50 protein-coding genes (1 of these 50 running past the window's edge) are annotated in these 57,671 nt (G+C 72.0%); 19 read left to right on the top strand and 31 right to left on the bottom strand.

Annotation, left to right across the window (positions count from 1 at the left end; all coding sequences use genetic code 11):
- Window positions 1-232: 232 nt before the first annotated feature.
- Window positions 233-1,240 (bottom strand): stage II sporulation protein M, encoded by a 1,008-nt coding sequence (locus M8J74_RS29970; protein ID WP_249839445.1) that lies wholly within the window; start codon window positions 1,238-1,240, stop codon window positions 233-235.
- A gap of 139 nt (window positions 1,241-1,379) precedes the next feature.
- Between M8J74_RS29970 and M8J74_RS29975 the strand changes: the two genes are divergently transcribed.
- Window positions 1,380-2,318, top strand: coding sequence for an RDD family protein (locus tag M8J74_RS29975; protein ID WP_249839446.1), 939 nt, complete (start codon window positions 1,380-1,382; stop codon window positions 2,316-2,318).
- Window positions 2,319-2,330: 12 nt separating this feature from the next.
- Here the strand turns inward: M8J74_RS29975 and M8J74_RS29980 are convergent, their stop codons facing one another.
- From M8J74_RS29980 to M8J74_RS30020, 9 genes are all read right to left on the bottom strand, one after another.
- Complete coding sequence (locus M8J74_RS29980) at window positions 2,331-2,945, bottom strand: hypothetical protein (RefSeq protein WP_249839447.1); 615 nt, start codon at window positions 2,943-2,945, stop codon at window positions 2,331-2,333.
- A gap of 102 nt (window positions 2,946-3,047) precedes the next feature.
- Window positions 3,048-4,505: an adenosylhomocysteinase gene (gene ahcY, locus M8J74_RS29985; protein ID WP_058924960.1), complete on the bottom strand. Its 1,458-nt coding sequence runs from the start codon at window positions 4,503-4,505 to the stop codon at window positions 3,048-3,050.
- A 279-nt stretch (window positions 4,506-4,784) separates the two neighbouring features.
- Entirely contained in the window at window positions 4,785-5,765 is a 981-nt protein-coding gene (locus M8J74_RS29990; RefSeq protein ID WP_249839448.1) for a cation diffusion facilitator family transporter, read from the bottom strand.
- Window positions 5,766-5,888: 123 nt separating this feature from the next.
- Entirely contained in the window at window positions 5,889-7,040 is a 1,152-nt protein-coding gene (gene manA / locus M8J74_RS29995) for a mannose-6-phosphate isomerase, class I (protein WP_249839449.1), read from the bottom strand.
- 70 nt (window positions 7,041-7,110) lie between these two features.
- A complete protein-coding gene (locus M8J74_RS30000) occupies window positions 7,111-8,238 on the bottom strand; it encodes an SIS domain-containing protein (RefSeq protein WP_249839450.1) in 1,128 nt (375 codons plus the stop codon).
- Window positions 8,239-8,379: 141 nt separating this feature from the next.
- Window positions 8,380-8,550, bottom strand: a complete 171-nt coding sequence (locus M8J74_RS30005) for a Trm112 family protein (protein ID WP_079078118.1) — start codon at window positions 8,548-8,550, stop codon at window positions 8,380-8,382.
- A gap of 310 nt (window positions 8,551-8,860) precedes the next feature.
- Window positions 8,861-10,225, bottom strand: a complete 1,365-nt coding sequence (locus M8J74_RS30010; protein ID WP_249839451.1) for a phosphomannomutase/phosphoglucomutase — start codon at window positions 10,223-10,225, stop codon at window positions 8,861-8,863.
- Between the two features lie 121 nt (window positions 10,226-10,346).
- Window positions 10,347-11,933, bottom strand: a complete 1,587-nt coding sequence (locus M8J74_RS30015; protein ID WP_249839452.1) for an L-lactate permease — start codon at window positions 11,931-11,933, stop codon at window positions 10,347-10,349.
- A gap of 190 nt (window positions 11,934-12,123) precedes the next feature.
- The gene (locus M8J74_RS30020) at window positions 12,124-12,543 is read right to left on the bottom strand and encodes a DUF3499 domain-containing protein (protein ID WP_058924954.1); all 420 of its coding nucleotides are present in this window, start codon (window positions 12,541-12,543) and stop codon (window positions 12,124-12,126) included.
- 295 nt (window positions 12,544-12,838) lie between these two features.
- On the opposite strand from M8J74_RS30020, the gene M8J74_RS30025 reads away from it, so the two are divergent.
- A complete protein-coding gene (locus tag M8J74_RS30025) occupies window positions 12,839-13,291 on the top strand; it encodes a metallopeptidase family protein (protein ID WP_058924953.1) in 453 nt (150 codons plus the stop codon).
- Window positions 13,292-13,307: 16 nt separating this feature from the next.
- On the opposite strand, the gene M8J74_RS30030 is transcribed toward M8J74_RS30025, so the two are convergent.
- The 3 genes from M8J74_RS30030 to M8J74_RS30040 all read right to left on the bottom strand — a co-directional run bounded on the left by M8J74_RS30030 (window position 13,308) and on the right by M8J74_RS30040 (window position 18,903).
- Window positions 13,308-14,822 (bottom strand): DUF5719 family protein, encoded by a 1,515-nt coding sequence (locus M8J74_RS30030; protein ID WP_249839453.1) that lies wholly within the window; start codon window positions 14,820-14,822, stop codon window positions 13,308-13,310.
- Window positions 14,819-18,466 carry a glycosyltransferase gene (locus M8J74_RS30035; RefSeq protein ID WP_249839454.1) on the bottom strand — a complete coding sequence of 1,216 codons (3,648 nt, stop codon included), beginning with the start codon at window positions 18,464-18,466 and terminating at the stop codon, window positions 14,819-14,821. Before M8J74_RS30035 ends, M8J74_RS30030 begins: the two co-directional genes overlap by 4 nt.
- Before the next feature lie 173 nt (window positions 18,467-18,639).
- Window positions 18,640-18,903: a WhiB family transcriptional regulator gene (locus tag M8J74_RS30040; protein WP_003990679.1), complete on the bottom strand. Its 264-nt coding sequence runs from the start codon at window positions 18,901-18,903 to the stop codon at window positions 18,640-18,642.
- A 669-nt stretch (window positions 18,904-19,572) separates the two neighbouring features.
- On the opposite strand from M8J74_RS30040, the gene M8J74_RS30045 reads away from it, so the two are divergent.
- The 4 genes from M8J74_RS30045 to M8J74_RS30060 are packed head-to-tail and all read left to right on the top strand — an operon-like array spanning window position 19,573 to window position 23,456.
- Window positions 19,573-20,091, top strand: a complete 519-nt coding sequence (locus M8J74_RS30045; RefSeq protein WP_249839455.1) for a cysteine dioxygenase — start codon at window positions 19,573-19,575, stop codon at window positions 20,089-20,091.
- Window positions 20,092-20,125: 34 nt separating this feature from the next.
- Window positions 20,126-21,085: a 2-phospho-L-lactate transferase gene (gene cofD, locus M8J74_RS30050; protein WP_249839456.1), complete on the top strand. Its 960-nt coding sequence runs from the start codon at window positions 20,126-20,128 to the stop codon at window positions 21,083-21,085.
- Window positions 21,082-22,392 (top strand): coenzyme F420-0:L-glutamate ligase, encoded by a 1,311-nt coding sequence (locus M8J74_RS30055; RefSeq protein ID WP_249839457.1) that lies wholly within the window; start codon window positions 21,082-21,084, stop codon window positions 22,390-22,392. Before cofD ends, M8J74_RS30055 begins: the two co-directional genes overlap by 4 nt.
- Before the next feature lie 59 nt (window positions 22,393-22,451).
- Window positions 22,452-23,456, top strand: a complete 1,005-nt coding sequence (locus tag M8J74_RS30060) for a DNA-3-methyladenine glycosylase family protein (RefSeq protein WP_249839458.1) — start codon at window positions 22,452-22,454, stop codon at window positions 23,454-23,456.
- Between the two features lie 157 nt (window positions 23,457-23,613).
- On the opposite strand, the gene manB is transcribed toward M8J74_RS30060, so the two are convergent.
- The gene (gene manB / locus M8J74_RS30065; RefSeq protein ID WP_249839459.1) at window positions 23,614-24,696 is read right to left on the bottom strand and encodes a mannose-1-phosphate guanylyltransferase; all 1,083 of its coding nucleotides are present in this window, start codon (window positions 24,694-24,696) and stop codon (window positions 23,614-23,616) included.
- Between the two features lie 153 nt (window positions 24,697-24,849).
- Window positions 24,850-26,331, bottom strand: coding sequence for a peptidoglycan recognition protein family protein (locus M8J74_RS30070; RefSeq protein ID WP_372500316.1), 1,482 nt, complete (start codon window positions 26,329-26,331; stop codon window positions 24,850-24,852).
- A 111-nt stretch (window positions 26,332-26,442) separates the two neighbouring features.
- On the opposite strand from M8J74_RS30070, the gene M8J74_RS30075 reads away from it, so the two are divergent.
- From M8J74_RS30075 to M8J74_RS30095, 5 genes are all read left to right on the top strand, one after another.
- Window positions 26,443-27,210, top strand: a complete 768-nt coding sequence (locus tag M8J74_RS30075; protein WP_249839461.1) for a TIGR03089 family protein — start codon at window positions 26,443-26,445, stop codon at window positions 27,208-27,210.
- Window positions 27,211-27,474: 264 nt separating this feature from the next.
- Complete coding sequence (locus tag M8J74_RS30080; RefSeq protein WP_249839462.1) at window positions 27,475-28,764, top strand: LCP family protein; 1,290 nt, start codon at window positions 27,475-27,477, stop codon at window positions 28,762-28,764.
- A 226-nt stretch (window positions 28,765-28,990) separates the two neighbouring features.
- Window positions 28,991-30,715 carry an LCP family protein gene (locus M8J74_RS30085; protein ID WP_249839463.1) on the top strand — a complete coding sequence of 575 codons (1,725 nt, stop codon included), beginning with the start codon at window positions 28,991-28,993 and terminating at the stop codon, window positions 30,713-30,715.
- Between the two features lie 76 nt (window positions 30,716-30,791).
- Window positions 30,792-32,441 (top strand): LCP family protein, encoded by a 1,650-nt coding sequence (locus M8J74_RS30090; RefSeq protein ID WP_249839464.1) that lies wholly within the window; start codon window positions 30,792-30,794, stop codon window positions 32,439-32,441.
- Window positions 32,442-32,643: 202 nt separating this feature from the next.
- Window positions 32,644-34,281: an LCP family protein gene (locus tag M8J74_RS30095; RefSeq protein ID WP_249839465.1), complete on the top strand. Its 1,638-nt coding sequence runs from the start codon at window positions 32,644-32,646 to the stop codon at window positions 34,279-34,281.
- Between the two features lie 29 nt (window positions 34,282-34,310).
- Here the strand turns inward: M8J74_RS30095 and M8J74_RS30100 are convergent, their stop codons facing one another.
- Window positions 34,311-35,339: a glycosyltransferase family 2 protein gene (locus M8J74_RS30100; protein ID WP_249839466.1), complete on the bottom strand. Its 1,029-nt coding sequence runs from the start codon at window positions 35,337-35,339 to the stop codon at window positions 34,311-34,313.
- A 127-nt stretch (window positions 35,340-35,466) separates the two neighbouring features.
- Here M8J74_RS30100 and M8J74_RS30105 point away from each other — a divergent pair, with 127 nt between their 5' ends.
- Complete coding sequence (locus tag M8J74_RS30105) at window positions 35,467-36,942, top strand: LCP family protein (protein ID WP_249839467.1); 1,476 nt, start codon at window positions 35,467-35,469, stop codon at window positions 36,940-36,942.
- Window positions 36,943-36,960: 18 nt separating this feature from the next.
- On the opposite strand, the gene M8J74_RS30110 is transcribed toward M8J74_RS30105, so the two are convergent.
- Complete coding sequence (locus tag M8J74_RS30110) at window positions 36,961-37,518, bottom strand: acyl-CoA thioesterase (RefSeq protein WP_249839468.1); 558 nt, start codon at window positions 37,516-37,518, stop codon at window positions 36,961-36,963.
- A gap of 119 nt (window positions 37,519-37,637) precedes the next feature.
- Here M8J74_RS30110 and M8J74_RS30115 point away from each other — a divergent pair, with 119 nt between their 5' ends.
- Together M8J74_RS30115 and M8J74_RS30120 are read left to right on the top strand one after the other, a co-directional pair.
- A complete protein-coding gene (locus M8J74_RS30115; protein ID WP_249839469.1) occupies window positions 37,638-38,933 on the top strand; it encodes an LCP family protein in 1,296 nt (431 codons plus the stop codon).
- Window positions 38,926-39,564, top strand: coding sequence for an HAD family hydrolase (locus M8J74_RS30120; protein ID WP_058924940.1), 639 nt, complete (start codon window positions 38,926-38,928; stop codon window positions 39,562-39,564). Before M8J74_RS30115 ends, M8J74_RS30120 begins: the two co-directional genes overlap by 8 nt.
- A gap of 51 nt (window positions 39,565-39,615) precedes the next feature.
- Here the strand turns inward: M8J74_RS30120 and M8J74_RS30125 are convergent, their stop codons facing one another.
- Together M8J74_RS30125 and M8J74_RS30130 are read right to left on the bottom strand one after the other, a co-directional pair.
- Window positions 39,616-39,978, bottom strand: a complete 363-nt coding sequence (locus M8J74_RS30125) for a four-helix bundle copper-binding protein (protein ID WP_142152360.1) — start codon at window positions 39,976-39,978, stop codon at window positions 39,616-39,618.
- Between the two features lie 209 nt (window positions 39,979-40,187).
- Window positions 40,188-41,345, bottom strand: coding sequence for an acyl-CoA dehydrogenase (locus tag M8J74_RS30130; RefSeq protein ID WP_107416142.1), 1,158 nt, complete (start codon window positions 41,343-41,345; stop codon window positions 40,188-40,190).
- 179 nt (window positions 41,346-41,524) lie between these two features.
- Here M8J74_RS30130 and M8J74_RS30135 point away from each other — a divergent pair, with 179 nt between their 5' ends.
- Window positions 41,525-42,868, top strand: a complete 1,344-nt coding sequence (locus tag M8J74_RS30135; RefSeq protein WP_249839470.1) for a UDP-glucose dehydrogenase family protein — start codon at window positions 41,525-41,527, stop codon at window positions 42,866-42,868.
- Between the two features lie 96 nt (window positions 42,869-42,964).
- Here the strand turns inward: M8J74_RS30135 and M8J74_RS30140 are convergent, their stop codons facing one another.
- Window positions 42,965-43,465 carry a CGNR zinc finger domain-containing protein gene (locus M8J74_RS30140; protein ID WP_249839471.1) on the bottom strand — a complete coding sequence of 167 codons (501 nt, stop codon included), beginning with the start codon at window positions 43,463-43,465 and terminating at the stop codon, window positions 42,965-42,967.
- Window positions 43,466-43,572: 107 nt separating this feature from the next.
- On the opposite strand from M8J74_RS30140, the gene M8J74_RS30145 reads away from it, so the two are divergent.
- Complete coding sequence (locus M8J74_RS30145; protein ID WP_249839472.1) at window positions 43,573-43,932, top strand: VOC family protein; 360 nt, start codon at window positions 43,573-43,575, stop codon at window positions 43,930-43,932.
- Window positions 43,933-43,945: 13 nt separating this feature from the next.
- Window positions 43,946-44,335: a VOC family protein gene (locus M8J74_RS30150; RefSeq protein ID WP_249839473.1), complete on the top strand. Its 390-nt coding sequence runs from the start codon at window positions 43,946-43,948 to the stop codon at window positions 44,333-44,335.
- A gap of 12 nt (window positions 44,336-44,347) precedes the next feature.
- On the opposite strand, the gene M8J74_RS30155 is transcribed toward M8J74_RS30150, so the two are convergent.
- From M8J74_RS30155 to M8J74_RS30170, 4 genes are all read right to left on the bottom strand, one after another.
- A complete protein-coding gene (locus M8J74_RS30155) occupies window positions 44,348-45,466 on the bottom strand; it encodes a dipeptidase (protein WP_058924934.1) in 1,119 nt (372 codons plus the stop codon).
- 137 nt (window positions 45,467-45,603) lie between these two features.
- A complete protein-coding gene (locus M8J74_RS30160) occupies window positions 45,604-46,782 on the bottom strand; it encodes a dipeptidase (protein ID WP_249839474.1) in 1,179 nt (392 codons plus the stop codon).
- Between the two features lie 5 nt (window positions 46,783-46,787).
- A complete protein-coding gene (gene purE, locus M8J74_RS30165) occupies window positions 46,788-47,312 on the bottom strand; it encodes a 5-(carboxyamino)imidazole ribonucleotide mutase (protein ID WP_249839475.1) in 525 nt (174 codons plus the stop codon).
- The gene (locus tag M8J74_RS30170) at window positions 47,309-48,448 is read right to left on the bottom strand and encodes a 5-(carboxyamino)imidazole ribonucleotide synthase (RefSeq protein ID WP_249839476.1); all 1,140 of its coding nucleotides are present in this window, start codon (window positions 48,446-48,448) and stop codon (window positions 47,309-47,311) included. The genes purE and M8J74_RS30170 overlap by 4 nt, the downstream gene beginning before the upstream one ends.
- Before the next feature lie 238 nt (window positions 48,449-48,686).
- On the opposite strand from M8J74_RS30170, the gene M8J74_RS30175 reads away from it, so the two are divergent.
- Window positions 48,687-49,202 carry a GtrA family protein gene (locus M8J74_RS30175; protein WP_249839477.1) on the top strand — a complete coding sequence of 172 codons (516 nt, stop codon included), beginning with the start codon at window positions 48,687-48,689 and terminating at the stop codon, window positions 49,200-49,202.
- 40 nt (window positions 49,203-49,242) lie between these two features.
- Here M8J74_RS30175 and M8J74_RS30180 read toward each other — a convergent pair whose 3' ends face one another.
- A complete protein-coding gene (locus M8J74_RS30180; protein ID WP_249839478.1) occupies window positions 49,243-50,517 on the bottom strand; it encodes a sensor histidine kinase in 1,275 nt (424 codons plus the stop codon).
- Between the two features lie 136 nt (window positions 50,518-50,653).
- A complete protein-coding gene (locus tag M8J74_RS30185) occupies window positions 50,654-51,331 on the bottom strand; it encodes a response regulator transcription factor (RefSeq protein WP_058928367.1) in 678 nt (225 codons plus the stop codon).
- 296 nt (window positions 51,332-51,627) lie between these two features.
- Here M8J74_RS30185 and M8J74_RS30190 point away from each other — a divergent pair, with 296 nt between their 5' ends.
- Window positions 51,628-53,124, top strand: a complete 1,497-nt coding sequence (locus tag M8J74_RS30190; protein ID WP_249839479.1) for an oligopeptide:H+ symporter — start codon at window positions 51,628-51,630, stop codon at window positions 53,122-53,124.
- Window positions 53,125-53,190: 66 nt separating this feature from the next.
- On the opposite strand, the gene M8J74_RS30195 is transcribed toward M8J74_RS30190, so the two are convergent.
- The 5 genes from M8J74_RS30195 to M8J74_RS30215 form a co-directional block, all read right to left on the bottom strand.
- Window positions 53,191-54,441 (bottom strand): hypothetical protein, encoded by a 1,251-nt coding sequence (locus M8J74_RS30195; protein WP_249839491.1) that lies wholly within the window; start codon window positions 54,439-54,441, stop codon window positions 53,191-53,193.
- A 62-nt stretch (window positions 54,442-54,503) separates the two neighbouring features.
- Window positions 54,504-55,592 carry a hypothetical protein gene (locus M8J74_RS30200; protein WP_249839480.1) on the bottom strand — a complete coding sequence of 363 codons (1,089 nt, stop codon included), beginning with the start codon at window positions 55,590-55,592 and terminating at the stop codon, window positions 54,504-54,506.
- Window positions 55,589-56,428, bottom strand: coding sequence for a hypothetical protein (locus M8J74_RS30205; protein ID WP_249839481.1), 840 nt, complete (start codon window positions 56,426-56,428; stop codon window positions 55,589-55,591). The genes M8J74_RS30200 and M8J74_RS30205 overlap by 4 nt, the downstream gene beginning before the upstream one ends.
- Window positions 56,429-56,559: 131 nt before the next feature.
- Window positions 56,560-57,264 (bottom strand): LPXTG cell wall anchor domain-containing protein, encoded by a 705-nt coding sequence (locus tag M8J74_RS30210; RefSeq protein WP_249839482.1) that lies wholly within the window; start codon window positions 57,262-57,264, stop codon window positions 56,560-56,562.
- 176 nt (window positions 57,265-57,440) lie between these two features.
- Window positions 57,441-57,671, bottom strand: partial view of an ATP-binding protein gene (locus M8J74_RS30215; RefSeq protein ID WP_249839483.1) — the end only. Its footprint extends 324 nt past the window's final position; the window shows 231 of its 555 coding nt (coding positions 325-555); the start codon falls outside the window, past its right edge — the gene reads right to left on this strand; its stop codon occupies window positions 57,441-57,443.

Consider the following 57,671-nt stretch of genomic DNA (forward strand, 5'->3'; position numbering starts at 1 on the left):
CGGATCCGACTTTATCAGAAGTTTCGAGCCGGTCTGACCGGCTTCATTTCCGATTCATCGGGAGTGGCTTCGTCGAAATCGATGTTCCGAGAAGCAGACAGACACTCACTGCTGCCGACCGGGTGAGACCCAGTTCCAGGCAACTGTTCGAATCTACCTCCCCTGGCGGTCCGTGTCAACGGCTCCGTTGGGGCGAGGAAGAGACTAACAGCTCGGCAGGCCCCTATGCACATCAGGCCGCCGTCGGCACCGCGGCACTTCGCTCGGCCGCCTCGACGTCCCCTGTCTCCCCTGCTCGGGCGGCTCGTCCGCCCAGGACGAAGACGTAGGCCAGGAAGGTGAGCTCGGCGACGACTCCGATGCCGATGCGCGCCCAGGTGGGCAGGCCGGACGGGGTGACGAAGCCTTCGATGGCGCCCGAGACGAAGAGGACCAGGGCGAGGCCGATCGCCATGCCGATGGCGGCACGGCCTTCCTCGGCCAGGGCCGTGCGACGGGTGCGCGGGCCCGGATCGACGACGGTCCAGCCGAGGCGCAGCCCAGTGCCGGCGGCCACGAAGACAGCGGTCAGTTCGAGCAGGCCGTGGGGCAGGACGAGGCCGAGGAAGGTGTCGAGGCGGCCGACGGACGACATCAGGCCGAAGCCCACGCCGAGGTTGAGCATGTTCTGGAAGAGGAGCCACAGGACCGGCAGGCCCAGGAAGACGCCGAGGATCAGGCACAGGGCGGCGGCCCAGGCGTTGTTCGTCCAGACCTGGGCGGCGAAGGACGCCGCGGGGTGGCTCGAGTAGTACGTCTCGTACTGGCCCCCTGGGCGCGTGAGCTCCCGCAGCTCGTTGGGTGCCGCGATGGTGGCCTGGACGTCGGGGTGGGTGCCGATCCACCAACCCAGGAGGACGGACACGAGGGTGGAGAGGAGCGCGGTGGGCACCCACCAGCGGCGCGACCTGTAGACGGCCGACGGGAAGCCGTGGATGAGGAAGCGGGTGACGTCTCTCCAGGAGGCGCGCCGGGTCCCCGTCACCGCGCTCCGCGCGCGTGCCACGAGTTGGCTGAGGCGTCCGGTCAGCTGGGGGTCGGGCGCGCTGGACTGGATCAGGGAGAGATGGGTCGCCGTGCGCTGGTAGAGCGAGACGAGTTCGTCGGCCTCCGCGCCGGTGAGACGGCGCTGGCGTCCCAGGAGCGCGTCGAGGCGGTCCCATTCGGCTCGGTGGGTCGTGACGAAGACGTCGAGGTCCATCGGTTCGGCTGCTCCTCGGCTGTCGTCGCCGGCCCGTCGTTGGCCCGTCGTTGATGTCAGCTTGTCGTACTGCGGCGCGATGCGCCCTCAGCTTGGCAGACTGGCCGCTGCGAGGGCAGACCAGGGAAGGGCGGCGGGCGTGAGTGAGCTGGTGACGGGCGAGGCGGTGGCGCTGGAGCTGCGCCCCGCGAGGCTGCCCAGCAGGGCGCTCGCGGTGTTGCTGGATCTGGTGGTGGCCATGGCCGTCTACGTCGTCGTGACCATCGCGCTGGTCGCCGCCACGGCCTCGCTGGACGACGCGGCGCAGTTCGCGGTGTCGATCGCGACGTTCGTCCTGTTGCTGGTGGGGGCGCCGATCGCGGTCGAGACCCTCAGCCACGGGCGGTCCCTGGGGAAGCTGGCGTGCGGGCTGCGGGTGGTGCGCGACGACGGCGGCCCGATCCGGTTCCGGCATGCGCTGGTCCGGGGCGCGATCGGCGTGGTGGAGATCCTGATGACGTTCGGTGTCATCGCCTGTATCGCGTCGCTCGTGTCGTCGCGCGGGCGGCGGCTCGGGGACGTGTTCGCCGGGACTCTCGTCGTACGGGAACGCGTGCCTGCCGCGCGCGCGGGGTTTCTGCCGCCGCCTCCGCCGTGGCTGGCGGGACGGTTCTCGGAGCTGGATCTGTCCGCGGTTCCCGACGGGCTGTGGCTGGCGGTGCGTCAGTACCTGACGCGGATGCATCAGCTCGACCCGCAGGTGGGGTGGGCCATGGCGGAACGGCTGTCTTCCGACCTGGCCGCTCGTACGGGCACTCCCGTTCCGCAGGGTGTGCCGCCGACGGTCTATCTCGCCGCCGTCATGCAGGAGCGGCAGGCCCGCGAGGTGCGGCGGACCGTCGGGAACGGTGCGGTGACCGGTCCTGCTCCGGCGGCGCCGTACGAGCCCCGGCGCGCCCAGCCGCCGTACCAGCCTCGTCCCACCGAGTCGCCGTACCAGCCCCGGCCTGCCGTGCCGGCGGACGCGCCGCCTGTCGAGCGTCCTGCGACGGAGGCCCCGGGGAAGACGGGGTCGACCGGGTTCGTGCCGCCGGCCTAGTCGAAGGCTCGGTCAGAGGAAGGTCGACGGTGGTGACTCGAGGTGTTCCAGCTCGATTCCGGGCGCCGCGAGCACCACGTCCCCGGCGATGTGCACGGTGTGCTGCTCGCCCGTGTCCAGGGCTGTGACCTGGTATTCGTCCACGGTCAGAGGGCCGTTGTCAGTGGCGTGTGCTTCTCTGTTGCGCAAGGTCCAGGACTGGTCCACGGTGCGCGGGGCGAGGACGGGGTCCGTGAAGGCGACGAGGCGTACGCGGGTTGCGGAGGCGGAAGGGGTGAGGCGCAGAAGACGGGTGAGGGCGATGAGGAACGCGGGGGACGTGCCGGTGAAGGCGTGGGCGCGCACATTGCCTTCGGTGGCGTGAGCTCCGGTGGAGTCCGTACGGACCCAGGTGACGCCGTCCAACGCGGCGCCGCGCACCTGCCAGCCGGCGGCGTGGAGCTCCAGGCGGATGGGGCGGCCGAGTTCGTCGAGGGTGAGGTCGACGGAGCCGTGGTGGTTGCCCGCGGGGGTGGTCAGCTGGGAGACGTAACGCCAGCCGGAAGGGCCGGGGGCGCAGTGGAAGTGCTCTTCTGCGAGGAGGGTGTGGTCGTGCGGATCGTGGAGCGAATAACGGCCGCGGGGCATGAGGGTCCTGGATCTTGACGAGCCGGTCCGGCCTGCGGGCCACGGGACCGAAGGGGCAGGCCCCCGACACGGGGGTGCGGGGGCCTGCCTCGGAGGTGGTGCTCAGTACCGGTAGTGGTCGGACTTGTACGGGCCTTCGACCTCCACGCCGATGTACGCGGCCTGCTCGGGGCGGAGCGTGGTCAGCTTCACGCCGAGCGCGTCCAGGTGGAGGCGCGCGACCTTCTCGTCGAGGTGCTTGGGCAGCGTGTACACGCCGGTCGGGTACTCGTCGGGCTTGGTGAACAGCTCGATCTGGGCCAGGGTCTGGTCCGCGAAGGAGTTGGACATCACGAACGACGGGTGGCCGGTGGCGTTGCCGAGGTTCAGCAGGCGGCCCTCGGAGAGGACGATGATGACCTTGCCGTCCGGGAAGGTCCAGGTGTGGACCTGCGGCTTGACCTCGTCCTTGACGATGCCGGGGACCTTGGCGAGGCCGGCCATGTCGATCTCGTTGTCGAAGTGGCCGATGTTGCCGACGATGGCCTGGTGCTTCATCTTGGCCATGTCCGAGGCCATGATGATGTCCTTGTTGCCGGTCGTGGTGATGAAGATGTCGGCCTTGTCGACGACCTCGTCCAGCGTCGTGACCTGGTAGCCGTCCATCGCCGCCTGCAGCGCGCAGATCGGGTCGATCTCGGTGACGATCACGCGGGCGCCCTGACCGCGCAGGGACTCCGCGCAGCCCTTGCCGACGTCGCCGTAACCGCAGACGACCGCCGTCTTGCCGCCGATGAGGACGTCGGTGGCGCGGTTGATGCCGTCGATCAGGGAGTGGCGGCAGCCGTACTTGTTGTCGAACTTCGACTTGGTGACGGCGTCGTTGACGTTGATCGCCGGGAAGAGGAGGACGCCGTCGCGCTGCATCTCGTACAGGCGGTGGACGCCGGTCGTGGTCTCCTCGGTCACGCCGCGGATCTCGGACGCCAGCTGGGTCCACTTCTGGGGGTTCTCGCCCAGGGTGCGGTGGAGCAGCTGGAGGATGACGCGGTGCTCGTCGGACTCGGCGGTCTCCAGGCCGGGGACGGCGCCGTCCTTCTCGTACTCGACGCCCTTGTGGACGAGGAGGGTGGCGTCACCACCGTCGTCGAGGATCATGTTCGGGCCGCCGGTGGGGCTGTCCGGCCAGGTCAGCGCCTGCTCGGTGCACCACCAGTACTCCTCCAGCGTCTCGCCCTTCCAAGCGAAGACGGGGATGCCCTGCGGGTTGTCGGGCGTGCCGTTCGGGCCGACGGCGATGGCGGCGGCCGCGTGGTCCTGAGTGGAGAAGATGTTGCAGGACGCCCAGCGGACCTGCGCGCCCAGGGCGGCGAGGGTCTCGATGAGCACGGCGGTCTGCACGGTCATGTGCAGGGAGCCGGTGACGCGGGCGCCGGCCAGCGGCTGGGCCTCGGCGTATTCCTTGCGGATCGCCATCAGGCCGGGCATCTCGTGCTCGGCGAGGGTGATCTCCTTGCGGCCGAACTCGGCCAGGGAGAGGTCGGCGACCTTGAAGTCCTGTCGGTTGTCGACAGTCGTCATTGCGAGCTGCTCCTCGGGGTTGGGGCGAGGTGGGTACGGCTGGTCTGCGCGGCGGCGGACACAGGGGTGCCCGAGAAGAGGACACAGGCATGCCCGCGTGCGCGCAGCGCAGTCCGTCGGAGGCCCTCTCTCCCTCGGTCGGTCCGCTGTGGGACCGCCCGACCGCCATCAGCAGCGACGTCTGGCTCCACTCCAAGCTACACCGGCCGGGCCGACCACCCCAGTCCGCCTCCGGACAGATCGAGCCGATCGCGGTCCGGAAAGCGGGAGCCGAGCCCGTCAGTGGCCGGCCGGATGGGGCGCGGGGCCGCCGGGCGTGGCCTCCCGGTCGGGGCCCTTGGCGGCCTCGGCCTCGCTGTAGATGTCGGGTTCGAGGTAGATGACGCGCGCGATGGGGACCGCGGCGCGGATGCGGGCCTCGGCGGCGTTGATGGCGGAGGCGACCTCGGCGGCCGTGTCGTCGTGCTGGACGGCGATCTTGGCCGCGATCAGCAGTTCCTCGGGGCCGAGGTGGAGCGTGCGCATGTGGATGATGCCGGTGACCGTGTCGCCGTCGACGACGGCTTCCTCGATCTTCCTGACCTCCTCGACGCCCGCGGCCTCGCCGAGCAGGAGCGACTTGGTCTCGGCGGCGAGGACGAGGGCGATGGAGACGAGCAGGACGCCGATGCAGACGGTGCCGATGCCGTCCCAGACGCCGTCGCCGGTGAGCAGGGCCAGGCCGACGCCGCCGAGGGCGAGGACCAGACCGATCAGCGCGCCGAAGTCCTCCAGCAGGACGACGGGCAGCTCGGGCGCCTTGGCGCGGCGGATGAACTGCGACCAGGACAGCTTGCCCCGCAGTTCGTTCGACTCCTTGATGGCCGTCTTGAAGGAGAAGCCCTCGGCGATGATCGCGAAGAAGAGGACGCCCACCGGCCAGTACCAGTGCTCCAGTTCGTGCGGGTGGCGGATCTTCTCGTAGCCCTCGTAGATGGCGAACATGCCGCCGATGGAGAACAGGACGATGGAGACCAGGAAGGCGTAGATGTACCGCTCGCGGCCGTAGCCGAAGGGGTGCTGCGGGGTCGCCTCGCGCTGGGCCTTCTTGCCGCCGATCAGCAGCAGGAACTGGTTGCCGGAGTCGGCGAGGGAGTGGACCCCCTCGGCGAGCATCGAGGACGAGCCACTGAACGCGAACGCAACGAATTTCGATGCCGCGATCGCGAGGTTGGCGCCGAGTGCCGCCACGATCGCCCTGGTGCCGCCTGACGCGCTCATGTGTCCGCGTTGTCCCTTCGCCTTCGTACGTGTACGCCGTCCAGGGCCTTTGCCCGTCCTTTGCCGGTGGGCCATTGTTGCAGCCCGGACCGGCGACGGCTCGTCAGGTACCCACAACCCCGGTCATACGATCACAGTGGCGCGGAAGACGGTGCCCGCACCGGACACCTCGGCCTTCTCGCCCGCGGGGACGAACACGGAGGTGCCCGGGGTCAGTTCCTCCTCCCCCGCCCGTACCGAACCGGCCGTGCACAGCAGGATCTGCGGGGTCTCGCGGGTGAGGTGGTGGGGGGTGCCGCCCTCGGGGAGGACGTACCGCGACAGCCGGAACTCGTCGATCGGGGTCTCGTAGACCTCCTCGCCGTCCGGGGACGCCTCGGGGCGCAGGACGCCCGGGTCGCTCGCCTCGAAACGGACGACGCGCAGGAGTTCGGGGACGTCGACGTGCTTGGGGGTCAGGCCGCAGCGCAGGACGTTGTCGGAGTTGGCCATGATCTCGACGCCGAGGCCGCTGAGGTAGGCGTGCGGGATGCCGGCGCCGAGGAAGAGCGCCTCGCCCGGCTGCAGGCGCACGTGGTTGAGGAGCATCGCGGCGATCACGCCCGGGTCGCCCGGGTAGTGGTGGGCGATCTCGGCGTAGGGGGCGTACGGGCCGCCCAGGCGGGCGCAGGCGGAGGCGGTCTCGTGGACCGTGTGGCGCATCTCCTCGGGGTCGGCCGTGAGGATCGCGGTGAGGACCTCGCGCAGGGCCGCGTCCTCGGGGTGGGCGTGGAGCAGGTCGACGTAGGGCTTGAGGGAGTCGACGCCGAGGCCGTCGAGGAGTCCGGCCGCCCGCAGCGGGTCGCGGAAGCCGCACAGTCCGTCGAACTCGGTGAGCGCGCAGATGAGTTCGGGCTTGTGGTTGGCGTCCTTGTAGTTGCGGTGGGGGGCGTCGACGGGAATGCTCCGGCGCTCCTCGTCCGCGTACCCCTCCTTCGCCTGCGCCAGGTCGGGGTGGACCTGGAGGGAGAGCGGGGCGCCCGCGGCGAGGATCTTCAGGAGGAAGGGCAGGCGGGGGCCGAACCGGGCGACGGCCTCGGGGCCCAGTTCCCTCTCCGGGGCCGCGTCGATCACCTCCACCAGGGTGCCGCGTGCGGTGCGCGAGGGGGCACCGGGGTGGGCGCCCATCCACATCTCCGCCTGGGGTTCACCGCTCGGTTCGACGCCGAGAAGGGCGGGGATGGCGGTGGTGGAGCCCCAGGCGTAGGGGCGGATGGTGTTGTCCAGGCGGTCCATGCGGTTCTCTCTGCCGGTCGATCGGTACGCGCGTGCGTGCACGGCGGTTTTCAGTGCGCAGGCGTCAAGATCAGGCCCCCGAGGCGAGCGCCAGGTAAACGGCGGCGAAATCCGTGATGGCGATCAGTTCGGCGAGGGTCTCCAGCTCGTCCCCGGGCTCCGGCTCGAGTTCGCTGATCGGTGTGTCGTGGCTGAGGGCCAGGTCACGGGCGGCCGGGGCGGCGGTGAGGCCGCCGATCGGGCGGTCGCGCAGCAGCACCACGCGCGCGTGCAGGGCGGGCGGCTCGTCCACCCGGTCGCGGAAGAAGTCGTCCGGGTCGGCGCTCGCGGCGAGCGGGCCGGCGAGCAGCGCGCTGTGCGCGGCGAGGGCCTCGGGGAGTTCCGCGACGACGGCGGGGGTGCCGGACAGTTCGGCGAGGGCCGCGGCGAAGCGACGGCCGGCGGGGCCCGCGGAGACGCCCTCGGTCCAGACGATCGGCAGGGCGTCGGCGAGTTCGGCGGCGAGCGTCTTGGCGGGGTTGCTGTAGGTCGCGATGGCGGGCCCGCAGCGCTCGGCGACCTGGTCGAGGCGGTCGGCGACCTTCTCCACGGCGTCCGGCGGGGCGGAGAGCAGACCGGTGCGGTCCAGCAGCGCGAGAAGGGGCGTGAGCAGCGCCCACAGCACGCCGGGGGCGGACGCGGCGAGCGGTTCGTCCTGCTCGTACGGGGCCGTCGCCATCGGTACGAAGAGGCCGTGGGCGCCCGCCACCGCCTCCACGAGCGGGGTGTGGGAGGGGGCGACGGCGACGACGGTGCAGCCGCGGCGGTAGGCCGACTCGGCGAGCAGGGACAGGCCCGGCTCGGTGCCGTCGGGGGTGGTGATCAGGAGCAGGTCGACCGAACCGGCCCAGCCCGGGAGTTCCCAGCGCAGGGCGCCTGCCGCGGGGGCCACACCGGTGGGGGCGAGGCGGATGACGGGGCTGCCGGGGCCGGCGAGGGTGCCGAGGAGGTCGGCGGCGCAGATGGCCGCGGCGCCGGGGCCCGCGATGAGGACGGCGCGGGGGCGGCCGTCCGGCTTGAGGTCGTGGACGCCTGCCTCGGCGGCGTGCCGGGCGGCGGTGCGGACGCGGGCGCCCGCCTCGGCCGCGCCGCGCAGAAGGCCGCGGCGGTCGGCCTCCGAGAGGGCCTCGGGGGTGTCGAGCAGCGATTCGTCGAGCATGGGGCGGCAGCCTCCGATCGCCGGTCCCTGGGGGCGGCGGGCTTGGGGGGTGCGTGCGGCGGACGGTGTCCTGCTGCGGGGTCTGGTGTGGGGTCTGTCGTGGCGCGGTCGTGCTGCGCGGGTGAGGCGGTGTCTCCCGGGTCAGGCGGGGCGGCGGGCCTCGTCGACGAGGAGGACGGGGATGCCGTCGCGGACGGGGTAGGCCAGGCCGCAGTCCTGGCCGGTGCAGATCAGCTCGGTGTCCTGCTCCTTGAGGGGGGCGTGGCAGGCCGGGCAGGCGAGGATCTCCAGGAGGCCGGATTCGAGCGGCATGGGGTGTCCCTTCGGGGCGGGTACGCGTGCGCGTGGCTGTGCGTCGGCTTGTGCGGATGTGCCTGGTCAGGGTACCGCCGTGGGGGGCGGCTCGGTGGGGGTCGGGGCGGGGGTGGGTGGGCGGTGGGCGTCGGGGGTTTTCTCGCCCCCGCCGCCCCTACCCGTCCCGTCCTTCAGGGGGCCCCGCCCCCTGGACCCCCGTCGGCCCTGAAGGGGCCTTGTCCTCAAACGCCGGACGGGCTGGAATGCGCGGGCCTCGTCCTCGGGCGCCGGACGGCCAGAAGAGCACCCGACGGGCCGAAAAGCGGCCTCATCCTCGGATGATCGCCAGGGCCTCGTCGCGGACCTTCGTCATCGTCGCCTCGTCGCGGGCCTCCGCGTTGAGGCGGAGGAGGGGTTCCGTGTTGGACGGGCGGACGTTGAACCACCAGTCGGTGGAGGTGACCGTCAGGCCGTCGAGCTCGTCCAGGGTGATGTCCTCGCGGCCGGCGTAGGCGGCCTTGATGGCGGCCACGCGGTCCGCCTGGTCGGCGACCGTGGAGTTGATCTCGCAGGAGCCCACGTAGCGGTCGTACTCGGCGACCAGGGCGGACAGGGGGTCGTCCTGGCCGCCCAGGGCCGCGAGGACGTGCAGGGCCGCCAGCATGCCGGTGTCGGCGTTCCAGAAGTCCTTGAAGTAGTAGTGCGCCGAGTGCTCGCCGCCGAAGATCGCGCCGGAGGTGGCCATCTCGGCCTTGATGAAGGAGTGGCCGACCCGGGTGCGGACCGGGGTGCCGCCGTGCTCCCGGACCACCTCGGGGACCGACCAGGACGTGATCAGGTTGTGGATGATCACGCCCTTGCCGCCGTTGCGCGCCAGTTCGCGTGCGGCGACCAGCGCCGTGACGGCGGACGGGGACACCGGCTCGCCGCGCTCGTCGACCACGAAGCAGCGGTCCGCGTCGCCGTCGAAGGCGAGGCCGAGGTCGGCGCCCTCCGCGCGGACGCGCTGCTGGAGGTCCACCAGGTTCGCCGGGTCCAGCGGGTTCGCCTCGTGGTTGGGGAACGTGCCGTCGAGTTCGAAGTACATCGGCACGAGGGTCAGGGGCAGGCCCTCGAACACCGTGGGGACGGTGTGGCCGCCCATGCCGTTGCCCGCGTCGACGACGACCTTCAGGGGGCGGATCGAGGTCAGGTCGACGAGGGAGCGGAGGTGGGCCGCGTAGTCGGACAACGTGTCGCGCCGGGTGATCGTTCCCGCCTCGGCCGCCTGTTGCGGAGCGCCCGACTCCGTCCACCGCTCGACGAGTGCGCGGATCTCGGACAGGCCCGTGTCCTGGCCGACCGGTGCCGCGCCGGCGCGGCACAACTTGATGCCGTTGTACTGGGCCGGGTTGTGCGAGGCGGTGAACATCGCGCCCGGCAGGTCCAGTGCGCCGGAGGCGTAGTAGAGCTGGTCCGTCGAGCACAGGCCGATCTCGGTCACGTCGGCGCCCTGCCCGGCCGCCCCGCGCGCGAAGGCCCGCGACAGACCGGGGGACGAGGGCCGCATGTCGTGGCCGACGACGATCGCGCGCGCCCGGGTCACCTGGACGAAGGCCGCCCCGAAGAGCTCGGCCAGTGACTCGTCCCACTGGTCCGGGACCACCCCGCGCACGTCGTACGCCTTCACGATCTGTGACAGATCAGCAGCCACGGCCAACCCTCCTGGAGTCCTGTCGGTGGCCCCAAACTACCCGCACCGGACGGCCGTGCGGTGCACGGACTCCGACCGGGTACCTCGGCCGTAACCTCAGGTCAGAGCAGGGTAAGAACGCTCAGGGCAGCATCCAGTCCAGGACCGGCGAACTCTGGCCGACGACGATCAGGCACATCACCAGCAGCAGACCGGCACTCCAGGGCAGCACCTTGCGCAGCAGGTCACCCTCGCGGCCGGCGAGGCCCACGGCCGCGCACGCGATGGTGAGATTCTGGGGGGAGATCATCTTGCCCAGGACGCCGCCGGAGCTGTTGGCCGCCGCCAGGAGTTCGGGCGACAGCCCCGACTCGCGGGCGGCGCTGACCTGCAGGGCCCCGAAGAGGGCGTTCGCCGAGGTGTCGGAGCCGGAGACGGCCACGCCGAACCAGCCGAGGACCGGCGACAGGAAGGCCAGCCCGGCGCCCGCGGCCGCCACGAAGTGGCCGATGGTGGCCGCCTGTCCGGAGAGGTTCATGACGTAGGCGAGGGCCAGCACGGAGGTGACGGTGAGGATCGCGAAGCGCAGTTCGTGCACGGTCGCCAGCCATTCCTTGACGGCCACGCGCGCGGGCACCCCGAGCACGGCGGCCGTGCACAGCCCTGCGAGCAGCACGAGGGTGCCGCCGGTCGAGACGACCGGCCAGACGAAGACGTTGCCGCCGACCGGTTCGCCGTTCGGTGCGACGACGTCCAGGAAGGGCCAGTCGTACGTCTGCGTGGCCCGGGCCAGCCAGTCCTTGACGGCGGGGATCTGCGCGACCGAGAAGATCACGACGATCAGGACGTACGGCGCGTAGGCGCGCACGACCTCGCGGCGCGGGTCCTCCTCGTCGAGCTCCTCGCTGCGCGCACCGGTCAGCACGGACGCGCGTACCTCCTCCCTGGCGGCCACGCGCGCGTGCGGTACGGCGACCAGGGCGGCCGCGCCCACCAGGGAGGCGGCGATGTCGGCGAGTTGGGCGGAGACGTAGTTGGAGGCGGCGAACTGGGCGACGGCGAAGGCGACTCCGCACACCAGGGCGGGCACCCAGGTCTCGCGCAGCCCGCGCCGGCCGTCCACCAGCCAGACCAGCACGAGCGGCACCACCAGGGCGAGCAGCGGGGTCTGACGGCCCACCACGGAGGCCACGGTGTCCAGCGGCAGCCCGGTGACCTGAGCGAGCGTCACGACCGGGGTGCCCATCGCGCCGAAGGCGACCGGCGCGGTGTTGGCCACCAGGGCGACGACGGCGGCGCGCACCGGGTCGAAGCCGAGGGCGACGAGCATGACCGAGCAGATCGCGACCGGCGCGCCGAAGCAGAAGGCGACGACGAGCGCCTGGATGCGCGGGTCGTCGGAGAGGCGCCCGAAGGAGCGGCGCAGGATGTCGAAGTGCCGGGTGCGGACGGTCATCCGGTACACCCACAGGGCGTTGACGACGATCCACAGGATGGGGAAGAGACCGAACACGGCGCCCTGCGCGGCGCTGGAGAGGGTCTGGCCCAGCGGCATGCCGTAGGCGAGCCGGGCGACCAGTACGGCCGCCAGAAGGCCCGTCAGGCCCGCGAGATGCGCTTTCACGCGGAGGCCGCCGAGCAGGATCAGGACGATCACCAGGGGCAGGGCGGCGACGAGGGCGGACAGGCCGAGCGAACCGGCGACGGGTTCGAGTTTCTGGACGTACACGGGCGCCTCCCCGATTCCGTCATGCGGAAAGCGATTTCTCACTTCGGCTTACGGAATGGTCGTGTCCGCGCCAAGCTCGCGTCAATGGCCGCGTATCACTCGCATCGGCGTATGCATCACCCGCACCGGTGAAGGCAGCTCACTCGCATCGGTGAGTGCGACGCGTCCCACGCACGCGGGGAGAGGCGGATCAGTTGTCCGGGGAGCGCAGCACCCGCAGGTGGCCGCGGCGCGCGACCTCCATGGGGTCCGCGGAGCGCGCCCCGCCGGCCTCGGCCGCCCGCTCCTGCGGACGGGCCGCCTCGCGCACCGCGTTGGCGAGGGCCTCCAGGTCGTCGCCGCTGGGGCGGGCCGGGGCGGAGCCGTCGAGGAGCCGGACGACCTCCCAGCCGCGCGGCGCGGTGAGGCGCTCGGAGTGCTCGGCGCACAGGTCGTAGCAGTGGGGTTCGGCGTAGGTGGCGAGCGGGCCGAGGACCGCGGTCGAGTCGGCGTAGACGTACGTCAGCGTCGCGACGGCGGGACGGCCGCAAGCGGTGCGCGAACAGCGACGTACAGGGCTCACGACGTTGGACGGTACCGCACTCTTGAGCGGGCCGCGACGACTCTCCACCAGGTCACTCCCCCGTGTCGTGGTGTGAATCGCCCCACACGCCCCTTTCGCCACACCTTGCTGACCAGGGCGGACGCACCCCCGCGCGCCGTCTCACAGCCCACCGTCCGATCAACTCTCGGTACAAACACCGTCAATTGCCTCGACGTCGGCGGTCTGGGAGAGATACGGAATCGAGCCCAACCTTGGCTGGAATGGTCAACCTGTGACAGGCCGTACCCGGTGGCCGAACGGTGTCCGGGATGCCGTGTGGGGCCGGGCGGCCGGGCTCGGCGGGGACTACGCTTCACCAGTGATGGACAACCCCGTACCGCACCGTGCCGCCGGCCGCCCCGGGCCCCGCCGTCGTGACCGCCACGGCCGGGGCATGCGCGGCCCGATCGCACCGCCCCAGGTGCCGCTCGCCGCGAGCCGCGCCGACCTGTTCGCGGACCTGGTCCAGGACTCCGTGGAGCGGCTGGAGCGGCGCTGGCCGCAGCTCGCCGACATCGATTTCCTGGTCCTGGAGGTGCCGCGGCTGGACGGACCCGGGCAGACCTGGAACGACGAGGCGGTGCCGCTGGGCGGCACGATCGCCGCGCGCGACGGACGCCCCGCGCGCGTGGTCGTCTACCGGCGGCCGGTGGAGATCCGCACCAAGGGACGCGACGAGCGGGCCGCCCTGGTGCACGAGGTCGTCGTGGAACAGGTCGCCGAGCTGCTGGGGCTGACCCCGGAGACGGTGGACCCGCGGTACGGCGAGGACTGAGCCCCGCCGGCCGCCCTCACTTCTGCAGGACCGAAAGGTCCTCGTCGGCCTGCGGCACCGACACCAGCCCCCGGTCGTCCGGCAGCGTCTGGATGGTGAAGCCGGGGACGCCGCCCTCCGTGGCCGACAGGGTCCGCGACGCGTACACCGGGCCGCCCGAGAGCGTCTCGACCGTCAGCGCGTACGTGCCCTTCGCGCCGTTCGGCACGGGAGCCTCGACGTCCTGGGTGGTACCGGCCTTGACGGTGTACGTCTTCGACACCGGCGAGCCGCCGTCGCTGCCCGCGGACGCGGTGACCTTCACCTGGGCGGTGCCGGTCGGCGCCGTGATCGACAGGGTGGAGCCCTTGCCGCTGTTGTCCGCCGACGTCGCGCGCGTGCCGACCGGGACCGTGGCCGGGAGGAAGGCCGTCTCCTGCTTGCCGGTCTTGCCGCGTACGACCTGCAGCGCCGCCACGACCGGCACCGCGCGGGCGGAGGGGGTCAGGACCAGCGAACCCGCCTCGCCGCGGGTGACGGCACCGAGGTCGACCGCGCTCGTCATCCCTGCCCTGACGTGCAGCGTCTCGTTGCCGGCGGGCGTGATCAGCCCGGACGGGGAGGCGAGGCGCACCTTCAGGTCGGCGTCCGTGTCACCCGGCGTGAAGGCGATCAGGCGGACCGACGTGGCGTCCTTGGGGATGCCAGGCAGCACGAGGCTGCCGGCCGGTTCGGTGGCGGCCAGCCAGTCGCCGCCCGTCTTGTCGTCCAGGGCCTGCACGGCGGCGCCCACGCGCCCGCTGCGTACGTTCACGTGCACGGTGAGGTCGGTCTGCTTCTCGTCGGTCAGTGTGGACAGCAGGAGCGGGTCGCTGGAGTGCGGCGGGACGGTGATGCCCTCCCCCACCGTGGACTTCAGGGCGCCGTCCTTGCCGTACAGCTCGACGTCCACGACGGCGGCCGAGTCGTCCGGGTTGGTCAGGTGGACGTAGTCGGTGCGGGTGGCGACCGTGCTGGCGCCCGGGAACCAGAACTCCGTGTCCGCCGCGGAGCAGTTGACGCCCTGCAGACCGCGGCCGGTGCCAGCGGCGACCTCAGTGGTCTCCTGCACCGTCCAGCCCGGCGCGAACTTCCCCTCGGCGGTGCCGATCAACGCGGGGGCGTCGGCGCCGGAGGTGTCGCCCGTGACCGGGGTGCCGGGCTCCTTGGGCGTCAGGACCGGCTTGTCGGCCGCCTTCTTGCCCTTGCCCTTCTTGTCCTTCGTGCCCTTGCCGCCCGTCGCGCCGTCCGACTGCTCGGTCGCGGCCTGGAGTCGGGCCTTGCCCGCGCCTCCCGCGCCCTTGGTGACGGGCGTGTACGACGTGTACGAGGTGTCGGCGAGGTCGGAGGTGCTGGGCGCCGGGCACAGCAGCGTGGTGCGTTCCACGGGCAGTTCGGCCGCCGCCTTGGCGGGAGCCGCGCCGGAGGCGCCCGGCGCGGTGAGCGAGGCGACGCCCGTGATGGCGGCGAGGGCGGCCGTGCCGGCGATCAGGGAGAGGGTGGTGCGGTTCACTGCTGACTCCCGTCGGGACGCTCAGGGGCGTGCGGGTGCTGCTGCTGCGCCGGGTCGTACGCGGGGTCGTAGCCCTGCTGCTGATAGACCGTCGGGTCGTACGTCTGGCCGTACGCGCCCTGGGAGTCGCCGTACGCGTACGGGTCGTACTGGCCGCCCTGGTACGGATCCGCCTGGTACGTCTGGTCGTACGCGCCCGCCGGGTACTGCTGGGCGCCCTGGTACTGCTCGTTGCCGTACGGGTCGTACCCGGCGTTCTGGTAGCTCGCCTGGTCCCAGTCGCCGTACGACTGCTGCTGCGGGACCGCGGCCGGGGGCTGCTCCGCGGGAGGGGCCGGGAACTCCTCCTCCGGGGCGCCTTCCTCGGCCTCCGACTGGGCGCGCAGGCGGCGGGCGCGGCGGCCCTCGCCCTCGACGGCCTGGGCGGGGATCGACGGCTCCTCGGGGAGGTCGTCGTCGATGTCGCGGCGCCGGCCCGGCAGGGCCATGACCACGAGGACGACGGCGAGGAAGCCCTGCGCCCACAGCCAGGCGGTGTGGGTGACGGGCTCGTCGTAGGTGACGTCCAGCCTGCCGCCGGAGGAGGGCAGTTCGAAGCCCTGGGCCCAGCCGTCGACCGTGGTGCGGGTGAGCGGTCTGCCGTCCAGGGTCGCCGTCCAGCCCTCGGCGGCGGTGTCGGCCAGCCGCAGGACGCGGCCGTCGGCTCCGGCCGGGACGGTGGTGTGGATGTCGACCGGTCCGGCGGCCACGGGCTGCGGGGCGCCGGAGCCGGAGGCGGCCACGATCGTCGCGCGGGCGACCTCCTGGTCGACGCGCCACAGGGCACTGCCGTCCTGCTGGCTGAGGCGGGACAGGCCGGGCGTGGCGTCCAGGACGCGGGTGACCTCGCGGGGGGCGCCCTTGTGGACGAGGACGTAGCGCACGGCGAACTTGCCGAGCTGGTCGGACTGGTCGGCTCCGGAGCCGGCGACCAGGTTGGCGACGACCTTGTCGAGCGCGCTGTTCTCGCCGTCGGCCGCGGCGGCCTCGGCGTCGCCCAGGCGGGCACCTGAGCCGCGCACCAGGGTGTAGCCGACGCGCGCGGCGGAGTCGCTGTCCAGGACCAGAGTGCGGGCCTGGTCGCTGGTCCCGCTCTCCTCGGCGACGAACGCGGGCACCTGCGTGGGGTCGCGTCGCTCCACCGGTCCGTCGGCGCCGCCGATCATCCAGCCCGCGGCGACCAGCAGCGGGCCGGCGAGCGAGGCGAAGGCGATCAGCGCGGCGACCGGCTGGCGCCAGCCGAAGCTCTGCTCGGCCACCCGCGCGCGTGCGCCGTCGGCGCCGAGGGCGGCGGCGGCGAGCAGGGCGATGCCGTAGACGAGAGTGGCCGGACCGGCCCAGGTCGAGCGGTTGGACAGCACCGCGAAGACCAGACCGACCAGGGCGACCGCCCAGGCGGCCCGGATCGCGGCCTGGCGTTCCGAGCGCAGCAGGGCGGCCAGCGCGGCCAGGACGACGCCGATCAGCATCAGCCCGTCGACCGTGCCCGGCCCGCCGGGGCTCATGCCGAGCAGGTCCAGCGCGGTGGCGGCCGAGGGGCCGTAGTCGAGTCCGGCCTCCTTGAAGAAGCCGAACGGCAGCAGCGTCAGCGACCAGGGCGCGAGGACCAGCAGGGGCGAGCCGAGCTGGGCCAGGAAACGCAGCCCGTAGGCGGTGATGTCGGTGCGGCGCAGCGCCAGCACCGCGATGCCGAGGATCAGCGCGATCGGCCACACGATCGGGGTGAACGCCGTGGTGATGGTCAGCAGCAGCGCGTACGCCCAGGTCGCGCGCCAGCTGCCGCGCGCTCCGGAGGCGTTCGTGACGCCGCTGGCGGCGATGCCCGCGCGCGCGATGAGCGGCAGCAGGACGGCGAGGACGGCGGTGCCGATGCGGCCGCCGGCGAGCGCGCCGGTGGCGGCGGGCAGGAACGCGTAGACCACGGCCGCCCAGGCGCGCAGCAGGCGGGACTCGACGAGCGGGCGGGAGGCGAAGTAGGCGGTGAAGCCCGCAAGGGGCACCGAGCCGACCAGCAGGACCGTCATCGCGAGTCCGGTGGAGCCGAACAGCACGGAGGCCAGCGTCGCCACGATCGCCAGGTACGGCGGCGCGGACGGGGTGCCGCCGGCGCCGACGGCGTGCCAGGAGTCGGTGTAGCGCGACCACAGCTCGCTCGCGTCGGCCGGGGCGGGCAGCAGGGCGCCGCCCGCGAGCGCGCCGCCGCCGAGCAGGGCGCGGCAGGCGACGAGAGAGACGAACAGCAGCACCAGGAAGAGCATCGGGCCCGGTTTGCGGGCGATGCGCTTGAGCCGGGCGAACTGCTCGATCTCCAGGAAGTCGGCGTCGTCGCCGCCCGGCCCGGACTCGACCGCGCCGCCGTGCCGTCCGGCGCCGGAGGCGGCGTCGGCGTCGGAGCTGCTGAAGAAGTTGCCCGCGACCTGTTCGACGGTGGCCCGCACGGTGGCGCCGGGCGGCGGGAACAGGGCGCGCAGCTCTCCCTTGTCGATCTGCGGGGCGCCGCGTCTGCGCCGCCCGGCGATGATCCGCTCGGGCCGCAGCAGGGTGCCCAGCAGGCCGCGGATCTCGTCGACGGCCTGTCCGGGGACCTTGCCGACGAGATAGGCGAGGGTGCGCAGGAGGGTGCCGAGCACGACGCGCAGCAGCACCCAGGGCAGCACGGCCGTACGTGAGTTGACGAACAGGGTGTAGACGGCGCCGGCCTTGTCGACCATGTGCGGGGAGGCGGCGCTGCGGCCCACGCAGTCGACGGTGCGGCGCTCCCGGGAGGCGGCCTCGGCGTGCCGGACGACCGCCTCGGGCGCGATCAGGACGCGCTGCCCGGCGGCGGTGGCGCGCCAGCACAGGTCGACGTCGTCGCGCATCAGCGGCAGCCGCTTGTCGAAGCCGCCGAGGCCCTCGAAGACGTCGCGCCGCACGAGCATGCCGGCGGTGGACACCGACAGCACCGGGCGGACGTGGTCGTGCTGGCCCTGGTCCTGCTCGCGGCGGTCCAGGCCGGTCCAGCGGCGGCCGGAGTGGGCGATGGAGACACCGACCTCCAGCAGCTGCCGCTTGTCGTACCAGCCGCGCAGTTTGGGGCCGACGACGGCCACGTCGTCGCGGCCGAGCTCCAGTTCGTTCTCCACGACCCGCAGCAGCTGGGCCAGGGCGTCGGGGTCGGGGGCGCAGTCGTCGTGCAGCAGCCACAGCCACTGGACCGGCTCGCCGTGCGGCAGCTCCGGCATGTCGTAGGCGTCGTCGCGCCAGGTGCGCGTGACGGGGTCCCAGCCGCTCGGCCGCTTCAGGTACGGCAGTTCCTCCGGGGTCAGCACCGGCGCGGTCCGCACCGCCTCCTCGACGGCCTGGCCGAAGCCGGTACGGCGGGCCAGGTGCAGCACCCGGTCGGCGCCGAGGGCGTCGGTGACCAGCTGGGCGGAGGCGTCCGCGCTGCCGGTGTCGGCCGCGACCACGTACTGGACGGGGCGCTCCTGGCCGAGCAGCCCGGCGAGCGCGTCGGGCAGCCAGCGGGCGCCGTCGTGGGAGACGAGCACCGCCGTCACCACGTGACGCGGGAACTCTGGAGTGGCAGCGGGGTTGTGGGCTGCCGTGTGGCTGTGCACGGACATCGAGGTACGGGCCCCGGTTCGGTGGACTGCGGTGGACGTCTGTGCCCCGTGGGGGCGGCGAGGCGTCTCGGACGAGCGACCACACTATCGGCTGGGCAGCACAGCGGCCCGCCGCCTGTGGACAAGCCACCTGCGACGGGCCGTTCGTCGGATGCGGAGCGGGAGGTACGGGGTCAGACGGCGGCCTTCTTCAGCCTGCGCCGCTCCCGCTCGGACAGACCGCCCCAGATGCCGAAGCGCTCGTCGTTGGCGAGGGCGTACTCGAGGCACTCGGAGCGCACCTCGCAGGAGAGGCAGACCTTCTTGGCCTCCCGGGTGGAGCCGCCCTTCTCGGGGAAGAAGGACTCGGGGTCGGTCTGGGCGCACAGCGCGCGCTCCTGCCAGCCGAGTTCCTCGTCCGCGTCGTCGACCAGCAGTTGCTGCACCAGCTCGGTCATGTGCGCCCCTCGTCTGTCTTTCGCGTCCCCGTGATGTAGCCGTTACCGTTTTCGGCTGAACGACACGAGTGAAATTACAAGTGTGCTGCTCCGGGCGAGTCAAGCCGAGATCTGCTATTGGGCCCCTTATTCACTCTGCGGAACCAAGGCTATGCGGAAAGTGTTCAAATCGGCATAAACCTTGACATGCAGATGAGGCCCGGGAGGGCCGTGGGCCCCTTGCAGAGCCTTCACGGGAAAGGACGCCCGGATGTTCGATCCCGTTCCACGCGCCCCACGAAGCGAACCGGATCACGTTCGGATCACGAGATCGCAACGAGGCCTGACGCGCGGTTGTGCGCCTTGTGTCCCGGTCCCCCGCTGAACAAACCTTTCATCACCCAGATGGACCGGATGAGGTGAAAGCCGTCCCACATACCGGGTGTCGAGTTGACAGTGAAGGTGTGAACCGCTGTCCTTGTGGGCATGCTCGCGAACTCGGCACTGACCTCGACCCGCACCGCCGGGTCCCACGGTGCTGCCCGCGCTCGCTGTAGCTGTTGCTGTTCCAGCTGTTGAGCCTGTCCGATCGCTCCAGCTGAGAACCGAGTCGCCCCGCGGCTCGGTTTCGTGTTTCTCCCCCGCCGCTCGTTCCCTCTGTCCTTCTTTCACCGAGGAACCACCGCACCCATGAACAGCGACAACGACCTCCAGATCGCCGGCGACATCCTCGAGGTCCAGCACCTGCTCCAGCCGCCGCGCGAGCACCCGGCCACCGTGGCCGAGTTCGTGGGCCTCGCCCGCTCCGTCGCCGCCGACCGCTCCGCGTGGGAGCACCTCGTCCGCTACGACGCGACGACCCGCTGGTACCACCGCCTGCGCACGGGCCCCGGCTACGAGGTGTGGCTGCTGTCCTGGGTGCCGGGCCAGGGCAGCGGACTGCACGACCACGGGCGTTCTTCGGGCGTGCTGACCGTCCTGGAGGGGACGCTGACCGAGCGGACCGAGCGGGGCACGCGCGCGCTGGCGGCCGGTGCGCAGCGCGTGTTCGCCCCCGGCTATGTGCACGAGGTCGTCAACGACACGCTGGAGCCGGCCATAAGCCTGCACATCTACTACCCCGGCCTGACCGACATGCCGATGCACGCGTCCCAGCACTGCGAGGCGCGTCCCGAGCCGGCCGCGCGGACCCGGCCGGTGACTGCCTGACGCGTTGTCGTACCCGCCTGCAACACTGAGAGACATGCGCATCGTGGTTCTGGCAGGCGGCATCGGTGGTGCCCGGTTCCTGCGCGGTCTGAAGAAGGCCGCGCCGGACGCGGACATCACCGTCATCGGCAACACCGGGGACGACATCCACCTCTTCGGGCTGAAGGTCTGCCCGGACCTCGACACGGTGATGTACACGCTCGGCGGCGGCATCAACGAGGAACAGGGCTGGGGGCGTGCCGACGAGACCTTCCATCTGAAGGAGGAGCTCGGGGCGTACGGCGTGGGCCCGGAGTGGTTCGGGCTCGGCGACCGCGACTTCGCCACGCACATCGTGCGGACCCAGATGATCGGCGCCGGATACCCGCTCAGCGCGGTGACCCAGGCGCTGTGCGACCGCTGGCAGCCGGGCGTACGGCTGATCCCGATGACCGACGACCGCGTCGAGACGCATGTGGCCGTGGAGATCGACGGCGAGCGCAAGGCCGTGCACTTCCAGGAGTACTGGGTGCGGCTGCGGGCCTCGGTGCCGGCCGAGGCGGTCGTGCCGGTGGGCGCCGAGCAGGCCAAGCCCGCGCCGGGCGTGCTGGAGGCGATCGCCGAGGCGGACGTCGTGCTGTTCCCGCCGTCCAACCCCGTCGTGTCGGTGGGCACCATCCTCGCGGTGCCCGGCATCCGGGAGGCGATCGCGGAGGCCGGGGTGCCGGTGGTGGGCCTGTCCCCCATCGTCGGCGACGCGCCCGTGCGCGGCATGGCCGACAAGGTGCTCGCGGCCGTCGGAGTGGAGTCGAGTGCCGCCGCGGTGGCCGAGCACTACGGCTCCGGACTGCTCGACGGCTGGCTCGTCGACACCCGGGACGCGGACGCGGTGCAGCGCGTGGAGGCGGCGGGCATCCGCTGCCGAGCGGTGCCCCTGATGATGACCGACCTCGACGCGACCACGCGGATGGCGCAGGAGGCACTGGAGCTGGCCGAGGAGGTGCGGGCGTCGTGAGCGGGGCGTCCGCCGAGGGCTACCGCGTCTGGGCCGTGCCGGGTCTGCCCGAGGTGCAGCGCGGGGACGATCTCGCCAAGCTGATCGCCGACGCCGAGCCGCACCTGGCCGACGGGGACGTGCTGCTGGTCACCTCGAAGATCGTCTCCAAGGCCGAGGGGCGGCTCGTCGCCGCCGACGACCGGGAGGCCGCGATCGACGCCGAGACCGTACGGGTCGTGGCGCGGCGCGGCACGCTGCGGATCGTCGAGAACCGGCAGGGCCTGGTCATGGCCGCGGCCGGCGTCGACGCCTCCAACACCCCCGCGGGCACCGTGCTGCTGCTGCCCGAGGACCCGGACGCCTCCGCCCGCGCGATCCGCGACGGCCTGCGCGACGCCCTCGGCGTGCGCGTGGGCGTCGTCGTCACCGACACCTTCGGGCGGCCTTGGCGCTCGGGCCTCACCGACGTCGCGATCGGCGCCGCCGGGGTGCGGGTGCTCGACGATCTGCGCGGGGGCACCGACGCCCACGGCAATCCGCTGGGCGCGACCGTCGTGGCCACGGCCGACGAACTGGCCGCCGCCGGCGACCTGGTCAAGGGCAAGGCGGCCGGACGGCCGGTCGCCGTCGTGCGCGGGCTGCCGCACGTCGTGGCCGACGAGGACGGGGAGGGGGCGCGGGCCATGGTGCGCGGTGCGCGCGACGACATGTTCCGGCTGGGGACCTCCGAGGCGGTACGGGAGGCGGTGGCCCAACGCCGTACCGTACGGGCGTTCACCGACGAGCCCGTCGACCCCGGGGCCGTGCGGCGGGCGGTCGCGCTGGCGGTCACCGCGCCGGCGCCGCATCACACGACGCCGTGGCGGTTCGTGCTGCTGGAGTCCGAGGAGTCACGGGTCCGGCTGCTGGACGCCATGCGCGAGGCGTGGATCGCCGATCTGCGGCGCGACGGCAAGAGCGAGGAGTCCATCGCCAAGCGGGTGCGGCGCGGCGACGTGCTGCGCAACGCGCCGTATCTGGTCGTGCCGTGTCTGGTGATGGACGGGTCGCACACGTACGGGGACCAGCGGCGGGACGGGGCCGAGCGGGAGATGTTCGTGGTCGCCGCGGGCGCCGGGGTGCAGAACCTCCTGGTCGCGCTCGCCGGGGAACGGCTGGGGTCGGCGTGGGTGTCGTCGACGATGTTCTGCCGGGACGTGGTGCGCGAGGTGCTGGGGCTGCCGGAGGGCTGGGACCCGATGGGGGCGGTGGCGGTCGGACATCCGGCCGAGGAACCGCGGCCTCGGCCGGCCCGGGAGGCGGACGCTTTCATCGAGGTGCGGTGACGGGCGCGTGAGTGCGCCTACCCTCGTGGGGAAACCCAGGGACCTCTAGGACATCTTTCGTGGCAGGACGCTTCTCTCCGCGGCCCACTCGTACGACCGTGCGGGGCGGGCATGTCGCCGTGCCCGCGGGGGTGCCCCGGCAGGCCGAGGCGGGCGGGCGCGTACGGACCGTCGTGCCCGACGGGCCGCTCGACCTCGGGCTGGTGCTGGGGCCGCTGCGGCGCGGGCCCGGCGATCCGACGTTCCGGGCCATGCCCGACGGGTCCGTGTGGCGGGCCACCCTCACGCCCCTCGGGCCCGGCACGCTGCGGGTCTCCGTGGCGGGCGGGGCGGTGCGCGGGGAGGCCTGGGGGCCCGGGGCCGAGTGGCTGCTGGACCGGTTGCCGGAGCTGCTGGGCGGGGCCGACGAGCCGGAGGCGTTCGTGCCGCGGCACCGGGTGGTCGCTTCGGCGTGGCACCGGCGGCGGGGGCTGCGGCTGACGCGGACCGGGCTGGTGCTGGAGTCGTTGATCCCGTCCGTGCTGGAGCAGAAGGTCACGACCGACGAGGCGTATCGCGCGTGGCGGTTGCTGGTGCGGAAGTTCGGGGAGCCGGCGCCCGGGCCGGCGGCCGGGGGGCGGCTGTGGGTGATGCCGGCGCCGCGGACGTGGGCGTTGATCCCGTCGTGGGAGTGGCACCGGGCCGGGGTCGACAACAAGCGGGCGTCGACGATCCTGCGGGCGGTGCGGGTGGCGGGGCGGCTGGAGGAGGCCGTCGGGATGTCGCCGGAGAAGGCGCAGGCGCGGCTGGAGGTCGTGCCGGGGATCGGGCCGTGGACCTCGGCGGAGGTCGTGCAGCGCAGCCATGGGGCCGCGGATGCGGTGACCGTGGGGGATCTGCATCTGCCGGGGATCGTGGGGTGGGCGCTGGCGGGGGATCGGGATGCGGATGACGGGGTCATGCTGAGGCTGTTGGAGCCTTATGCCGGGCAGCGGCATCGGGCCGCTCGGTTGATTCTGCTGAGTGGACGTACGCCGGCTCGGCGAGCGCCGAAGATGCCTCGCGGGGACATCGGGAAGTTGTGAGGGGCGGTTCCGTTTGCGCCGCCCAGGCACCAGGGGGCTCCGCCCCCTGGACCCCCGTCGGCCCTGAACGGGCCTCGTCCTCAAACGCCGGACGGGCTGAAGTGGTGGGCCTGCGCCCAGCAAAGCCGTGGGACAGGCTGAAACGAAGGTGCCCCGGTTACTGGTCCGACGAGAAGCGGAGTGCTCCTGCTGGGATTTGGGCGTTGCACCAGACGCGGGCGCCGTCGCGGAGTTCGTTGTCGGGGCCGATGATCGCGCCGTCGCCGATGACCGTGCCGGTGAGGACGGAGCGTTCGCCGACGCGGGCTCGGGTGCCGATGAGGGAGTCGGTGATGACCGCGCCGGGTTCGATGACGGCGCCGGGCAGGATGGTCGAGCCGAAGACGCGGGCGCCCTCGGCGACGAAGGCGCCCTCGCCCACGACCGTGCCGCCGGTCAGTTTGGCGTCGGGGGCGACCCTGGCCGTGGGAAGGACGAGGCGGTCGCCGCAGCGGCCGGGGACGGCGGGCGACGGGGCGCGGCCGAGGACGAGGTCCGCGGAGCCCCGTACGAAGGCGGCCGGGGTGCCGAGGTCCAGCCAGTAGGTGGAGTCGACCATGCCCTGGAGGTGGGCTCCGGCGGACAGGAGGCCGGGGAACGTCTCTCGTTCCACCGAGACCGGGCGGCCCGCCGGGATCGTGTCGATGACCGAGCGGCGGAAGACGTACGCCCCCGCGTTGATCTGGTCGGTGACGATCTCCTCGGGGGTCTGCGGCTTCTCCAGGAAGGCCAGGACGCGGCCCGTGTCGTCGGTGGGGACCAGGCCGTAGGCGCGCGGGTCGGTGACCTTCGTCAGGTGCAGGGAGACGTCCGCGCCGGAGGTCTCGTGGGTGCGCACCAGGCGGCGGATGTCCAGCCCGGTCAGGATGTCGCCGTTGAAGACCAGCACCGGCTCGTCCGGGCCGGAGTGGAGGCGGGCGGCGACGTTGCGGATCGCGCCGCCCGTGCCCAGGGGCTCCTCCTCGGTGACGTACTCGATGTGCAGGCCCATCGAGGAGCCGTCGCCGAAGTACGGTTCGAAGACCTCGGCCAGGTAGGAGGTGGCGAGGACGATGTGGTCCACTCCCGCCGCTCTGGCTCTCGCCAGTTGGTGCGTGAGGAAGGGGACGCCCGCCGCCCGGACCATGGGCTTCGGCGTGTGCACCGTGAGCGGACGCAGCCGCGTTCCCTTGCCGCCGACCAGGAGGATCGCTTCTGTCACCGTCGTCTCTGCTTCCTGCCGGGACCGGCCGAAATGTCCTTCGGCCGGCCAGTGTATGCAGATCGTCGTGCGACGCCTTCGACGGCTCGGCGGCGTTTCGTGGTTCCGCCCCTCGTCCCCCGACGGCGGTGAATGCGACCCTCTTCTCCCGCCCTACCGGCCCTGGTAACGGGCGGCGGTCGTGCGGGCGGTGCCGAGTTTGCGGTAGAGCTGCCGGCCCGGGCAGTCCGTGGCGAAACCGTCACGATGTCCGGAGATCACATTCAGTCGTACGCTCTTTCCCTTTCGGTAGAGATTGCCACCGCCCGACTTCAGATATGTCTTGCCGCGCGGGTTGGCTCCGTACAGACCGAGTTTCCAGGCCGTGAGCCGGGCGATGGCCTTGAGGGCCGCCGCCGGGGGCTTCGCGGAGCCGAAGCTTCCGAGGACCGCGATCCCCATGCTGTTGGTGTTGAACCCGAGGGTGTGCGCGCCCAGTACGGGCTTGGCGACGCCCCCGGCCCGGCCCTCGTAGATGTTTCCGCACTTGTCGACGAGGAAGTTGTAGCCGATGTCGCGCCAGCCCATGCTCTTGACGTGGTAGCGGTAGATACCGCGGATGACGGAGGCCGCCTGGGAGCAGCGGTACCCGTTGCCGGAGGCGGTGTGGTGCACGAAGGCCGCCTTGACCTTCTTCGTGTAGACGAAGCCCCGGTCGCGCAGGCTCTCGTCGGCGCCCCAGCCGCGGCGCGTGATGATACGGGGGCGCGGGCCGATGAAGGGGTTGGTCCGCTGGACCTCCGTCAACTCGGCGCCCCGCAGGGTGCGTTGTTCGCTTTCCGTCGCGGCCCTGCCGAGCTCCGGGATCTCCGTGGCGCCGAGCGGGGCGAGTTCGGCGTTGGCGGCCGAGGCGGTCAGCGATTCGGCCGACTCGGCGCCGAGGCCGCGGTCCCCAGGGACGTCGGAGGTGTCGGACTCGATGTCGCTCCGGGCGGGCGGGGGCACGGCGCGTGATGCCGTCTGCGGACCGGGGTCCACGAGTTCGAGGCGGAGCCCGGCGGGGAGCGGGGCGAAGGCGGTCGCGGTGCGGGTGCCGCGGGCGGTGTCGTCGGTACGGCGTTCGCCCTCGGCGCGTACGCGGACGTCGACCCCGTCGGAGTCGCCCACCCACAGCGGGGCCGTGGAGCCGCGGACGTGGCCCGAGGTGCGCTCGGCGGCGTCCGGGTCGGCGCCGTCGTCGTTGTGCGTCTGCAGGTCCTGCCAGCCGGACCAGGCGCCGGTGCCGGACGCGCGGGTGCGGACCTGGACGCGGCCGTGCAGCACGGCGTCCGGGTCGTTCCAGACGACGCCGACGAGCGAGAAGGGCCGTACATGGTCGCGGGACAGGCCCTGTTCGGGGACGGCCGGACCGATGGCGCGGTCGCGGGTGAGGGGCGCCAGGGGCAGGGACTGGGTGCTGCCCGGGAGGGCGGCAGGGTGCTGGACGGCCTGGCGGACCGCCGTCGGCGCGGGTCTGGCTCCGCTGTTCGCCGCACTCGGCGACGCCGCGGACGCGGGCGGGGCGAGCGGGAGGACGAGGGCGGCCGCACAGGTGACGCCGATCGAGGAGGCGAGGGAGGAGGCAAGGAATCCACGCATGTCCCTGATGTTGGACATGGTCATATTTGTCTGTCCATTCGGGAGCTGACGGACCGTCGACTCCCGTTCCGCCGAACCGGTGGTGCGGCCGCGCGCCGCGCCGGGTGCCGCCCGCGTACGCTTGCGCGGGTGAACGCCACCGATCGCACCCCCGCCGACCTGCTGTCTTCCGCGCTCGCCGCGGACCCCGGACGCCCTCTGGTGACCTTCTACGACGACGCCACGGGCGAGCGTGTCGAACTGTCCGTGGCCACCTTCGCCAATTGGGTGGCCAAGACCGCGAATCTGCTCCAGGGCGACCTCGCGGCCGCGCCGGGCGACCGGGTCGCCCTGCTGCTGCCGGCGCACTGGCAGACGGCGGTGTGGCTGCTGGCGTGCTCCTCGGTGGGGGTCGTCGCGGACGTGGGCGGGAATCCGGGCGCGGCTGACGTGGTGGTGAGCGGGCCGGACACGCTGGAGGCCGCGCGGGCCTGCCGCGGTGAGCGGGTCGCGCTCGCGCTGCGGCCGCTGGGCGGGCGGTTCCCGCAGACCCCGGAGGGCTTCGTCGACTACGCCGTCGAGGTGCCGAGCCAGGGCGACCGGTTCGCGCCGTTCGCGCCCGTGGACCCGGAGGAGCCCGCGCTGGTCGTGGCCGGGCGGGAGTTCAGCGCGGCCGAGGTCGTGGAGCGGGCCCGGGCGGAGGCGCCGGGGCTGGGGCTCACCGGGCCCGGCTGCCGGATCCTGTCGGGGCTGCCGTACGACACCTGGGACGGGCTGAACGCCGGGCTCTACGGGCCGCTCGCCACCGCGGGCTCCGTGGTGCTGTGCCGGAACCTGGAGCGGCTGGGCGAGGAGGCTCTGGCCAAGCGGGTCGAGAGCGAGCGGGTGAGCACCGTGCGGCGCGCGGACGCCGGCTGACCGCCGGGCAGCGGCCCTTCGTCGCCGCTCGCGCGTTCCCCCAGCTCGCACAGAGCTACGCCGTCACCCGCTCGTGCGGCCCGCCCGTTCCCCCGCGCGCCCAGGGCTACGCCCTCACCCGCCCGTCGCCGCACGCCCGCTCCCCCACGCACCCAGGGTGTCGTCGTCACCCGTTCGGAGCAGCAGGGCCCGCCTCCCCCGCCCCTTCCGGGGCATGGTCGTAGCAGCACTACGTCCTGTACGCCGTGAGGGGTGGGCCGGCTCGTGAGCGACTCCGCAGGCACCCTCGGGCCCGGCGCCGGCGCGTCCGCGACCGGCCGGGGGCTCGCGCGGCGGCGCCGGCGGCGGTGGCTGCGGGGCGGCGGGCTCGGCCTCGCGCTCGTCGTGCTGGGCGCCGCCGGGGCCGGGTGGGCGGTGTACGAGAAGCTGGACGGGAACATCACGGCCGACGACGCGGCCGCCGCCGAGCTGGCGCGGTACGAGAAGGAGCGGCCCACCGCGCTCGTCAAGGACGCGCAGAACATCCTGCTGATCGGGTCGGACTCGCGGTCGGGGAAGGGCAACTCGCGCTACGGACGGGACTCCGGGACCGAGCGGTCGGACACGACGATCCTGCTGCATCTGGCGGCGGGGCGGCGGTCCGTCACCGCCGTGTCCCTCCCGCGGGACCTGATGGTGGACGTGCCCGCCTGCCTGCGGCCCGACGGCACCCGTTCCGAGCCCGCGTTCACGATGTTCAACTCCGCCTTCGAGACCGGCGGTTCGGCCTGCACCGTCCGGACCGTGGAGCAGCTCACGGACATCCGCGTCGACCATCACGTGGTGGTCGACTTCCAGGGCTTCAAGGACATGGTCGACGCCGTCGACGGGGTGCGGGTGTGCCTGGCCGAGCCGATCGACGACAAGGCCGCCGGGCTGCGGCTGCCGGCCGGGCGTGTGACGCTCGACGGGGAGCAGGCCCTGGGCTACGTCCGGGCCCGCAAGTCGCTCGGTGACGGCAGCGACACCGAACGGATGGACCGCCAGCAGCAGTTCCTCGGCGCCCTGGTCGAGAAGGTGCGCGGCGACGACGTCCTGCTGAACCCCGTCAAGCTCTACCCCGTGCTGGACGCGGCCACGTCCTCCCTGACGACCGACCCGGCCCTGGCGAGCCTGCGCGGGCTGTACGACCTCGTGCGCGGACTGCGCGACGTCCCCTCGCAGGATGTGCGGTTCCTCACGGTCCCGCGGGAGCCGTACGCCTACGACGCCAACCGCGACCAACTGGTGGAGCCGGAGGCGCAGAAGCTGTTCGAACGACTGCGCGCGGACCTGCCGGTCCGGGTGGCCGAGGACGGCCCGGCACAGGCCCCGAAGGCACTTCCGCAGGAATCTCCCCCGCAGAGCGGCCGTTCGACCGCCGGGGACGGGGCACCCGAAGGCCCGCACGATTACGTTGCGTACGGAATCCGCGACGGAAAGTCGGGGGGAAATCAGCCCGGGTACCCGTCGAACGGAGTTTCACCCGCCCCCACGTTCCGCGGCAACTCGGCCGCCACGGCCGCCTGCAGGTAAAGCGATCACCAAATCACCGCACTTATGTCCGAGAAAAAGGGCGAATTGCCCCGCCCTTGGGCGTGGAATTTCTCACCGTCGTCACTGGGTGCTGAACAGGGCGGATAGTGTGAGCGGTCCGGTGCATCCCGCCGCGAGGTCCGTCCTGGCGTCGAGCACTGTGAGACCGATACCGAGCGCCTTGAGGGGGGAAGGCGCCGCGCCCCGACGGAGGATTCGGACAATCGTGGACGCGACAGGCCGTGGGCGGGCGGACGACATCGATCCCGCAGACCAGTGGGTGCTCAATCCGAACACCGGTGAATACGAACTGCGACTGAGTCCTTCCGCTCCGCAGTCGGGAGTGCCCGGTCCGCGCCGGGCGGCCCCGCGTTCCGCGGGTGGTGCCGTGCGCGGTCGTACGGCGGCTCCCGAGCGCGCGCCGGACCGGGACGTTCCGCCGCCGCGCCGTCGTCGCGGTGTGCCCGAGGAGCCGTTGCCGGGCCGGCGCGGCCGCCGCCCGGTGAAGAAGGGCAAGGCGAAGAAGGTCCTGCTGTGGACGGGCGGCACGATGGCGTTCGTGCTGGTCGCCGCCGCGGGGGGCGCCTACCTCTACATCAAGCACCTCAACGACAACATCACGTCCGTCTCCGACGACGGCGCGAGCACCGGTGGGTTCAGCAAGGGCAAGGCGATCAACATCCTGCTGATCGGCACCGACAAGCGCACCGGCAAGGGCAACACGAAGTACGGCGACAAGGACAGCGTCGGCCACGCCGACACCACGATCCTGCTGCACGTCTCCAAGGACCGCTCGAACGCGACGGCGCTGAGCATCCCGCGCGACCTGATCACCAACATCCCGGACTGCCCGACCAAGCTGGCCGACGGCACCGAGAAGGTCATCGCCGGCACGGACAACGTCCGCTTCAACACCAGCCTCGGCCAGGACGACCGCACGCCGAGCTGCACCGCGCGCACGGTCACCGAGCTGACCGGGATCACGCCGGACAACTTCATGGTCGCCGACTTCAACGCGGTCAAGACGCTGACCACAGCGGTCGGCGGCGTCGACGTCTGCCTCGGCAAGGACATCAACGACCCCGACTCGCACCTGAACCTGAAGAAGGGCACGCGGCACATCCAGGGCGAGACCGCGCTGGCCTTCGTGCGCACCCGGCACGCGGTCGGCTTCGGCGGCGACCTGAGCCGGATCACCCTGCAGCAGCAGTTCCTCAGCGCCCTGATGCGCAAGCTGAAGTCGAACGACACCCTCACCGACCCCTCGAAGATGATCAAGATCGCCGAGGCGGGCACCAAGGCGCTGACGGTCGACTCCAACCTCGACAGCATCGGCAAGCTGAAGGACCTCGGTCTGGAGCTGGGCAAGCTCAATCCGAAGAACCTGGCGTTCACCACGGTGCCGGTGATCGACAACCCGGCCGAGAAGGTGAAGGCGACCGTCGTGCTGAAGCCGGGCGCGGCCCAGCAGGTCTTCGACGCCATCAAGAACGACGTCTCCTTCACCGCCGTCAAGGCGCAGAAGAAGAAGGAGGCGGCCGCGGTCGCCGCCCGTCTCAAGGGCAGCAAGTCCGCCGCCTCCGAGGTGCGGGTGCGCATCCTCAACGGCGGGGCGGACGCGGGCAGCGCGCAGGCCGAACTCAGCTACCTGCAGAACACCGCGGGCGTGCTGAAGAGCGAGAACGCGGGCAACGCGGAGGCCTCCCAGGCGAAGACCACCCTGGAGTACTCCCCCGACCAGGCCGACCAGGCCCGCCGGCTGGCCGACATCCTCGGTCTGTCCGGCTCGGCGATGAAGCCGGGCAAGAGCGTGACCAACGACCAGGGGCTGCCGACGATGACGCTGACCCTGGGCAAGGACTTCCCGGGGGCGGGGGAGAAGTTCACCGCGTCGTCCAAGGCGCCGGACGTCGACAAGACGACGGCCGACAAGGTTGAGTGCGCCAAGTGACCTGACGGGCCTGTCGTGCGTCTAACAGGACGCATGGCAGGCCCGTTTGACGGCGCAAGGGTGGGGAGGACGGGGAATGACGCAGAGCAGTGTGCGTGGGGAGGGAACGCGACCGGGGGTCCGGCCGGCTTTCGGCGGCCAGGAGGCCACCGAGGGCGCGGACGGCTCGGGCAGATCGGGGACGGGGGCGTTCGAGGCGGGCGGACACCGCAGGGGCGGCCCGCGGCGGGGGCGACGGGTGCTGCGCTGGTCGGCGGTCACGCTGTCGGTACTGATACTCGGCACGGCCGGCGCCGGTTACCTGTACTACGAGCACCTCAACGGCAACATCCACAAGGGCGAGCGCAGCAGCGGCGACGCGAAGGCGCTGAAGTCCAAGGCGAACGCGGCGGGGCAGACCCCGCTGAACATCCTGCTGATCGGCTCCGACAGCCGTAACTCCGACGAGAACGTCAAGCTGGGCGGCGCCAAGTACGACCGCGGCAGCCCGCCGCTCGGCGATGTGCAGATGCTCATCCACCTCTCCGCGGACCGCAGGAGCGCCGCGATGGTGAGCATCCCGCGGGACACCCGCGTCGACATCCCCAAGTGCACCGACCCCAAGACCGCCAAGGTCTACCCGCCGACCAACGGGATCATCAACGAGTCCCTCGCCCGCGGCGGCGCCGGTTGCACCCTCGCCACCTGGGAGAACCTCACCGGGGTCTACATCGACCACTGGATGACGATCGACTTCTCCGGCGTGGTGCGCATGGCCGACGCCATCGGCGGCGTCGACGTGTGCGTCAGGCAGAACGTGTGGGACCACCCGACGGCCGCGGTGCCCGGCGGCTCCGGTCTGAAGCTGACGAAGGGCACCCACAAGGTCGAGGGCAAGCAGGCCCTGCAGTGGCTGCGCACCCGGCACGCCTGGGGCAGCGACCTGATGCGGGCCCGCGCCCAGCACATGTACCTGAACTCGATGATCCGCAAGCTGAAGGGCCAGAACGTCTTCACCGACACCGGCCGGCTGATGGACCTGGCCGAGGCGGCCACCAAGTCGCTGTCGGTGTCCGAGGAGATCGGCACCGTGAAGAAGCTGTACGACCTGGGCACGCAGCTGAAGTCGGTGCCCACCGACCGCATCACCTCGGTGACGATGCCGAACGTCCCCGACCCGCAGAACGCCGACCACGTCGTGCCGAACGGCGCGAGCGCCGACCAGCTGTGGCGGATGCTCCGCGACGACGTGCCCCTCGACGACAAGGGCAAGGCGTCGGGCTCGAAGAAGCCGTCCGCCAAGTCCGAGGCCACGAAGGCCCCTTCGGCGCCGGACGCGCAGATCGGCGTCCTGGTGCAGAACGCGACCCGCAGTTCCACGCTGGGCCCGGTCAGTGGCCGCGCGGGCGTCATCGCCCAGGAACTGGTGGCGAAAGGGTTCAGCAGGGCGTCCAAGGACGCCACGTCGGGCCTGTCCGAGGAAGGCACCGTCGTGCGCTACCCGAGCGCCGACCTGGAGGGAGACGCCCAGCGGGTCGCCAAGTCGCTAGGGATTCCGCTGAGTTCGGTGAAGCGGTCCACGGACGTCTCCGGCGTCACGGTCGTCGTCGGCGCCGACTGGCGTACCGGCACGGCGTATCCGAAGCAGTCCGCGCCCAAGGCGGGTCAACTGCCCGGCGGCACCGACGCCATCAACGGCTCGGACAAGAGCCAGTGCATGGACGTGTACGCGCCCTACCGCTGGTAGGCGGTTCGGTCCGGCGCCGAACCGGTCGGCGTGTCGAGGGCAACCTCTCGGGCCCGTCGTATGTCTCCAGGACGTACGGCGGGCCCGTGCCGTGGGGGACGGCGGGTGCGCCGGCCGGGGTTCACCCGGTGACCCACAGCTGAAACCAAGCTGTCTGCACGATGATGAGGCGCGCTCACGTCCGAGGGCCCGGGGCGCAGGGGTGGGAAAGGACACGGAGTTGGCGCAGAGCGGCGTTCCCGCGGTCGAGGACACGACGTCCCTCGCCGCACACGGTGACGAGAGAGTCCCGCGGCAGCGGCGAGGCGGCGCCGGCGGCCGGCGCGGCGACGGCCCGCGCGGTCACGGCGGCCGGCGCCGGCACCGGATACTGCGCTGGTCGGCGGCGGTCCTGGCGGTGGTGATCGTCGGCACGGCGGGCGCCGGCTACCTCTACTACCGGCACCTGAACGACAACCTCCGCAAGGACGACCTCAACATCGGGGACAAGAAGGACCGGGCGGCCGCGCCCAAGGCCAACGCCGCCGGGCAGACCCCGCTGAACATCCTGCTGATCGGCTCCGACGCCCGCGACTCCAAGGAGAACCAGAAGCTCGGCGGCGCGAAGGACACCTACGGCACCGCCCCGCGCGCGGACGTGCAGATGCTGCTGCACGTCTCCGCGGACCGCACCAACATGTCGGTCGTGAGCATGCCCCGCGACACCCTGCTCGCCATCCCCGAGTGCACGGACCCGGACACCGGCAGGACGTACGCCGCTTCCACCTCGGCGATGACCAACGCCTCCCTGGAACGCGGCGGCCCCGGCTGCACGGTGGCCACCTGGGAGAAGCTCACCGACATCCACATCGACCACTTCGTGATGGTCGACTTCGCGGGCGTGGTCTCCATGGCGGACGCCGTCGGCGGCGTCCCGGTCTGCGTGGACGCCGCCGTCTACTCGCACACCTCCTCCGGCCACGGCTCGGGCCTGAAGCTGAGGGAGGGCACGACGTCCGTCCAGGGCAAGCAGGCCCTGCAGTGGCTGCGCACCCGCTACGGCTTCGAGGACGGCAGCGACATCGCACGCACCAAGGCCCAGCACATGTACATGAACTCGATGGTCCGTCAGCTGCGTGCCAACGCCACGCTCAGCAACCCCGGCAAGCTGCGCGCGCTCGCCGAGACGGCCACCGAGGCGCTGACGGTGGACGACGGCCTCGGGAGCGTGGCCAAGCTCTACGACCTGAGCAAGGAGCTGAAGAAGGTCCCCACCGAGCGCATCACCATGACGACGATGCCCTGGGTGTACTCCTCCGACGGCAACCGGGTGCTGCCCAGGCCCACCGACGCGGCGAAGCTGTTCCGGCTGGTGCGCGAGGACATCGCGCTGGACGGCAAGGACAAGAAGAAGGCCACGCCGGCCACGGCGACGCCCGAGCCGGCCGACACCGACGACAGGATCGCCGTACAGGTGCAGAACGGCACGCGCACCAGCACCCTCGCCCCGGTCGGCGGACGGGCGAGCGCGATCGCCGCGCTCCTCGTCGACAAGGGATTCGAGAAGGCCACGGCGGACTCCTCGACGCTGCCCGTCCGCGACGAGACGGTGATCCGCTACCCCGATGCCGACCTGGAGGGCGACGCCCGGCGGGTCGCCAAGGTGCTCGGCATCCCGGCCGGCCAGGTGAAGAGGTCCACGGACGTCGACGGCGTCACCCTGGTCGTCGGCGCCGACTGGCGCTCCGGTACGAAGTACACCTCGGCGGACTCCGACGACACGACGCCGAAGTCGGCGAGCGCCCTCAACGGCGCGGACACCAAGGCGTGCATGCACGTCGACCCGGACTACACCTGGTAGTCCGGGCCGGGGAGGGGGCTGACGGGTGCTCAGTCGACGGTGACCACCGCGGGCCGCCGCGACGCGATGACCTTCCTGGCCAGCGACTTCGGGCTGGTCAGGAAGCCCCAGCCCCAGGACATGTGCATGGTGGCGAGGGCGACCGGGATCTGCAGCCGGGCCTTCAGGGGCAGCCCCTTGCCCGCCGGGATCGACCCGAGGACGATCGCCGCGAGGTAGCCGCCGGGCACCACGAAGCCCCACGGCGTCACCAGGGCGCCCACCAGGACGCCCGCCGCTATCGCGAGGACCGCCGTCGGCGGGGCCAGGTAGCGCAGGTTGATGGAGCCCTCGTGGTAGCGGGCGACGACGTGCCGCCAACGGCCGTAGTCCTTGTACTGCTTGGCGAGCGCCTTCACGCTCGGCCGTGGCCGGTACGACACCCGCAGCTCCGGCGAGAACCAGATCAGCCCGCCGGCCTCGCGGATGCGGAAGTTCAGCTCCCAGTCCTGGGCGCGGATGAACTCCTCGTTGTACCCGCCCTGCCGCTCCAGCGCCTCGCGCCGGAAGACGCCGAGGTAGACCGTCTCGGCCTGCTGCGCCTCGCCGCCGGTGTGGAAGGCCGCGTTGCCGACGCCGATCTTCGAGGTCATCGCGGCGGCGACGGCGTGCTCCCAGTCGTTCTCGCCCTCGGCGTGCATGATGCCGCCGACGTTCTGCGCGCCGGTCTCCTGCAACAGCCGTACGGCGGTGGCGATGTAGTCCGGCGAGAGCATGCCGTGGCCGTCGACACGGACCACGATCGGGTGCCGGGAGGCCTTGATCGCCGCGTTGAGGGCGGCGGGGGTGCGGCCGGTGGGATTGGGGACGGTGTGGACGCGCGGGTCCTCCCGTACGAGCTCGGCGGCGATCTCGTCCGTGCGGTCCTTGGACGGACCGAGGGCGATCACGACCTCCATCTCGCCGGCGTACTCCTGCGCGAGGATCGCTTGGACGGCTCCGCGCAGATGCCGTTCCTCGTCGAGGACGGGCATGATCACAGATACGGCGGGGAGCTGCACGTCGGAATTGGCGTTCATCGGTGCTCACGTTACCGCGAACGGGGGACAGCTCCGCGCCCCGCCGGGGCGGCGGACCGGGCCGCAGATCGTATCGGCCTACGGTGCTCACGATCCCACGTACGGCCGTAGCCCGGAGGTGTCCCCCATGCCCACGCAGCCCCGGTCCGCCGCCCCCGCCCGCCCGCAGCGCCGCACCCAGCCACCCCGCACCCCGCAGCAGCGCGGCGGCGGCGCGCCACGGCCCCCCGTGCGCCGCAAGAAGCCGCGCTGGGCCATGCGGGCGGTGACGACCCTGTCCGTCGTCGTGCTCGCCTCGGCCGGGATCGGGCACGCGGTGGTCACCAGCCTCGACGCGGACATCGCCCGCGTGGACCCCTTCAAGGACATGAAGAACCGCCCCCGGGCCGGCCACGGCATGAACGTCCTGCTGGTCGGCACGGACGGCCGCGACAAGATCACCGGGCAGGAGCGCCGCCAGTACCACCTCGGCGGAGCGCCCTGTCACTGCACCGACACGATGATGATCGTGCACATCTCGGAGGACCGGGAACGGGCGAGCGTGGTGAGCCTGCCGCGCGACTCCTACACGCAGGTCCCGAACGCCGACGGCAAGGGCACCCACCCGATCAAGCTGAACGCGGCGTACGCGGAGGGCGGCCCCCGCCTCACCGTGCGGACCGTCGAGGACATGACCCACGTGAAGATCGACCACTACCTGGAGGTCGACTTCACCAGCTTCATGAAGACGGTGGACGTGCTGGGCGGGGTGAGGATCTGCACCTCCGCACCCCTGAAGGACTCCTACACCGGCCTCGACCTGCCCGCCGGCACCCACACCCTGATGGGCGGTCAGGCCCTGCAGTACGTCCGCGCCCGGCACGTCGACGGCGCCTCCGACCTGGGCCGGATGAAGCGCCAGCAGCGCTTCCTGGCCGCCCTGGTGGAACGGGCCACGTCCTCCGGGATCCTGCTGAACCCGATGAAGTTCCGGGACGTGACCCGGGCCGTGCTGGGCTCGGTGAGGGCGGACAAGGGCTTCGGCACGGACGAACTCCTCGACCTCGGCCGCGCGATGCGCGACTTCTCCCCCTCCTCCTCGGAGTTCACCACGGTCCCCATCGGGCAGATGGGATACGCCGTCAAGGGCGTCGGCTCGACCCTGAAGTGGGACACCGCCAAGGCCGACGCCCTGTTCGCCGACCTCCGTGACGACAAGCCCCTGACCGTGCGCCGCGCCGGCGCCCCGAAGACCGCCCGCGTCGAGGTCGCCCCGCAGCAGATCCGCGTCCAGGTCGAGAACGGCACCGCCACCGAGGGCCTCGGCCGGCGCGTGGACGCCGCGCTGGCCGCCGCCGGGTTCGGCACGACCCACGCGCCCGCGAACGCGGCCGACCGCAGGACCGCACGGACCGTCGTCGTCTACGACCCCCGCTGGGACCGCTCGGCCAGGTCGCTGGCGGCCGCGCTGCCCGGCAGCGACCTGCGGGCCGTCAAGGGACTGGGGCCGACGCTGAAGGTGATCGCCGGGGCCGACTTCAAGGGCGTGCAGAAGGTGCGGGCCGAGGACGCGACCCAGGGCCGCTTCGAGGCCGTGACCGGGGACCAGGTGGTGTGCTCGTAGCCGGGCTCGGACCTCGGCTCAGTCGTCCAGGCCCTCCGCCGCCCGCTTCTCCCGCAGTTCCATGATCGCCCGGCGGCGGGCCAGCCGGTGCGTGCGCCGGATCTGGGCCTCCTGGTAGCGGCGCCTGTCCTTCTCGGTCTCCGGGAGGACCTGCGGGACCCGGCGGGGCTTGCCGTCGGCGTCGACGGCGGCGAAGACGAGGTAGGCGGAGCCGACCTGGGTGGGCGGGGTGGACTCGTTCCACCGCTCGGCCAGGACGCGCACACCGACCTCCATGGAGGTCCGGCCGGTCCAGTTGACCTGCGCCTTGACGTGCACCAGGTCGCCGACGCGGACCGGCTCCAGGAACGCCATCTCGTCCATGGACGCGGTGACCGCGGGCCCGCCGCTGTGCCGGCCGGCCACGGCGCCCGCCGCGTCGTCGACGAGCTTCATGATCACACCGCCGTGCACCGTGCCCAGCAGGTTGGTGTCGTTGTGGGTCATGATGTGGCTGAGCGTGGTCCGGGACGCCGAGGTGGGCTTGCCCGGGATGCCCGGGGTGTCCGATTCCGTGGCCGTGGCCTGGTCTGTCATGGCGTCCACCTTATGCCGACGTGTCATTCGCGGACTTTGTGTTGGGTTCGCAACAGCAGTGCCCTGATTTTTCGACGACCCTTGTAAAGGGCATGCCCGCTGCCTGCACACTGGGGCCCATGAACGAGTGGCCCGAGGCATGGTCCGACGACAACCGCGACAACCGGTACGGACGCGGCAGCGCCAGCGCACAGCCCGAGAGCGCGCGCGTGATGCGGCAGGTCCGCCGGCCCGCCCCGGGCGCGTACGGGGGCTCCGGCCCGTCCGCGCCGCCGTACGGCGGCGCGGTGCCCCAGCAGCCGTCGTACGTCGACGGCCAGGGCCACGGCGGCTACGCGGGAGGCCCCGCCGACGACTACGACGGCTACAACACCGGGCAGGTGTACGGCGGTGGCGGCCACGGCGGTGCCGGCGGCCCGGGCGGGGGCCGGCCGCGGCCGAACTGGCGGCGCCGCATCAAGTGGACGGCGATCACCGTCGTGACCGTGCTGGTCGTGACGTCCGTGGCCACCTACTTCTGGGCCGACTCCAAGCTGCACCGGGACGTCGACCTGTCCAAGGTCATCGACAGACCGTCCGCGGGCGACGGCACGAACTACCTGATCGTCGGCTCCGACAGCCGCGCCGGGATGTCCTCCGAGGAGAAGAAGAAGCTCCACACGGGCTCGGCCGAGGGCAAGCGCACGGACTCGATGATGATCCTGCACGTCGGCTCCAGCGGCGACACGCTGATCTCCCTGCCGCGCGACTCGAACGTGACGATCCCCTCGTACAAGGGGTCGACCTCCGGCAAGACCTACCCGAACACCGGCCGGCAGACGAAGCTGAACGCGGCCTACGCGGAGGACGGGCCGACGCTGCTGGTCCGCACGATCGAGTACAACATGGGCCTGCACATCGACCACTACGTGGAGATCGGCTTCGCCGGCTTCGCGAAGATCGTGGACGCGGTGGGCGGCGTGACGATCGACATCGACAAGGGCTTCAAGGACAAGTACTCGGGCGCCGACTTCAAGGCGGGCAAGCAGACGCTGAACGGCGAGCAGGCCCTCGCCTTCGTCCGCACCAGGCACGCCTTCGCCGCCTCCGACCTGCAGCGCACCAAGAACCAGCAGAAGTTCCTGTCGGCCCTGGCGCACCAGGTGGCGACCCCGTCGACGGTCCTCAACCCCTTCACGTTCTACCCGACGATGGGCGCGGGCCTGGACTCGCTCACCGTCGACAAGGACATGAGCCTGTGGGACCTGGCGTCCATGTTCTGGGCGATGAAGGGCGTCAGCGGCGGTGACGGCACGTCGATGAACATGCCGATCTCCGGCTCCACCAACGGCAACCTGGTCTGGGACAAGGCGAAGGTGAAGACGCTGGTGAACGAGTTGAACAACGACGAGAAGGTCACGGTGTCGGGTGACTGACGGCAACAACGGCAGACCGCCCTTCGGGGCGGTTCTGTGCGATGTGGACAACGTGGTCCGCTCCTTCGACTCCTCGCGCCTGCAGGCCCTGGAGCGGGCCGCGGGGATCGCCGAGGGGTCCACCAAGAAGGTGGCGTTCGCGCCGGAGACGGTCTCACCGCTGCTGCTGGGCGAGATCACCTCGCAGGAGTGGGCGGAGTCGATCGCGGCGGGCCTGGCCGGGCTGGTGCCCGACTCCGATCCGCAGACGGCGTACGAACTGGCCCTGGCCCTGCTGGAGTCGCCCTTCCACGCCGACGACGAGGTGGTGGCGCTGCTGCGCCGGGCCCGGATCCGGGTGCCGGTCGTCCTCGTCTCCAACGCGGCCCTGGAGCTGGAGGCCGACCTCGACTCCCTGGGCCTGGGCGACCTCGCCGACCACGTCGTCAACAGCGCGCGGGTGGGCCTGGCGAAGCCGGACCCGCGCATCTACCGCCTGGCGGCGGACCTCGCGGGCGTGCACCCCGAGCGCTGCCTGTTCGTCGACGACAGCGAGGAGAACGTCGGCGCCGCGGCCGCCCTGGGCATGAACGCGGTGCACTACCGCGACCCGGCGGACCTGGAGCGGGCGCTGGAGCCCCTGTTCGCCTGACGCGGCGGGGGCACCCGTGGGCGGGTGCCCCCTCTCACGCCGCGGTGAGCGTCACATCGTGGCGCCCGCCATGGTGCGGCACATCTGCGCGCAGCGGCGACACGCCTCGGCACAGCGCATCATCTGCGGGTCGTCCGGCATGGACATACACGCCTCGGCGCACATGTCGCAGGCCTTGGCGCACATCGCGCACATCTCGGCCGACATGGGCGAGCGGCGCATCATCATGTCCGCGCACATGCGGGTCATCTCGGAACAGTCGATGAGCGCGCGCATGATCTGCATCTGGGCCTGACCGCCCATCTGCATGCAGGAGCTCATGGTCTCCTCGCACATGCTGTGGCACGACATGCACGCCTCGACGCAGTCCTGCATCTCCTTGGACATGGCGGCGGCGGGTCCGGTCTGGGTCATGGCTCCTCCTGGGAGGGAGAGGGGCCCGGGGCGGGCCCCGTGTGGTGTCCGTCCTACGCCCGCCGGGCGCGACGCGCCATCGGGCGGACGCGAACAATCCGCCACGAATTGCCCCACCACAGGGACGACGAAAGCCCCCGGACTCGCTCCGGGGGCTTCGGTGCCGCTACGCCGATCGGCGAAAGCCGTCGGGCACCGGCCGTCGGCCGTTACGGCAGGTTGCGCGCCATGACGATGCGCTGGACCTGGTTGGTGCCCTCGTAGATCTGGGTGATCTTGGCGTCGCGCATCATGCGCTCGACCGGGTAGTCGCGGGTGTAGCCGTAGCCGCCGAGGAGCTGGACGGCGTCGGTGGTGACCTCCATCGCGACGTCCGAGGCGAAGCACTTGGCGGCCGCGCCCTGGAAGGTGAGGTCGGCGTCGCCGCGCTCGGAGGCCGCCGCGGCCTGGTAGGTGAGGGCGCGGGCGGCGGCGATCTTCATCGCCATGTCGGCGAGCATGAACTGGATGCCCTGGAAGTCGGCGATCGGCTTGCCGAACTGCTTGCGCTCCTGGACGTAGCCCTTGGCGTAGTCGAGGGCGCCCTGGGCGACGCCGAGGGCCTGGGCGGCGATGGTGATGCGGGTGTGGTCGAGGGTCTTCATCGCCGTGGCGAAGCCGGTGCCCTCCTCGCCGATCATGCGGTCGGCGGGGATGCGGACGTTGTCGAAGTAGACCTCGCGGGTCGGGGAGCCCTTGATGCCGAGCTTCTTCTCCGGGGCGCCGAAGGAGACGCCCTCGTCCGAGCGCTCGACGACGAAGGCGGAGATGCCCTTGGAGCGCTTGGCCGGGTCGGTGACCGCCATGACCGTGTAGTACTCGGAGACGCCCGCGTTGGTGATCCAGCGCTTCACGCCGTTGAGGACGAAGTGGTCGCCGTCGCGGACGGCCTTGGTCGTCATGCCGGCCGCGTCCGAGCCGGCCTCGGGCTCGGAGAGGCAGTACGAGAACATCGCGTCGCCCTTGGCGAGCGGGCCCAGGTACTTCTTCTTCAGCTCCTCGGAGCCGGAGAGGATCACCGGCAGGGAGCCGAGCTTGTTGACGGCCGGGATGAGGGAGGAGGAGACGCAGACGCGGGCCACCTCCTCGATCACGATGACCGTCGCGAGGGCGTCGGCGCCCGCGCCGCCGTACTCCTCGGGGACGTGCACGGCGGCCAGCTCGTTGGCGACGAGCGCCTCCAGGGCCTCCTGCGGGAAGCGGGCCTCCTCGTCCACGGCCGCGGCGTACGGTGCGATCTTCGCCTCGGCCAGGGAGCGGACGGCGTCGCGGAGCATGTCGTGCTCCTCGGACGGGCGGTACAGGTCGAAGTCAGCCGATCCGGCCAAGGTCTCTCACGCTCCAAAACGCTGCGATTGCCGACGCTAATTACCGTTAAGTAACTCAAATTTTAGAGGGCGGCTCACCGGACTGATACGTGAGCTTGGCGACAGCGGGAAAACTGCCCGGCGATCAGCCCGACTATGCTCGGCTCCGCATCGCCCACGTCCCCACTCTGGAGCACCCCATGGCCCTCAGGATCACCGTGATCGGCACCGGCTATCTCGGCGCGACGCATGCCGCCGCCATGGCGGAGCTGGGCTTCGAGGTGCTGGGGCTCGACGTGGTGCCGGAGAAGATCGCGAAGCTGGAGCGGGGCGAGGCCCCCATGTTCGAGCCCGGCCTGGAGGAGCTGCTGCGCAAGCACGTCGCCGGGATAGAGGGCTCCAGCGGGCGGCTGCGCTTCACCATGGACTGGGCCGAGGTCGGCGCCTTCGGCGACGTGCACTTCCTGTGCATCAACACCCCGCAGAAGCACGGCGAGTACGCCTGCGACATGTCCTACGTCGAGTCCGCCTTCGCCTCCCTCGCCCCGCACCTGACCGAGCGCGCGCTGGTCGTCGGCAAGTCGACCGTGCCGGTGGGGTCGGCCGACCGGCTGGCCCGCTACCTCGCCGAGCACGCCCCCGCCGGGGAGAACGCCGAGCTGGCCTGGAACCCGGAGTTCCTGCGCGAGGGCTTCGCCGTCGAGGACACCCTGCGGCCGGACCGGATCGTGGCCGGTGTGCGCAGCGAGCGGGCCGAGAAGCTGCTGCGCGAGGTGTACGCCACCCCCATCGCCCAGGGCACGCCGTTCGTCGTGACGGACTTCGCGACGGCCGAACTGGTGAAGACCTCCGCGAACTCCTTCCTGGCCACCAAGATCTCCTTCATCAACGCGATGGCGGAGATGTGCGAGGCCTCCGGCGGCGACGTGGCCAAGCTGGCCGAGGCCATCGGCTACGACGACCGGATCGGGAAGAAGTTCCTGCGGGCCGGCATCGGGTTCGGCGGCGGCTGCCTGCCCAAGGACATCCGGGCGTTCATGGCGCGCGCCGGTGAGCTGGGCGCCGACCAGGCGCTGACGTTCCTGCGGGAGATCGACTCGATCAACATGCGCCAGCGCGGGCAGATGGTGGAGCTGGCCCGGCAGGCGCTGGGCGGCGGCCCGTTCCTGGGCAAGCGGGTCGCGGTGCTCGGCGCGACGTTCAAGCCGGACTCGGACGACGTACGCGACTCCCCCGCTCTGAACGTCGCGGGGCAGATCCACCTCCAGGGCGGCCAGGTGACCGTCTACGACCCCAAGGGCATGGACAACGCCCGCAAGGTCTTCCCCACCCTCGGGTACGCGGAGTCGGCCACCGAGGCGGTGCGGGGCGCGGACGTGGTGCTGCATCTGACGGAGTGGCGGGAGTTCCGCGAGCTGGACCCGGCGGCGCTCGGCGAGGTGGCCACGGCCCGGGTGATCCTGGACGGGCGCAACGCCCTCGACCCGGCGCTGTGGCGCAAGGCCGGGTGGACGTACCGGGCGATGGGCCGGCCCACCGCGTAGCCGACGGGCGGACGACGCCGGTTCGGCCGAGGCTCAGTCGGCCGAACCGGCGTCTTGTTGCATTCTGCACCACCGGTGCGGGCGGTGACCGGGGAACTACCTGGCCCGGTAGCGGCGCATCTTCGCGCGGGCCCCGCAGACCTGCATCGAGCACCAGCGGCCGCGTCCGGCGGGGCTGCGGTCGTAGTACGCCCAGTGGCAGGTGTCGGCCTCGCAGGCCTTCAGCCGCAGCCAGGTGCCCGCGACGAGCGCTTCGGCGACGGCGGCGGCGACCCGGGAGAGCAGCGGGCCCGGGTCGGCGGGGACGAGGGCGGCGGCGCCGTCGGCGGCGTCCACCGTGACCCGCAGCGGGGCGGACGCCAGCAGGTCGTCCAGGGCCGTGACGCGGGTGTGCGGCGGGTGCCCGGCGTGGGCGAGCAGTGCCGCGCGCAGGGACTCCCGCAGTGCGCGCGCGGCCGGCACCTCGTCCGGGGTGAGCCCGAAGCGCGCCCGGCCGTCGTCGGTGTCGAGGGCGTCGGTGCCCGACGCGATGTCCAGCGTGTTGACCAGGGACTCGACCAGTGCGAGACCCCCCGGCGCGGCCGATCTCTCCGTCATGGCTGCACGCTACCTCCGCGATTCCCCTTGCGACGTTACCCCCAATGGGGAAGTATGCGGTAACGGTTACTCCTTGACCGCATCTACAGGTAACGCTGGAGGAAGTCATGGCCATCGCGAAGCTGGGCGCCGTCGTCCTGGACTGTCCCGACCCGCGCGCGCTCGCCGGTTTCTACGCCGAGATCCTGGGCGGCACGATCGAGGGGGAGGGCGACTGGGTGGACCTCACGACCCCCGACGCCCGGGCACTGGCCTTCCAGGCCTCCCCCGGCTTCGTCGCCCCGGAGTGGCCCTCGCCGGACCGCTCGCAGCAGTTCCACCTCGACCTGACCGTCGAGGACCTGGACACGGCCGAGGCCGGCGTCCTGGCGCTCGGCGCCAAGCCGCTGGACGCGGACGACCGTTCGCGCACCTTCCGTGTGTACGCCGACCCGGCAGGGCACCCGTTCTGCCTCTGTGCCTGCTGATCAGGAGGACACCATGGCCGTGGCCCGTTTCCGTTCCGTCGTGATCGACTGCCCCGACCCGCACGCGCTGGCCGACTTCTACGCGCAGATCGTCGGCGGCACCCCGCGGGCCGATGACGACGACTGGGTCGTCCTGCGGGTCCCGGACGGCCCGCGGCTCGCCTTCCAGCGGGCGGAGGGCCTCACCGCGCCCGAGTGGCCGCGCGCGGACCGCAACTCGCAGCAGTTCCACCTCGACCTCGACGCCGGTGCGACGTGGGAGGAGATGGACGCGGCGCACGAGCGGGTGCTGGCCCTGGGGGCGACACCGCTGGACCTGGAGGACCGCAAGGAGAAGGACTTCCAGGTGTACGCCGATCCGGCGGGGCATCCGTTCTGCCTCTGCCGGATCGACGAGCCGTAGGACCTGCGCCCCTCACCCGTCCAGGTCGGCGATCTTCGCCGTCGACGGCTCGCGGCGCTGCTGGGCGGCGCGGGCCGTGAAGTCGGCGTTGCGCAACACGCGCTGGACGTTGCCCCAGGTCAGCAGGGCCAGGTCGGGTTCGGACCAGCCGCGGTGCAGCAGCTCGGCGATCAGCAGCGGGTAGCAGGAGGCGTCGGCCAGGTCCTGCGGGTGGGCGCTGCCGGCGTCGTAGGTGCCGGACAGGCCGACGCACTCGGGACCGGCGATCTCCCGGACGTGGTCGAGGTGGTCGGCGACGTCCCGGACCGACGGCCCGGCCTGCTCCGCCGTCAGCGGCACCATGCACAGGCCCCTGGCGGCGCCGAGCTCGGCGAGCAGGTCGTCGGGGAGGTTGGCCGGGTGCGGGCGCAGGGCGCGGGCGGCCGAACGGGTGAACAGCACCGGCGCCTTGGAGACCGCGAAGGCGCGCCGGACGGTGTCGGCGGAGGCGCCGGAGAGGTCGGCGAGCACGCCGAGCCGGTTCATCTCCCGCACGACCTCCTCCCCGAACCGGGTCAGGCCGGCCTCGCTCGCCCAGGACGCGCCGGTCAGCGTGAGGACACGCAGCCCGAGGGAGTGCAGGGAGCGCAGGATGCCGAGGGAGTCGCCGAGGGCGGCGGCACCGGCGGGGCCGAGCAGGACGGCGATCCGGCCGCAGTTGCGGGCGTCGGTGACCTGCCCGGCGGCGCCGGCGAGGCGCAGGCCCTCGGGGTGGGCGTGGACGACCGTCTTGACCAGGTCGAGCTGCTCCATGGTGGCCCCCACGGCCCGGTCGCCGGCCAGCCCCTCCGGCAGGTGCAGCGACCAGAACAGCGCGCCGACGTGCCCTTCGCGCAGCCGCGGCACGTCGGTGTCCACGGAGCTCTCGCCGAGCTCCAGGTCGTACCAGGGCAGGTGTCTGAGGGCCCACGGCAGCCCGCTGTAGCCGTCGGCGACGGGATGCGCGGCGAGGATGGCGTGGGCGCGCTCCAGCGGAGCGCCGTCCGGGTCGGAGACGGGGGTGTACGGCTCCGCGGTCTCGAAGGGGTCCGGCAGGCCGTCGAGCCCGCCGACCTCGGTCGTCGTGTCCAGGTCGTGCTGGAGATCTGCCATGGCGGGCTCCGTACGTCGTGATCGTCCCGAAGGATCCCGAAGATGTACGGTCACCGTCGCACGGAGCCGGTGGGGCTTCCTGGTGGGTGGGGCGTTCGGGGGTCGGCCGGTCCAGCGACCCCCGCCGCCGCACCGCGTCAGCCGTCCAGTTCCCCGATCGTCGCGTTCGACGGTCCCCGCGTCCCCTGGAGCTCGCGCGCCACGTCCTCCGCGGCACCCAGCACGCGGACCGCGTTCTGCCAGGTCAGCTTGGCCAGGTCGGACCTGGACCAGCCGCGGTCGAGGAGCTCGGCGATCAGGTTCGGGTAGCCGGAGACGTCGTTCAGGCCGTCCGGGGTGAAGGCCGTGCCGTCGTAGTCGCCGCCGATGCCGAGATGGTCGACGCCCGCGACCTCGCGCATGTGGTCCAGGTGGTCGGCGACGGTCGAGACCGTGGCGACCGGGCGCGGATTGCGCTCCTCGAAGGCCCGGTGGATCTTCATCGCCTCCGGGCTGGTGTCGAGGTGGTGCAGGCCGTGGGCGCGCATGTTCTCGTCGGCCGCGGCCGTCCAGTCGACGGCGGCCTGGAGCACGAACTTCGGCACGAAGGTCACCATCGCCATGCCGCCGTTGCCGGGGAGGCGTTCCAGGACGTCGTCCGGGATGTTGCGGGGGTGGTCGCACACGGCCCGCGAGGAGGAGTGGGAGAAGATCACCGGCGCGCTCGTGGCGTCCAGCGCGTCCCGCATGGTCGTCACCGCGACGTGCGAGAGGTCGACGAGCATGCCGAGCCGGTTCATCTCCCGCACGACCTCACGGCCGAAGGCGGACAGCCCGCCGACGTTCGGCTCGTCGGTCGCCGAGTCCGCCCAGTCGTTGTTGTCGTTGTGGGTGAGCGTCATGTAGCGCACGCCGAGCGCGTACAGCCCCCGCAGCGTGCCGAGGGAGTTGGCGATCGAGTGGCCGCCCTCCGCGCCCATCAGGGAGGCGATACGGCCCTCCCGCCGGGCCGCCTCCATGTCCGCGGCGGTCAGCACGGGCGCCAGCTCCGCCGGGTGGCGGGCCAGCAGCTGCCGTACGCAGTCGATCTGTTCCAGCGTCGCCGGCACCGCGTCCGGCAGGTCCGAGCGCACGTACACCGACCAGTACTGCGCGCCGACCCCGCCCTCGCGCAGGCGCGGGATGTCGGTGTGCAGATGCGCGTTCTGGTGTACGGCGATGTCGCGGGCGGCGAGGTCGTAGCGGACCTGCTCGCGCAGGGCCCAGGGCAGGTCGTTGTGGCCGTCGACGACCGGGAACTCGCCGAGGAGTTCCCGGGCCTGCTCCAGTGAGCTCACGGGCGTCACTTCCCGAAGCCGAAGCCGCCGCCGTTGCCCTCGGCCTTGGCGCGCAGGCGCTTGCCCTTCTCGGTGGCCTGGTCGTTCAGGTCCTGCTGGAAGTCGCGCATCTTCTGCAGCAGCTCCTCGTCGTGGGCGGCGAGGATGCGGGCCGCGAGCAGCCCGGCGTTGCGGGCGCCGGCGACGGAGACGGTCGCCACGGGGACGCCGGCCGGCATCTGCACGATCGACAGCAGGGAGTCCATGCCGTCGAGGTACTTCAGCGGCACGGGCACGCCGACGACCGGCAGCGGGGTGACGGAGGCGAGCATGCCGGGCAGGTGGGCCGCGCCGCCGGCACCCGCGATGATCACCTTCAGGCCCCGCTCGGCCGCCTGCTCGCCGTACGTGATCATCTCGCGCGGCATGCGGTGCGCGGAGACGACGTCGACCTCGTACTCGATCTCGAACTCGTCCAGGGCCTTGGCGGCGGCCTCCATGACCGGCCAGTCGCTGTCCGAACCCATGACGATGCCTACAACGGGGCTCATTCGGTGATCGTGCCTCTCAGGTAGCCGGCTGCGTGACGCGCGCGCTCGAGAACGTCGTCCAGGTCGTCGCCGTAGGTGTTGACGTGGCCGACCTTGCGGCCCGGCTTCACGTCCTTGCCGTACATGTGGATCTTCAGCTGGGGATCGCGGGCCATGCAGTGCAGGTACGCGGAGTACATGTCCGGGTAGTCGCCGCCGAGGACGTTGACCATGACCGTCCACTTGGCGCGCGGGCGCGGGTCGCCGAGCGGCAGGTCGAGGACGGCGCGGACGTGGTTGGCGAACTGCGAGGTGATCGCGCCGTCCTGGCTCCAGTGGCCCGAGTTGTGCGGGCGCATCGCCAGTTCGTTGACCAGGACGCGGCCGTCGCGGGTCTGGAACAGCTCGACGGCGAGGTGGCCGACGACGCCGAGCTCCTTGGCGATGGTCAGGGCCATCCCCTCGGCCTGGAGCGCGAGGGCCTCGTCGAGGTCGGGGGCGGGCGCGATGACCGTGTCGCAGACGCCGCCCACCTGCTGGGACTCCACCACCGGATAGGCGACGGCCTGGCCGTGCGGGGAGCGGACGACGTTGGCGGCGAGCTCGCGGACGTAGTCGACCTTCTCCTCGGCCAGCACGGGGACGCCGGCGCGGAACGGGTCTTCGGCCTCCTCCGCGCTGTCCACGACCCACACGCCCTTGCCGTCGTAGCCGCCGCGGACGGTCTTGAGGACGACGGGGAAACCGTCGCCCTCGGCGGCGAAGGCCGCCACGTCCTGCGGATCGCTCACGATCCTGTGCCGCGGGCACGGGATGCCGAGCGCGTCGAGTCTCGCGCGCATCACGCCCTTGTCCTGGGCGTGCACGAGCGCCTCGGGGCCGGGGCGCACGGGGATGCCGTCCGCCTCCAGGGCCCGCAGGTGCTCGGTGGGCACGTGCTCGTGATCGAAGGTGATCACGTCACAGCCCTGCGCGAAGGCACGCAGCGTGTCCAGGTCGCGGTAGTCGCCGACGACGACATCGCCGACGACCTGGGCCGCGGAGTCCTGGGGAGTGTCACTGAGGAGCTTGAACCTGATGCCGAGCGGGATGCCTGACTCGTGTGTCATACGAGCGAGCTGGCCTCCGCCGACCATGCCGACTACCGGGAACGTCACGCCCCTAGGGTATCGGCCGCGGCGCGGGGACCGATTTCCGGCCTTTCCCAGGGGCTCTTACCGGGCTCTTCCCGGACTTTTCCCTCGCCTCCCCCGCTCTTGGCGACCTCTTTCCGACCTGTTTCCGACCTGTGAGCTCATGCGCGGGCGATCGTCACAGGCGGTGGTTAGCATGGCTGGGTTGGCGAAAACGACGAAAAACGACGGTGATACCGACCGGATGGGAGCCTCAAGGACCATGGAACAGGGTTCCTCCGGGCTGCGAAGGCTCACTCAGGAGATCGCCAAGTTCGGGGCGGTGGGTGCGCTCGGCACCGTGGTGAACTTCGGCGTCTCCAACCTGCTGTGGCATGTGACCAGCCTGCAGGCGGTCCGCGCCAACGTGATCGCGACCGTCGTCGCCATCGGCGTCAACTACCTGGGCTTCCGCTACTTCACCTACCGTGACCGCGACAAGAGCGCCCGGACCAGGGAACTGACGCTCTTCCTGGCGTTCAGCCTGGTCGGCCTGGTGATCGAGAACGGCGTGCTGTACACCGCGATCTACGGCTTCGGCTGGGACAGCTCGCTGCAGCGGAACATCTTCAAGGTCGTCGGCATCGGGCTCGGCACGCTGTTCCGGTTCTGGTCGTACCGCACGTGGGTGTTCAAGGCCCTGCCCGCCCCGGAGGCCGTGGCGGACGCGGACGCCTTTCTGGACGCCGGGTCCTCGGCCCCGCTGGGACGGCGAAAGGCCCGGCAGCGGGTCGGCTGACCCGGACTGACGAACGCCGGTCCGCTCGGCGCCCCCGCCCTCAGCGGACCGTGGGCTCCTCGTCCGTCTGGTGCCGCTTCAGGGGCGGTGTGCGGGACAGGAACAGACCGAAGACCGGCGGCTTCGTCTGGAGCATCTCCAGGCGGCCGCCGTCCGCCTCCGCGAGGTCGCGGGCCACGGCCAGGCCGATGCCCGTCGAGTTGCGGCCGCTGATGGTCCGCTCGAAGATGCGCGCGCCGAGGTCGGCCGGGACGCCCGGGCCCTCGTCGGTCACCTCCACCACCGCCTGGTTGCCGGTGACCCGGGTCCGCAGCGCCACCGTGCCCCCGCCGTGCATCAGCGAGTTCTCGATCAGTGCCGCCAGGACCTGGGCCACGGCCCCGGGGGTGCCCACGGCCTGCAGGTGCCGCTTGCCCGAGCTGACGATCGCCCGCCCCGCGCTGCGGTAGGCGGGCCGCCACTCCGCCAGCTGCTGCTGGATGACCTCGTCGAGGTCGAAGGAGACGGCGTTGCCGGCGCGCGGGTCGCGGGAGTTGGTGAGGAGACGTTCCACCACGTCCGTCAGCCGCTCGACCTGGGTCAGGGCGACGTTGGCCTCCTCCTTCACCGTGTCCGGGTCGTCGGTGAGGGTGATCTCCTCCAGCCGCATCGACAGCGCGGTGAGCGGCGTACGGAGCTGGTGGGAGGCGTCGGCGGCCAGGCGCCGTTCGGCGGTGAGCATCCGGGCGATGCGCTCGGCGGAGGAGTCCAGGACGTCCGCGACCCGGTCCAGCTCGGGGACGCCGTAGCGCTTGTGGCGCGGGCGCGGATCGCCCGAGCCCAGCCGTTCCGCGGTCTCGGCGAGGTCGGTGAGCGGGGAGGCGAGGCGGTTGGCCTGGCGGATCGCGAGGAGTACGGCGGCCACGACCGCGAGCAGCGCGACCAGGCCGATGATCAGCAGGGTCCGGCCGACCTCCCGGCTGACGGTCGAGCGGGGCTCCTCGACGACGACCGTCTCGCCCTCCTCACCGGTGGCGTGGCCCCGGATGACCTCGCCCTGGGGCTTGGTGCCGAGGGTGAAGGAGGACTGCCCGGGGATCGTGACCACGGCGTAGCGGTCGCCGGTGACCTGTCCGTGCAGCACCTGCGGGTTGACCGCTCCCGCCCCGATCAGCCGGCTGTCCACGATGCTGGCCAGCCGCTGGGCCTCGGAACTCACGCGCTCCTGGGCGCTGTTGCTGATGGTCCGCGTCTCGACGATGACGAGGGAGACGCCGAAGACGGCGATGACCACCAGCACCACGGCGAGGGTGGACTGGATGAGACGACGACGCACGAACTCCTCCGGACAGTGGCTTCAAACACCCTCTGGGCAACGCCGTGAAGGGGCGCGGGGAACTGCGCGACCAGCCCCCACGCACCGGCGTCCGCGCCACACGCCCGAGCCACGACGGCGCAACGCGCGTAGCCGGCTAACTCTTCTCGAACCGGAACCCGACACCCCGCACCGTGGCGATGTACCGCGGGTTCGCCGCGTCGTCGCCCAGCTTCTTGCGCAGCCAGGAGATGTGCATGTCGAGCGTCTTCGTGGACGACCACCAGGTGGTGTCCCACACCTCGCGCATCAACTGGTCGCGGGTGACGACCCGTCCCGCGTCCCGCACCAGCACCCGCAGCAGGTCGAACTCCTTGGCGGTCAGCTGCAGTTCCTCGTCCCCCATCCAGGCCCGGTGCGACTCGACGTCGATCCGCACGCCGTGCGTGGCCGGGGGCTGCGCCGGCTCGGCGGCGCCGCGCCGCAGCAGGGCCCGCACCCGGGCGAGCAGTTCGGCGAGCCGGAAGGGCTTGGTGACGTAGTCGTCGGCGCCCGCGTCGAGACCGACGACGGTGTCCACCTCGTCGGCCCGCGCGGTCAGGATGAGGATCGGAACGGTGTGGCCTTCGGCACGCAGTCGGCGGGCGACCTCGAGGCCGTCCATGCCGGGCAGACCGAGGTCCAGCACGACCAGGTCGACGCCGCCCTGCATTCCGGCGTCGAGCGCGGTGGGTCCGTCCTCGCGCACCTCCACCTCGTACCCCTCCCGGCGCAGTGCGCGGGCCAGCGGTTCCGAGATGGACGCGTCGTCCTCGGCGAGCAGTACACGGGTCATGAGGTGATGGTAGTCCGCTCCCGACAGGTGCTGGGGTGTGATCGGCACGCGTGATTCTTACCTTCGTCCGCACCGAAACGAACCTGTGCATCAGTGGGGTGATCTTGTAAAGGACCTTGGAAACGGGGTGTACGGTTCCGAGGTCACCTGTGATTCACGTCTCAAGTCCTTCCTTTTCCGGCACTGCTCTGCCGTATGGTGAAAAAACAACGCCTGTAGCACTGCGGGGACCTTTGGCGGCAAAGACGCCGAAGGTCTCTTTTGTGTGCGGTAACCCCCACCAGCAAGGAACGACCATGGCGTCCAGCCTGACGAAGGACTCGGTCCGCCCGGAGACCCCCGGCACCGGGAAGACCTTCTTCGGCCACCCCCGCGGACTGGCCACTTTGTTCATGACCGAGATGTGGGAGCGCTTCTCCTACTACGGCATGAAGGCCCTGCTCCCGCTGTACCTGGTGGCCCCGGGCGGCCTGCACCTGAGCGCGGCGACCGCGACCGCGATCTACTCGGTGTACCTGTCGCTCGTGTACCTGCTCGCCCTCCCCGGCGGCTGGTTCGCGGACCGGGTCCTCGGCCCCCGCAAGACCGTCGCCGTCGCCGGCGCGGTCATCATGCTCGGCCACCTCACCCTGGCCCTGCCGAGCGCCGGCACCTTCTACGCGGGCCTCGGCCTGGTGGCCATCGGCTCCGGCCTGCTCAAGGCCAACATCTCCACGATGGTCGGCCACCTCTACGACGGCCCCGAGGACCCGCGCCGGGACGGCGGCTTCACCGTCTTCTACATCGGCATCAACCTCGGCGCGTTCGCCGCGCCGCTGGTCATCGGCACCGTCGGTGAGAACGTCAACTGGCACCTGGGCTTCGCGCTCGCCGCGGTCGGCATGGCGCTGGGCCTGGCCCAGTTCCTGCTCGGCAGCCGTCACCTGGACGTCCGCTCGAACGTCGTCCCGACCCCGCTGTCGGCCGAGGAGAAGGCCAGGACGCTGCGCAAGTCGGCCTTCTGGGCCGCCGTGGCCGCCGTCTTCTACGCGGTCGTCGGCTTCTCCGGCCACTACACCCTGAACTGGCTGCTGGTCCCGATCACGATCGCCGGTCTGCTGATCCCGGTGCTGGTCATCGCCCGCATCAAGCGGGACCGGGAGCTGGACCGGGTCGAGCAGTCGAAGATGTCCGCCTACATCTGGTTCTTCGTCGCCGCTGCCGTTTTCTGGATGATCTACGACCAGGGCGGCTCCACGGTGTCGCTGTTCGCCGAGTCCTCGGCGAAGAACACGGTCTTCGGCTGGGACTTCCCGGTGTCCTGGTACCAGTCGGTCAACCCGGTCATGATCATGGCGTTCGCGCCGGTCTTCGCCTGGATGTGGCTGGCCCTGGCCCGGCGCGGCAAGGAGCCGAGCACGGCCGTGAAGTTCGCGATGGGCCTGGTGCTGATCGGCGCCTCGTTCTTCCTGTTCCTCGCGCCGCTGGGCATCGCGGACGGCGGCCACAAGGCCGCGGCCATGTGGCTGGTCGGCATCTACTTCGTGCAGACGGTGGGCGAGCTGACGCTCTCCCCGGTCGGTCTGTCGGTCACCACGAAGATGGCCCCGGCGAAGTACGCCTCGCAGATGATGGGCGTGTGGTTCCTGGCCGTGACCGCCGGTGACGCCACGACCGGCCTGCTCTCCATCGCCGGTGTCGACCTCAACAAGACGGGCATCGTGGGCCTCCAGGCGGTCCTCGCCGTCCTCGCGGGCGCCGCGGTGTGGATGTACCGCAGGAAGGTCAAGGAGCTCATGGGCGACGTGCACTGACGCACGGGCACGTGAGAGAAGAGCCACCCCGTCCTTCGGGACGGGGTGGCTCTTCTCGTTCTTGCGTCACCGGGTCCGTCGGCCCGGCATGAAGGTGAAGACCGCCGCGCCCAGCAGCACCGCCGTGCCGGCCACCAGGCCCAGGGCCTTCAGGGCGCCGTGGTCGCTCGCACCCGTCTCCGCCAGGCCGCCGCCCGACGCCGAGGACGAGGAGGACGACGTGCCGCCGGACGTCGAGGTGCCGCCCGAGGCGCCGCTCGCCTGCTGGGTCGTGTCCAGGGTCAGCGACACCGCCGTCCGGTCCGGCTTGCAGGTGGTGGTCGTGCCCAGGGCGTTGATGGTCAGGACGCCCGGGGAGAGGGTCGAGCTGCCGCTCGCGCCGGGCTTGTAGGTGCCCGTCAGGTCGGGGATCTCGATCGGGTCGCCCGACTTGATGGGCTGGGAGTTGGCCGGCCCCTCCACATGCACCGTGCCCTTGTCGGCGCCGCCGAGGACGACCTCCATGGAGGGCTTGACCGATCCCGCCGGGATGTCGGCGGGGCTGTCCATCACCGACTTCTTGAACTGCACGGTGAGACCGAAACTGCCGCCGTCCTTCTTGGCGTTGATCTGGATGGGCGAGGTCGCCTTCTTCTCGCCGATCGGGGACTGGCAGGTGTAGGGGATGTCGACCTCCTTGCCGGTGAAGTCGGTCTGGCCGTCACCGGTACCGTCGCTCGCGGACGCGGAGGCGGAGGCCGAACCGGTCGCGGTCGGCGTGTCCGTGGGGGTCGCGGAGGAGGTGGCGGTGTCCGTCGGTGTCGCCGACGTCGTCCCCCCGTCGCCCGGCGCCACCTCGATCGTGGCCGCCTTCTGCACCGTCTCCTTCGGCGTGCACTTGGTGTCCGTCGACATGGCGTTGACCGTGTACGCGTCCGGCGTCAGCGTCACCGCGCCGGCCGTCGTCAGCTTCAGGGTGCCCTTCATGTCGGAGAGGACCATGGCGCCGCCCTTGGGGATCGCCGGGTTCTCCCGCGGCCCCTGCATCGCGATGTCCGCGGCCTGCGCGCCGGCCGCCTTCAGGGTGCCCGACGGCTGGACGGAGTTGGCGGGCAGGTCGATGATGTCCGGGTTCTTGGAGGCCGCCTGGACGAACTTCCACACGACGGTCACGGTGTCGCCGACCTTCGCGGTGGCCGGCGCGGTGATCTCGACCTTGGTGGTGCCGTCGACGGGATCGATGCCGGCCGGCGGCACGCAGTGCGTCGCGAACGACACCTCCGCCGCCTGCGCGGACCCGGCGGCCAGCCCCAGCAGGGCCCCCGCGCCGCCGAGCACCAGCGCGGCGCCCGCCGCGAGCGGCCTCGCCCGTCCGGCCGGTGTGACTCTCCTTCGCTTTCTCACGTCGTTCCCTTCCTGGTGGGAGTCGTGGGACTCGTCGGACTGTCGTCGTGCGGTGCGGAGAGCCGGCCGGCCGTGTTCGGATCGGAGTCCGGGGTGAACCACGGCAGGGTCGAGGCGGTCGGGGGCGCCGCGTGGGCGCCCGGCTTCTGGTTGCCCAGGCCCGGCAGGCGCAGGGCGAGTTCGGGCAGGCGCAGCCCGCGGTGGCGCAGGCCGCCGGCGCGGCGGGGCCGCACCCGGTCCACGATCGCCATCCCGGCGCGGAACAGCGCCGCCGGGACCACCAGGCAGACCAGGACCCAGAACAGGGTCACGCCCCAGGGCCGGCCCACCCCCCAGGGCTGCTCGGCGAGGACCTTCCCGCCGTACTTCAGGGAGACGGTGTAGTCGCCGTGCGCGCCCGCGGCGAGCTCGACCGGCAGCCTGATCCTCGCCTTCTTGCCGGAGCCGAGGGTGCCGCGCCACTCCTGGTCCTCCCACTGCGGAGCGAACACCCCGTGGGAGGTGCCCACTTGGAACACCGGGTTCCTGATCGGCGAGGTGCCGACGTTGCCGACGGTGAAGACGAGGGTGCGCGAGGGCGGCGCGCCGAACCAGGTGAGCAGGCCGTCGGCACCGTCGAGCCGGGGGTCGGTCAGGATCGACAGGCGCCCGCCGGAGGGCTGGGCGGGCAGCGGTTCCACGGCGTGCCCGGCCACCCTCAGCACCGCGTCCGCCTGCGCCTTCGCGCCCTCCACGGTCGCCACGTGCACGACGCACGGGCAGGGCACCGGCGGCTCGGCGACGGGCAGTTTCCTGGTGAAGGAGCCCTTGGCGTCGGTGGTGACGGCCCGGCCGTCGCCGTTGGCACAGGAGTTGGTGCCGCCGAGCACCCCGCGCGACGGCGTGGACCGTCCGCAGACCAGCATCATCAGCAGGGCGTGCGGCCGCCAGCCACTGCCGCTGACGGTGAGCGAACCCCCGGTCCCCGCCTGGGCGGTGGAGAGCCGCACGCTCGGCCCGTCGGCCGCCGCCGTCCCCGCCGTCAGCGGCAGCAGGAGCAGCGCGAACACCGCCAGCAGCGCGGCCGTCCTCACCTTGCCGTTCACGTCACCGCTCCCGTCGACTCGACGTCCCTGTCCGGGCGTTCGGGGGCCTCCTCTGGCGGACGGCGCCCGCGCCGTCGTAGTCGTACGAGGAACAGCGCGCCCCCCGCCGTGACCGCGCCCGCCCCTCCCGCCACCCCGCCCCACGGCACGAACCGCGCCGACGCGGCGGCCGAGCCCCGCGCGCCGCCGGGTGCCGTCACCGTCAGGCGGACGTCGACCGCGTCCAGGGCGGGGTGGTCGCGCCAGGGCTCGGTGAGCCGCAGCCGGCGGCCGGGCGCGAGGCGGACCGGAAGGGTGCGCGGCACACGGTCGAGGACCGGGCCGAAAAGGCCGTCCGCGTGCACGGCGAGGGTCGGGACGAGGGTGGTCGTACCGCGGTTGACCAGGTCGTACGTGATGCGGTCGGCGTGCACGGACACCCGCTCGACGGTCAGCGCGGCCAGCTTCGGTCCGCCCGCCCGCAGCCGGAGCGCGACCGTGGCCGTGCGGCCGTCCTGGTCGCGGGCGACGATCTCGCCGCTGCGGTCGGCGCGCGCGCTCACCGTGAAGGGGACGTCGGCGCGGGTCCGGGCGGGTACACGGACGCGGCTTTGCGCGAAGACGGCCCGGACGCCCCGGACGCCGAGCCGCACGACGACCGCCCGGCCGCCGCGGTTGGTCACCGACACCGTGTCCTGGAGGACCGCCCCGGGCGCCCCCTCGGCGTAGAAGGAGGGCCGCGAGCCCCCGGCGGGCGCGAGCGACCACCCGTCCGCCGCGCTCGCGGCGGGAGCGGCCGTCAGCAGGACCAGCAACGGCAGGCCCAAGACGGCCGGAACACGGACGGGTGAGGGCATCGGGCGGCTCCAACGACGGTCCGGAGGCGACGGGCGAGGCGGTCGGCGGGTCGGCGAGGGCTGGGCGGCGTCGGGGACGGCTCTGGTGCCGTGGCCGTCGGCGAGCGCCGTACCGCCGGCCGCGGACCCGCTCAGCGGCGCGCGCGGGCCGTCTGGTTCCTGCGGGTGATCCACAGCGCGCCCGCCGCTCCGGCGAGGAGCACCGTGCCGCCGAGGGTGCCCAGGGCGATCGCGGAGTCGTCGGGTCCGGTCTGCGGGAGGGCGCCGCCGGAGTCCGAGCCGGTCGAACCGGTCGTGCCGGTGCCGCCGGAGGTGCCGCCGCCGCTCGCCGCCGTGACGTCGAGGGTCAGCGCCGGGCCCGGGTTGTTGGAGGGCGTGCACGTGGTCGTCGTACCGAGCGCCTTGATGGTGAGCACGCCCGGGGTGAAGGTCACGCTGCCCGTCTCCTTCGGTGTGTACGTCCCCGTCAGGTCGCTGATCTTGATGGGCGTGTTGGCGGGGATCGCCGCCTGGTTGGCGGGGCCGCTGACGTTCAGCGTGCCGCTGTCGGCGCCGCCCAGCTTGATGGTGGCGCTCGGGTTCATCGCCCCCTTGCCCAGCTCCACCGGGCTGGAGGAGACGCCCTTCTGCCAGGACATGGTGATCTTGTAGCCGCCGCCGCTCTTGACGCCGGTGATGTCGATGGGCGAGACGGCGCTCTTGTCGCCGATGGGCGTCTTGCACTGGTAGTTGACGTCGACGACCTTGGCCTGGGCCGCGGGGGCGGCCATCAGCACCGCCGAGCCCGCCAGGGCCGCGACGGACGCGAGCGCGGCGGTCCGATTCCGGTACGACACGATGTCCGCTCCCTCTCGGTTTCCTGACGGCACATCAGATGGGCCGTCAAGGTACGCCCGGGCCCTTGAGGAGGGAAGAGAAGATGCGCGCCGGAGTTGTGCGGATCCGGCGCGTGCGAGAGGGGTTTCGGTGGAGGCAGTGACCGTCGGTAACCCCAGCCGGGGCGCCCGAGAGGCTACGCGGGAGCGCCCAGTTCCGCCCAGACCGTCTTGCCCGCCACCCCCGGGGTCCGTACGACGCCCCAGTCCAGGCAGAGGCGCTGCACGATGAACATGCCGTGACCGCCGGGGCGGCCCGCGCGGTGCGGGGTGCGGGGTGCCGGCTGGCCGGCGCCGTGGTCGGAGACCTCCAGGCGGATCACCTTGTTGTCGAGGGCGATCCACAGCTCGCTGGGGCCCTCGGCGTG

The organism is Streptomyces panaciradicis (genome assembly GCF_023516615.1).
GTDB classification, from domain to species: domain Bacteria; phylum Actinomycetota; class Actinomycetes; order Streptomycetales; family Streptomycetaceae; genus Streptomyces; species Streptomyces panaciradicis.

Bases quoted from the DNA above. Each gene is read 5' to 3' on its own strand.
- M8J74_RS29970 (WP_249839445.1), bottom strand. From the start codon at position 1,240: ATGGACCTCGACGTCTTCGTCACGACCCACCGAGCCGAATGGGACCGC.
- M8J74_RS29980 (WP_249839447.1), bottom strand. From the start codon at position 2,945: ATGCCCCGCGGCCGTTATTCGCTCCACGATCCGCACGACCACACCCTC.
- ahcY (WP_058924960.1), bottom strand. From the start codon at position 4,505: ATGACGACTGTCGACAACCGACAGGACTTCAAGGTCGCCGACCTCTCC.
- M8J74_RS29990 (WP_249839448.1), bottom strand. From the start codon at position 5,765: ATGAGCGCGTCAGGCGGCACCAGGGCGATCGTGGCGGCACTCGGCGCC.
- manA (WP_249839449.1), bottom strand. From the start codon at position 7,040: ATGGACCGCCTGGACAACACCATCCGCCCCTACGCCTGGGGCTCCACC.
- M8J74_RS30000 (WP_249839450.1), bottom strand. From the start codon at position 8,238: ATGCTCGACGAATCGCTGCTCGACACCCCCGAGGCCCTCTCGGAGGCC.
- M8J74_RS30005 (WP_079078118.1), bottom strand. From the start codon at position 8,550: ATGCCGCTCGAATCCGGCCTCCTGGAGATCCTCGCCTGCCCGGCCTGC.
- M8J74_RS30025 (WP_058924953.1), top strand. From the start codon at position 12,839: ATGGACAACCCCGTACCGCACCGTGCCGCCGGCCGCCCCGGGCCCCGC.
- M8J74_RS30035 (WP_249839454.1), bottom strand. From the start codon at position 18,466: ATGTCCGTGCACAGCCACACGGCAGCCCACAACCCCGCTGCCACTCCA.
- M8J74_RS30040 (WP_003990679.1), bottom strand. From the start codon at position 18,903: ATGACCGAGCTGGTGCAGCAACTGCTGGTCGACGACGCGGACGAGGAA.
- M8J74_RS30045 (WP_249839455.1), top strand. From the start codon at position 19,573: ATGAACAGCGACAACGACCTCCAGATCGCCGGCGACATCCTCGAGGTC.
- cofD (WP_249839456.1), top strand. From the start codon at position 20,126: ATGCGCATCGTGGTTCTGGCAGGCGGCATCGGTGGTGCCCGGTTCCTG.
- M8J74_RS30070 (WP_372500316.1), bottom strand. From the start codon at position 26,331: ATGTCCAACATCAGGGACATGCGTGGATTCCTTGCCTCCTCCCTCGCC.
- M8J74_RS30090 (WP_249839464.1), top strand. From the start codon at position 30,792: ATGACGCAGAGCAGTGTGCGTGGGGAGGGAACGCGACCGGGGGTCCGG.
- M8J74_RS30100 (WP_249839466.1), bottom strand. From the start codon at position 35,339: ATGAACGCCAATTCCGACGTGCAGCTCCCCGCCGTATCTGTGATCATG.
- M8J74_RS30105 (WP_249839467.1), top strand. From the start codon at position 35,467: ATGCCCACGCAGCCCCGGTCCGCCGCCCCCGCCCGCCCGCAGCGCCGC.
- M8J74_RS30110 (WP_249839468.1), bottom strand. From the start codon at position 37,518: ATGACAGACCAGGCCACGGCCACGGAATCGGACACCCCGGGCATCCCG.
- M8J74_RS30115 (WP_249839469.1), top strand. From the start codon at position 37,638: ATGAACGAGTGGCCCGAGGCATGGTCCGACGACAACCGCGACAACCGG.
- M8J74_RS30125 (WP_142152360.1), bottom strand. From the start codon at position 39,978: ATGACCCAGACCGGACCCGCCGCCGCCATGTCCAAGGAGATGCAGGAC.
- M8J74_RS30135 (WP_249839470.1), top strand. From the start codon at position 41,525: ATGGCCCTCAGGATCACCGTGATCGGCACCGGCTATCTCGGCGCGACG.
- M8J74_RS30140 (WP_249839471.1), bottom strand. From the start codon at position 43,465: ATGACGGAGAGATCGGCCGCGCCGGGGGGTCTCGCACTGGTCGAGTCC.
- M8J74_RS30145 (WP_249839472.1), top strand. From the start codon at position 43,573: ATGGCCATCGCGAAGCTGGGCGCCGTCGTCCTGGACTGTCCCGACCCG.
- M8J74_RS30150 (WP_249839473.1), top strand. From the start codon at position 43,946: ATGGCCGTGGCCCGTTTCCGTTCCGTCGTGATCGACTGCCCCGACCCG.
- M8J74_RS30155 (WP_058924934.1), bottom strand. From the start codon at position 45,466: ATGGCAGATCTCCAGCACGACCTGGACACGACGACCGAGGTCGGCGGG.
- purE (WP_249839475.1), bottom strand. From the start codon at position 47,312: ATGAGCCCCGTTGTAGGCATCGTCATGGGTTCGGACAGCGACTGGCCG.
- M8J74_RS30175 (WP_249839477.1), top strand. From the start codon at position 48,687: ATGGAACAGGGTTCCTCCGGGCTGCGAAGGCTCACTCAGGAGATCGCC.
- M8J74_RS30185 (WP_058928367.1), bottom strand. From the start codon at position 51,331: ATGACCCGTGTACTGCTCGCCGAGGACGACGCGTCCATCTCGGAACCG.
- M8J74_RS30190 (WP_249839479.1), top strand. From the start codon at position 51,628: ATGGCGTCCAGCCTGACGAAGGACTCGGTCCGCCCGGAGACCCCCGGC.
- M8J74_RS30205 (WP_249839481.1), bottom strand. From the start codon at position 56,428: ATGCCCTCACCCGTCCGTGTTCCGGCCGTCTTGGGCCTGCCGTTGCTG.